This window comes from Methylocystis sp. Sn-Cys (assembly GCF_016745395.1).
GTDB lineage: Bacteria > Pseudomonadota > Alphaproteobacteria > Rhizobiales > Beijerinckiaceae > Methylocystis > Methylocystis iwaonis.
Genome location: NZ_JAERVJ010000009.1, coordinates 95,599 through 152,322, shown reverse-complemented (window position 1 = coordinate 152,322; position 56,724 = coordinate 95,599). Strand labels below are relative to the sequence as shown.

Genomic DNA, 56,724 nt, shown 5'->3' with positions numbered 1-56,724 from the left:
GAGAAAAACATTGCCGTCGGCCAGCGCGAAGGCGGGCGTATCGCCGAGCCAGGCCCCTGCGACGACGGATTCGCCGAGCGCGAGCGGCTCGACCGCGGAGGTCAGCGACGGATATTCAGCCAAGGAAAAACTCTTTCGTCAGACGGCGTCGTCAGCCGGGCGCGCGCCAAGGCCGATCGGCAGGACCGGGCGGCGCTTGCGGAATTGACCGCGCATTACCAGAGCGAAGGCGATGGCGTCGAGCCCCGCGAGCGTCAGCCACCAGAGCTGCTCGGCGGCCGGACCCAGCAGGCAGATGACGAAGCCGGCCGCTACACCCCCGAGCAGAAAGGGCGCGAGGGCCGTGCGCGCCTGGCCGACGACGAGGCTCGCCCGGGCAAGGGCCAGCGCAAGCGCGGCCGCGCCCAGAGCCCCGAGATCGAACCAGATTTGGAAGATCAGGCTGCGCGGGGTGGTCGGCGGCAGATAGCCGCCAAGCACGCCCCAGGTCGCCGCGCCGAAGCCATGGCCGAGCAGCGTGCGCAGCCCGTCGCTGGCGATCATCCGGCCCCAGAAGGCGAGGTGCTTGAAGAATTCGGGCGAATGTTCCGGCCAAATAACTTGCGTCGCAAGCGCCGCCAAAGGCGCGACCAGCACGACCGCCGCCATGAAGCCAGCCAGCACGCGCGATCCGGCCCGCGCTCGCCCGAAAGCGAATCCGAAGACGATCCCGCCGCCGATGAGGGCCGGCAGCGCGTTCGGCGCGCCTGCGAGGAAGCAGGCGAGGAGGGTGGCGAGCCCCAAGCCGCCGGCCATGACCCAGCGACCGCGCACCGCCAGGGCGCCCATCGCCGGCCAGACAAGCAGAGCGAGGCCGAGACCGGCGCGCCCGAGCGGGCTCACGTCGAGAATGTCCTCCACCGAGTATTTCGGCGCGGTCAGCAAAGTGATGGCGACGAGCGCGACGGCGGAGGCGGCGACGCCTATCGGCAGCAGATTGAGGTTGGAGGTCTTGGTGCGCAGCGGCATGAAGCTCGCCGCGGCCGCAACGAGCGCCATGGTCGCCGCCGCCTTGCCAAAGCGTTCGGCCGGTCCCTCGAAGGGCGTCCAGACAAGCGACACGCCGGCCCAAAAGGCGAGAAGCAGCGCCGCCCAGACCGGCGGCGAGGCCAGAAGCGCCTTCAGCGAGCTTCCAGAATAATTGTTGCTGGAGAGCAGGGCGGAGGCGAGGAGCAGCGCCGCGCCGACCGGCAGCAGGATATAGACCGTCTGCCGTGCGAGGATCGGCGCGAGCAGCGAGATCACGAAGAGCATGAACACGCCGATCCTGAGCAGAAGGCGCGCGGCCTCCTCGGATGGGTCGTCTGCAGGTCCGCGTGAGAAACTGGTCATTGGCGCGCCGGCTGGCTCGATCGGGTCTTTATCTTCTTCAGATTAGATCGAAATGCTGATCGGCAAGTGTGCTGCAGCGCACGAAATTGATCCTTGAGACTATTTTTTTCTAAAGTGTGTCACTTTTGCCCATTCGTTGCGAACGCTCTCATCGCGCTCGGAGGCGTAAAGCTGCCGCAATGCAACGAGACGTTGTGGCGCGAGCTTGGCGAGAGCCCAGACCGCGGCGCCGCGCACGAGCGAATCGGGGTCTGTGAGGAGCCGCTCGGCTTGATTCGCGAGCGAGGCCGCGCCGCTGTTGCCGATGGCGATGAGAACATTGCGGATGAAGCGCGCCCGGCCGATCCGCTTGATCGGCGAGCCGGAAAAGAGGGCGCGAAAACCGGCGTCGTCGAGCTGCGCGAGCTCGGCGAGGGCGGGGCTTTCCAACTCCGGCCGGGCGGCGAGCTTCGCCTCGCGCGCGTCCCGGGCGAATTTGTTCCAGGGGCAGACGGCGAGGCAATCGTCGCAGCCATAAATCCGATTGCCGATGGCGTCCCGGAGCGCGTGCGGGATCGGACCCTTATGTTCGATCGTGAGGTAGGAGACGCAGCGGCGCGCGTCGAGCTGATAGGGCCCGGTGAAGGCGCCTGTCGGGCAGGCGTCGAGGCAGTTGCGGCAGGAGCCGCAATGGTCGCGCTCGGGCGCGTCGGGCGTAAGCGCCAGATCGGTGAAGATTGCCCCGAGAAAGAGCCAGGAGCCGAAATCGCGGGCGACGAGGTTGGTGTGCTTGCCCTGCCAGCCGAGCCCCGCCTGTTGCGCGAGCGGCTTCTCCATGACCGGGGCGGTGTCGACGAAAACCTTCACATCGCCGCCGCCGGCGCGCTTGAGCATGAAGGCGGCGAGCTGTTTCAGACGCCCTTTGACGATGTCGTGATAATCGCGATGGCGCGCATAAACCGAGATCGCGCCGGCCTCGCGGTTGGCGAGCGCGGCGAGGGGATCGATCGAGGGTCCGTAATTGAGGCCCAGCATGACGACGCTCTTCGCCTCGGGCCACAATGCCTTTGGGGAGACGCGGCGGTCGGCGGTCTCCGCCATCCAACCCATGTCGCCATGCGCGCCGGATTCAATCCATGCACACAGGCGTTCGGCCAATAGGGGATCAGCCTCTGCAGTGGTGAAGCGGCAGGCGTCGAATCCGAGGCTGAGGGCGTGGGCGCGGATCGCGCTCTCGGTTGTCATACGGCCGCACATATAGCATCGGACCGCGAGCCTTCAGGCTCGCTTCAGAAAAATGCGCGCCGGAAGGCGCGCGGTCCGGGCAGGCTTAAAAATCCAGCTCGGCGTAATAGGGGCCCGGCGTCATGCCCGGCGCGCGATCGGCGAGCAGCGGGCGGAAGGCCGGCCGCGACTTGATGCGCTGATACCAATGTTTGGCCGCCTCGTCCTCCTCCCAGGGGGCGTCGCCGAGATAGTCGACGCAAGAGAGATGCGCGGCGGCGGCGAAATCTGCGTAAGTGAGGCGATCGCCCGCGATCCAATTCCGCGCGCCGGTCAGATAGCCGATATAGCGCATGTGATGACGGACATTGGCGCGCGCGATGCGCACGAGGTCCATGTCCGGCGCGCCGCCCTGCGGCGAAAAGCGCTTGTAGACCTTCTCAGTGACCAGCCAGCTCGTCACTTCCTCGAAGAACTTCACATTGAACCAGTCGACGAGCCGGCGCGTCTCGATCCGCGCGAGCTTTTCCGGCGGCAGAAGGCGTTGCGGTCCCTGCTGGGCGCCGTAGGTCTCGTCCAGATATTCGGCGATCACGGCGCTTGGCACGATTGTCCCGTCGTCGTCGATGAAGACGGGCGTCCGACCGGCGGGATCGAGCGAGAGGAATTCCGGGCGGCGGTCTGTGGCGCGTTCCTCGATCAACTCAACGGCGACGCCATATTCCGCGAGGGTGAGCCGGACGAAGCGTGAATGCGGGCAAAGCGGGTAATGGTAAAGAAGGGGCATGAGGCCTGTTCGCGGCGCGCGGGACGACCACGCTCGGTTCCTGTATGGTTGAACTCGGCTAAAGCCGCAAGCGGGCGCTTTTGCGGCTGCACTTTGGCGCAGGGATATGCCATGATTCGTTTCATCCTCGCAGCGACAATGATCTTTTGCGGCTTCGCCCGGGCAGAATCCCTCAAGGACACGACGCCCAATGTCTCTGTCGTCGGCGAGGCGTCGGAGGAGATCGCCCCGGACCGGGCCGTCTTGCATTTCGGCGTCATAACCGAGCGTCCGACAGCGGCGGCGGCGTCTTCCGACAACGCCAAAGCGATCGAGGCCATCCTTTCGCAGCTCGAGACGATGGGCGTCGCCAAGGCCGACGTGCAGACGCAGGGCGTGTTTTTGTCCCCGATTTCCACCGAGGATCGGGACGCCAAGGGCAAGGCGAAAACCGTTCAAGCCTATCGGGCGAGCAATAGTCTGGCGGTCTTCGTGAAGCCCGCCGAGAAAGCCGGAGACGTCATCGGCGCGGTGATCGACAAGGGCGCCAACAGCGTCGACGGCGTCGATTACGACAATTCGGATCTGACCGCGAAACGCGACGCTTTACGGGCCGCAGCGGTGAAGGACGCCGAGCGGCGCGCGCGGGTTTACGCCGAAGCCGCGGGCCTGCGGCTCGGGCGCGTCGTGGAGATTCGCCCGTTCGACGAAGCCGCGCCGAGGCCGATGTCGGAGGCCCGCGTCGCGATGGCGCGCGACGCCTTTTCGGCGCCCCTGCGGCCGGGTTTGCAGCGCGTCACCGAGCGCGTCTCCGTCACCTGGGCGCTCGCGCGTTGATTTCTCAAGAGTTGGGCAGACTGCGCGAAATTAGAGCGTGGCGCCTGGGCGCTTGCATGTCATTCGGGCGCCGCATCGCGGCATTACGCGCTATAATATGTGGTGCGATAGGCAAAATGTATATCGCCGTCTCGTAGAGAGGCTGCCAATGGCGAATGTCATTTTCTATGAAAAGCCCGGCTGCGCCAGCAATGCGAAACAAAAAGCGCTGCTGCTCGCCTCGGGCCATCAGGTGGACGTCCGCGACCTTCTCCACGAGCCCTGGAGCGCGTCGAGCCTGCGTCCCTATTTCGGGGCCAAGCCTGTGCGCGAGTGGTTCAACGCCGCTTCCCCGCGCGTGAAATCGGGAGAGGTGAATCCCGACGCCGTGAATCCGCAGGAGGCGCTGGTGATGTTGATCCTCGACCCCGGCCTCATCCGCCGGCCGCTCATGCGGGTCGGCGACCACTGCGAGTCGGGCTTCGATCCCGCCGCCGTGAACCGGTGGATCGGGCTCAAGCCCGATGCCGAGGGCGTCTCGGATCGCTGCGCGATGGACGCCTGATAAACGGGAACCGAACGGCGTCTTGCGCATTTCTTTCGAAACGGAGCGAGAGGCGCGGGCTGATGCCGCTTGAGCATATCGATTCAGAAATCGTGCGGGAGGACAATGGCTTCTCCTTTTCGATGCGCATTCGGGGCGCCCAGCAGACTGTGCGGGTGTTCATTTCGGACGACGCTCTGGAGGGCGATTCCGCGCTTCCCGACGACGACGAGCTGAGAGGCCAGCTCGACGCCGACCGTGCGGCGCTGGAGGCCGTGGCCAGCGAGAAATACGCCCGCGGCCAGGTGGCCGCCGACGGCGTCGTCGCGATCACCCTTTCGGATGTGGTCAAATTCATCGATTAGACTGTGGATAATTCTGAAACCTCAACGGGGCGAAAAACCCCCTTGCCAAATAGTCTATTCCGACTATAGACTTTCTAGGTCTAATAGATGGAGTAGAAAGATGCATAAGGGGTGGGGGAAGGTCGACGCGCTTCTTCGCATGTTGGCGTTGGCTGGGGCTTTTGGCGTATTCGGCGGCATGTCCGCCCAGGCGGGGCAGGCGCTGCTGAACGTCTCCTACGATCCGACGCGCGAGCTCTATAAGCAGATCAACCCGGCCTTCGCCGCGGACTGGAAGGCCAAGACCGGCGAGACGATCGAGCTGCAAGCCTCGCATGCCGGCTCCGGCGCGCAGGCCCGCGCGGTGATCGACGGCCTCAACGCCGACGTCGTGACATTGGCGCTCGCCGCCGACATCGACGCCATTGCGACGAAGACGGGGAAGATCCCCGCCGATTGGCAAAAGCGCCTTCCGAACAACGCCTCGCCCTACACCTCGACGATCGTTTTCCTGGTCCGCAAGGGCAATCCGAAGGGGATCAAGGATTGGAGCGATCTCGCCAAGCCCGGCGTCGCGGTCATCACGCCCAATCCCAAGACCTCCGGCGGGGCGCGCTGGAACTTCCTCGGCGCCTGGGGCTATGGATTGGATAAATTCAAGGGCGACGAGGCCAAGACCAAGGACTTGGTCAAGGCCATCTACAAGAACGCCCCTGTGCTCGATACGGGCGCACGCGGCTCCACCATCACCTTTGCCCAGCGCGGATTGGGCGACGTGCTGATCGCTTGGGAGAACGAGGCTTTCCTGGCGCTGCAGGAATTCGGCGCCGATAAATTCGAGATTATTGCGCCGAAGCTCTCGGTGCTGGCCGAGCCGCCCGTCGCGGTGGTCGACGGCAATGCGGAGGCCAAGGGCAACAAGAAAGTCGCCGAGGCCTATGTCAATTTCCTCTACACGCCGCAAGCGCAGGCGATCATCGCGAAGAATTTCTATCGCCCCGCGCATCCGGAAGCCGCGGCGAAGGAAGATCTGAAAAGACTGCCCAAGATCGAATTCTTCACGGTCGATAAGACCTTCGGCGGCTGGGCCGCTGCGCAGAAGAAGTTCTTCGCCGACGGCGGCGTGTTCGACGACATCCAGAAACAAGAGCCTGCGAAGTGACCTCCCCGACCTTCGCAGGACGCAACGCTCGGCGCTTCAAAGCGCCGAGCGTCATCCCCGGCTTCGGCCTCACCTTTGGCTACACGCTGCTCTATCTGGGGCTTGTCGTGCTGTTTCCCCTGGCGACGCTGGTGTGGCGTTCGTCGGGGCTCGGATTTTCCGGCCTTTATCATATTGCCATCGAGCCGCGCGTGGCGGCGTCTCTGCAGACAACCTTTTCGATCGCCTTTTTGGCGGCGATCATCGATCTCATCTTCGGCCTGATCGTCGCCTGGACGCTGACGCGCTACGATTTCCCCGGCCGGCGCCTGCTCGACGCCTTCGTCGACTTGCCTTTCGCTTTGCCCACGGCCGTCGCGGGCATTTCGCTCGCCGCGCTTTACGCGCCCAACGGCTGGTTCGGCGCGCCGCTCGCGGATATTGACGTGAAGATCGCCTTCACGCGCTGGGGCATTCTCGTCGCGCTCGTCTTCATCGGCCTGCCTTTTGTCGTGCGCACCGTGCAGCCGATCATTTCGGAGCTCGAAGTCGAGCTCGAAGAAGCCTCCGGCACGCTTGGCGCCTCACGCCTGCAAACGGTCGTGCGCGTGCTTTTGCCGCCGCTCGTGCCCGCGCTGCTGACCGGCTTCGCGCTCGCCTTCGCACGCGGCGTCGGCGAATATGGCTCGGTGATCTTCATCTCTGGCAACATTGCTTATGTGTCGGAGATTGCGCCGCTGCTGATCGTCGTGAAGCTGGAGCAATATGACTACGCCGGCGCCACGGGCATTGCGACCATCATGCTCGCCATTTCCTTCATCGCGCTGCTCGTCATCAATTTGATCCAGGCCTGGAGCCGCAAGAGGTTCGGTCATGTCTGAGACCGCCGTCGCATCTCTCCCACGCACCCGCACGGGCGCGAAAGTGCGTCCCGTCACGCAGGATGCGCCCGCCACGCGCCATCTGCTGATCGCGACGACCTTCGTCTTTCTGCTGATCTTTCTCTTCGCGCCGCTGGCCGTGGTTTTTTCCGAGGCCATGGCCAAGGGTTTGCCGACCTTTCTGGAGACGTTCAGCGAGCCGGACGCCATCGCGGCGGTGAAGCTCACTTTGATCGTCGCAGCCATCGCCGTGCCCGCCAATCTCATCTTCGGTCTTGCGGCGGCCTGGTCGATCGCGAAATTCTCTTTCCCCGGTAAGAGCCTTTTGGTCACGCTGATCGATTTGCCCTTCTCCGTGTCGCCGGTCGTTTCAGGTCTCGTCTATGTGCTGGTGTTCGGCGCGCAGGGTCTCTTCGGCCATTGGCTTTCGGCGCATGGGTGGCAAGTGGTCTTTGCTGTGCCGGGCATTGTGCTCGCGACGATCTTCGTCACCTTCCCCTTCGTCGCGCGCGAGCTCATTCCGTTGATGCAGGAACAGGGAACTGTGGAAGAAGAAGCGGCGCTCACCCTCGGCGCTTCGGGCTTCACCACCTTCCTCACTGTGACGCTGCCCAATATCAAATGGGGCCTGCTCTACGGCGTGCTTCTGTGCAACGCCCGCGCAATGGGCGAATTCGGCGCCGTCTCCGTCGTCTCGGGCCACATTCGCGGCTCGACCAACACAATTCCGCTTCAGGTGGAGATTCTCTACAATGAGTACAACAACGTCGCCGCTTTCGCGCTCGCGGTTCTCCTTGCAGGCCTGGCGCTCGTCACGCTCGGCATCAAAACCTTCCTCGAATGGCGGCACGCCGACGCTCTCGCAGCGCGCGGAAGGCGGCACTGACATGCGGAAGCAGGGTTTTTCGATCCGCGTCGAAAATGTCGCGCAAGACTTCGGCGCTTTCGCCGCGCTACGCGACGTGAGCCTCGACATTCAACCGGGAGAGCTTGTCGCGCTGCTTGGTCCCTCGGGTTCGGGCAAGACGACGCTTCTTCGCGTGATCGCGGGGCTGAACGCGCCCGATCGCGGCCATGTCTATTTCGACGGCGAGGACGCTACCAATCTTCCCGTGCAGGATCGGCGCGTCGGTTTCGTGTTTCAAAATTATGCGCTCTTCAAGCACATGACCGTGGCCGATAACATCGCCTATGGCCTCAAGGTGCGTCCGCGACGCGCGCGGCCGTCGCGCGGCGATATTGCGGCGCGCGCCGCGGAACTTTTGAAATTCGTGCAGCTCGAGGGGCTCGGCGATCGTTATCCGGCGCAGCTCTCGGGCGGCCAGCGCCAGCGCGTCGCGCTCGCCCGCGCGCTCGCCATCGAGCCGCGCGTGCTGCTGCTCGACGAACCCTTCGGCGCGCTCGACGCGCGTGTGCGCAAGGATCTGCGTCGCTGGCTGCGTGAGGTGCACAAGGAGACGGGCCTCACCACCGTTTTCGTTACGCACGATCAGGACGAAGCCATGGAGCTTGCCGATCGCGTCGTCGTGTTGAACGAGGGGCGCATTGAACAGATCGGCACGCCTGCGGAGCTTTACGACCAACCGGCGTCGCCTTTCGTGATCTCCTTCGTCGGCGAGGCGGTGGCGCTTCCTGTCAACGTCGACGCAGGCCATGTGGTCTTCGGCGATCGCAAGCTTCACATCGACACGCATGGTCTGCGCAGCGGCCCCGCGCGCGTGTTCTTCCGTCCGGCGGATATTGCTGTCGCGGCGGATGGCGCGGGCGAGCTGGAAGGGCGCGTGGAAAGCCTGCGCCGCACGCCGGCCGGCGTGCGCGCGACCATTGCGATCGACGGCTACGACCAGACGCTCGAAATCGACTCGCCGCTCGATCGGGCGGCGGCGCTCGGCGATCGTGTGCCGCTGTCTCTCGCCAAAGCCCGGATTTTCCCAGCGAGCCAGAAAGAAGTCGATTACGTGCAGGCGGGGGAGGGCATTTGACCGCCGTCTCGGTCGACGATTCCCCTTTGACGCGCGCCGCGACGGGCGACTGGAACTCGGATCTCTATCTGAAGTTCGAGCAAGAGCGCACGCGCGCCGCGCGCGATTTGCTGGCGCGCATCCCATTTTGCGAAACGCGGCTCGTTTATGATCTCGGCTGCGGCCCGGGCAACAGCACGGAATTGCTGACGCGCAGCTTTATGGGCGCGGAGGTCGTGGGCGTCGACAAGTCCGACAATATGCTCGCTGTCGCCCGCGAGCGCGTGCCAGGCGCGCGCTTCATCAAGGAAGACATTGCCGATTGGGCGCCGCCCGAACATGCCGACGTCATATTCGCCAACGCCGCGCTGCATTTTCTTCCCGATCATCGAAAGCTGATGCAGGCGTTGCTCGATTCGCTGCGGCCGGGTGGGCGCCTCGCAGTGCAAATGCCAGACAACACCCATGAGTTCTCTCACGCCGCCATGCGCATGGTGGCGGCGGACGGTCCTTGGGCCAATCGGCTGGTGCCTGTCGCGAAATCATTCACGGTCATCGGACAGGCCGACGAATATTACGATCTTTTCGCGCCTTTTTGCCAGCATATCGACATTTGGCAAACGGTCTATATCCATCCGCTCGATGGTCACCAGGGCGTCGTCGATTGGTTTGAAGGTTCCGGGTTGCGTCCGTTCCTCGATTTATTGAATGCGGAAGAGTGCGCGGACTTTCTCTCGCGCTATCGCGATCGTCTCGCGCAAGCCTATCCGAGGCAACCCAACGGCAAAGTGCTTCTGCGTTACCCGCGACTCTTCTTTGTGTTGCAGAAATAGCAATAGCGGCGCTCTCGCCGGGCGAGCGCGAGCCAAAAGCCCAATCTACCCGTATTTTGCCTTGTCGCGGAACGACCGCTAGCCTAGCGCGCTTTCCGCTCGCATGGAATCATGCGAGCGATGAGAAAGCGCGCAGATTCAGAAAGCTGGAGCGCTTTCATGCGAGCATTTGGTCGCCACGGGCGCGGGCGCAGTGTGGCATTACGGCAACGGTTTAGCGTAAAAGATTATATAGTCTATTAATTCCATAGACAGGTAGGGCTGGCTGGGTTTGAATTGGAATCGGAAATGCTAGCGACGATGCGGCGCGGGCAGGGGACAATTAAAGGACGAGGGGTGGGGATGCTAAATTTGCAGCGGCAGTTGAAGCTCGGGGTCGCGGTCGCGGCGCTTGTGGCGATCGCGCCCGCTTGGGCTCTTGCCGAAGAAAAGGCCGCCGCCAATGCGGTCGAGACGAAAGCGCAAGAGACAAAAAAGAAGGCTTCCGGGTCGAACAAGCCGTTGAAGCCCGTTGCTGGTCAGCCGGCCGAAGCCAAGCCCCAAGGACCGAAAAGCTATTATGTGCCTACGCGCGCCTATCGTCTGGAGCCGCAGCCGGACATCCCGCCCTATGTGCGCAACCTCGGCAAGACCTATAAGGAGTTCGAGGGAATCGACTGGCTGAACGTCGGCCTCGATTCACGCGCGCGATTCGAATATCGCCAGAACGACTACCGGCCGTGGACCAACACGTCGCAGAACCCGCCGTCGTCGCAGCGCAAAATGTTCCCGAATTCGCTCTGGCTGTCGCGCACGCGCGTCTATCTCGGCATCCAGAACATTCTCGACCCGTTCCGCGCTGTGGTCGAGTTCCAGGATTCGCGCGCATTCAACAGCATCTATCAGTACCAGGGCCAGGAGATAAACGAGACCGATCTGATCTCCGCCTATGGCGAACTCTACTTCAAAGACGCCTTTGGTAAGGACGATCGCGGCAACGATCGACCCTTGATGGCGCGCGCCGGCCGCTTCCATTTCGAGCTGCTCGACCGTCGTCTGATCGCGGAAAATGAATTCCGCAACACGACGAATAATTTTGAAGGGTTTCGCGTCAAGATTGGCAAGAAGGACAACGACTGGGATCTCGACAGCTTCCTGATGCGGCCGGTGGTGCGTTACCCCTATCAGTTCGACCGGCCCGACTGGCAGAACTGGATTTACGGCAGCGTGCTCAGCATCCGCCGTTGGTCCGAATATGCGACGGTGCAGCCTTACTTCATTGGCCGAAAGCAATTCGCCGACCCCTTCAACACATCGAATTCGCTCAAGGTCGCGCGCGAGACCTATGCGCCGGGCGTGCGCATTTATGGCGTGCTCGGCAATTTCGACTATGACTTCGACATCAACAAGCAGCTCGGCTACACCGGCGAGTTCGCGGCGATCGGCGCGAATACGACTGCCGTGCAAAGGACCGTGCAGCTCGACTCCATCGCTTATGGCATCGAGGCGGGCTATACTTTCGCCGATCACCCCTGGAAGCCGCGCGTCAGCCTGGTTTACACATATGGCTCCGGCGACAAGAGCCCTTACGACAGCGCCAGCCAGAATTTCGACATCTTCTACGGCTTCAATCAGCCCTTCTCTCGAAACGACTATATGGCGTGGAACAATATGAAGGCGCCGAAGGCGCGCCTCGAGTTCACGCCAGCGAAAAACCTGCAGATCGACACGGCCTTCAGCGCCTATTGGCTGGCAAGCGCCGCCGGGGCGTGGGACCGCGCCAATCTCTCTGCCCCGCTTGGCAATAGAGGGACTTTCGTCGGCACGGAGTTCGACATCCGCGCCCGCTACAAGCTTTCCCAATTTATCAATCTGACGGCGAGCTACGCCCGATTCTGGCCGGGCTCCTTTACGTCGAGCTTCGCGCAGGCGGTGGCGCTGCAGCCTTATTATCCGCAGTCCTTCCCCGGTCAGACGGGAACGACGAACGGGCTGACGGCCAAGCCGACCGACTTCTTCTATCTCGAAGCGAGCGTGAACGCCTTTGGCGACGGCCAGCCGATTACGAAGGATCCGGTGTCGCAGTTCTGGGACGGCGTCAAGCTGAATGCTACGGAAGCGAAAGCGCCGAGCTGGCGCGACGTCTATGTCGGTCTGAACGGGGGCGGGGCTTGGTCGAGCCCGTTCTGGAACGGCGCCGTCTATCCCATCAGCAATGCGGCCGCGAGCACGCCCGTGGCGCTTGCGTCGACGATGCCCGCCGGCTCCAGCAATCTTGCCGGTTTCATCGGCGGCCTCCATCTCGGCACGAACTGGAGATTCGACAATAATGTCGTGGCGGGCCTGGAGGCCGATCTTCACGGTGTCTCCGGCAATACGGCGACGAAGTGGCAGGCGAACCTGGTTCCCGTCGGGGCGAACGCCTTCATCAATTACGACCAACGTACCGCGACGCTCAATTATCTCGGCACGATCCGCGGCCGGCTCGGCTATCTGGTGACTCCCACCGTTCAGCTCTACGGCACGGGCGGCATGGCCTATGGCGGCGTGACCTCGAATACGGCGCTGTTCACGCGGCGCGCGGCGGGCGCGAATATCACCAACGCCACGGCGACGTTCGACGATTCGCGCATCGGCTGGACGGCGGGCGGCGGCGTCGAATGGATGTTCATGCCGAATTGGTCGGCGAAGGCAGAGTATCTTCGTTACGACCTCGGATCAGTCTACGCCCGCGGCGTCGCCGTTCAGCCCAACGGCTTCTATGCCGTCGCAACGAATACGCGCACGACATTCGACGGGAATCTCATCCAGGCGGGGATCAGCCGGCATTTTGATATGCTGAGCAAGGACTGAACCCCGGCGCTCCTGTCGTTCCCGACGCTCGCGTCTCGAAGGACGAAGCCGCCTCGGAAGTTCGGCAACAAGTTGAGGCCCGCGGGGTTCCCGCGGGCCTGTTTTATAATAAGAACCAATCACAGATATCCGCTTGATTGGTTCGGTGTTGATCCCGGCGCTCGCAAAACGAGCGATCGGAATTACCGCCGTCATTGCGAGGAGGCGGAGCCGACGAAGCAATCCAGCGCCGCATCGCAGCCCTGGATTGCTTCGCTTCGCTCGCAATGACGGCTCTGAGCGAAAGCACCGCTCTTATGGCTCTGGGTTCCCGGTCGGGCTTTCAGCCCGCCGGGAATGACACGTCCCCATGCGCGCTATACAAAGGAAATGGCGTCATTCCGACCCTAGGAAGAGCTGCCGATCCTCGGCGAACATTTTCTGAGCCAGCGCGAAATCGTCCGGCCGGCCGATGTCGAGCCAGACGCAATCGTCCTGGAAGCAGCGAATGTCTTTTCCCGCCATTTTCATCCGCAAAAGAAGCTCAGGCATATCGAGATACGCATTCGTTTCGATATGCGGCCGGACAGCGTCCGCGTTCAGAATGTAGATTCCCATGCTGACGAGATAGCTGTTCTGCGGCTTCTCGTAATAGGCAGTCAATCGGCGCTCGGCGTCGATCTCCACCAGGCCGAATTCGAGCTTCACATTGCGTTGGAAGACGCCGACGGAAGCATGCGCGCCCTTCTCCCGATGCTGGCGCATCATGCCGTCGAGGTCGAGCGTCGTGAGGAGATCGCCGTTCGTCACGAAGAAATCGCCGTCGAGGTCGCCCAGCACGGCGCCGAGCCCGCCAGCCGTGCCGAGCGGACGGTCTTCGCCCTTGTAGCGAATATCGAGGCCGAGAGACGCGCCGTCCCCGAAATAAGCTTCGATCAGATGGCGCAGATGGCCGACGGCCAAAATCACCTCGGTGACGCCGGCCATTTTCAACCGCCGCAGCAGCAGCTCGAGGATCGGCATATCATCCAAAGGGATGAGCGGTTTGGGAAAATGCGCCGAATAGGGATAGAGGCGCGTCCCCTTCCCTCCCGCCATCACGACGGCCCGAAGGATTGGCCTCGCGGCGCCGGCCGTTGCGTCGGATGGCGGCGGAAGCTCCCGCTCGCGCGCCTCCTGCAGGGGAGGCGCATATCCAATGACGCCGGAATCCGCGTGACGACGCATTTGCGACCTCCTGCACAGCGAGCCAAACCCGGCGTCGCCTTTCTCCCTTGCGAACGCCGCTTTCTGTCCCTGCCAAGCGCTGCGCGCCCGTCTGTTTGCCGGGGGCGCGGGGCACTGTTTGTAAGGCCGCGCAGACAAGGACCGCAATTTGGCGATTCGGCTTAAGCGCGCCGCGCCTTGGCGGCGGACGTCGGCTCGGCCAAGAGAGCAGCGAGAGAGCCGCGAGAAAAAAATCACTGAAACACACGCTGGATCGGAGCGTTATGACCTATCTTCCAACTGGAGACCGTGGTCATGACCATGCCAAGACTCAATCGACACGTGGCCGGCCCTGCGGCGCTGCTCGCGCTGATCGTCGGACTCGGCCTTATTGGCGGGACAAGGTCTAGTCGTATAGCAGAAAGCCTGAACGATACGGTCGATGCGTCGAGCTTGCTTTCTGCTGTTCAAAACGCGCCGCGCGAGCTCTACGGCTACGCCGCGCCCACGCAGCCCGCTTCACCCGCGAAGCCGGACTCGACCTATTGGAGCGCGGACGAGTGGCAAGTCGCCGCCAGCGCCGTCGAGAAGCTCCGCTCGGCCAGAAACGGGCAGGGCGCGGCGATGACGTCCGGTTCAAAGATCGTGTGGCAGCCGCCGGAGGAAATCTCGAGCAAGAGCCGCAATGAGCGTGAGACCCAACCGCGCAAGTGAGCCCGTCCAGGCTCCGCCGTTTGGGCAACACAAAGGGCGCTGGATTGTTCCGGCGCCCGCTTTTTTATTTCCACGCGCCGATGGTTGCGCCGGACGCAAAAAGGCATTGATTTAGGCATCCATGCTCCTCAATCCAAATTCACGAATGAAATCGTTAATCGGACGATAGAACCACTCCGAGCGAGCGATTACATCCTCTGCAGCCCACTCCCACCACGCGATTTCCAGTAAGGCTTCGATTTCCGGGTCGCTGAAGCGAAATTTTAGAACGCGGGCAGGGTTCCCTACGACAATCGCATATGGTGGCACATCTTTTTTCACCACCGCGCCCGCGCCGATCACTGCGCCATGCCCTATCTGAACTCCGGCGCCGATCAATGCGTTACGGCCAATCCAAACATCCGAGCCGATTACGAGCGGTCCCTTCACACAATAAGTTCGGGTCGGATTTGCCTGACCCTGGAGGAAATTATCAAACGGCCACGTAGAAACTGTGTTGTAATAGTGTTCGCCGCCAGCCATGAGCACTGCATTGGCAGCGATCGAACAATATCTCCCGATAATAATCTCTTCAACGCCAAATGTGTGAAATGCGACTGACGGATCCCAATAAGTTGCTCTTCCAATAGAAATGCCGTCTGAAACTTGATCGTTAAATAAATCGCGTGATTGCATAGACATCATAGGTTCCCTATTTTTGACACATATAAGAAATATAACTTTATATGCGCTAGATAGCAACAGTAAAAGACGTGTCACCTTCTCAAGGCGTGCCGCAATCGGATTAGTAGTGACGACCGTTGCTGCTGTCATCCTATGAAACACCAAACGCGCGGCTCCGAGACCTCTTTATACGAAGAAACTATGCGGAGGAGAATGTGCTGGCTAATAGAAGGTATATTTGAAAATCTACAAGAATCATGCCGCCGTCGATGCTCTTTCTGGAGTGGGAGTACGCTTACGCCCATTACCTCGCTCTCACTCTTTTCGCCTATAGCAAGAGATTGATTCACAAAAATCATTGCCACGAATGGCCCGCAGCTGAAAATTACGGTAAAACACAGATGGCAAGTTATTAATATAATATACTACAAGGTCGCATTATTTTCAACAAAACAAGGAAGCGATGGCATTTACTTGGTTCCGGAAGCTCCGCCCGCCCCTGAGCCACCGGCTTTTTTAACTCTGAATGGCCCCGGATTCACGCCTGATTCCTAAGAGCTTGTCCGAAAACACCTTGAGGCACCTGAAAGGGTTGTGATTGAAAGGCGACGACGATTAAGCTTCTCCGTCCCGCTCTCCCGCTCAATGAGACGCCCGCGAATGTCGGCGACCGCTCTGCTTGCGGAAATGGCGCGCGGCAGAGACTGCAGGCGACCGCCCAAGCCCTCGCGCCGTTTGTCGAGGCGCTGTGACAGCACAGCTTTCAAAAGCGTCAGCACGTGTCTTGGCCGGCTTGACCAATTACGATTGATGGGCTTAAATTGGATCAAATAGAGATTTCCTTTCTGTAGATTGTTTTTGAGGAGCTGAGGCCAATGCCCTTTCAGCTATTTTCAGCGTTCGAAGTGACAGCAAATCCGGGGAATGTCCCCGCTTTTTTCATAGAAAAGCAGAACAACAAGCGCCTCGTCGAGATCGAGGAGATGCCGCCAACGACAAGCACACCCTAGCTGACGCGCAACTCGCTCGCCGGTTCGAAATCCGCTTTGTCCATCCCAGGCATAGATCGCGGCCCTGACTTTCGAGGTCACGCGTTGAGATCGTCTATGTTTTGACCGTTGACCATTTGATGCAACCCCTTCCTTTCAGCCCTTTTTCACGGAGACGCACGATGCCGCAACCGAAAATCTGGCACGACAATACGACCGCGCGCTTTGTCGGCGACACGTTCAAACGCATTCGCGCAGTCTTACGCCCCGGAGAAACGCGACCGCTTTTCATCGCAGATGCAGTCGCGGGAACTGAAGAGCGTGAGCACGAGCTGGAAACCAAAAGCCAACTGCAATGGATGCAGGATTTTCAGGATTTTACGAACGGCATAAATACTTACTTCCGAATGTCCGAAATATACAAATCACTGTATCAAAACTACTGCGACAGCGGCGTCAATTTGGAACTAAATCCTGTAGATAATGAATTTGCGGCAGGGACCCCCATGCAGGCGTACCTTGACGTGGGGATCGACGCGCTTCGCGTCATCATTGGAGCCCTCGTAAACACGGGCCGCCAACCGCCCAAAACGATACTGGATTTCCCTAGCGGGTCTGGCCGCGTGACCCGACATCTGCAAGCATTCTTTCCAGACGCCGTCGTTGTCGCCTCAGACCTCTACGACAGACATCTGCAATTCTGTGCTGAAATATTGAAAGTCGAAACGATCGTTTCACGTGAGAATTTCGACGAGATCGATTTTCAGCGTGAATTCGATCTGATCTTCTGCGGGTCGCTCCTCACGCACCTCCCTGAACCGCAATTCCGTGCTGCTTTAAGGCTATTGGCGCGGAGTCTAAGCCCAACCGGCATCGCCATTGTGACAGTTCACGGACGGCGCTCGGAATACATACAAAAGAACAAACCCGACGGCTGGAATTACCTTCCTGATGTCGCCTATGCCGCAAAAGACGCCGAAACCCTTATTGCTAAAGAAGGTTTCGCTTATGTCGAATACGACAGCAGCGTGACGACTGCCCTATTTCCGAAGCAGCAAACCTACGGCGTGAGCTTCAGCCGCCCCCCATTGGACAATGAGCCTGGCGGAAGACGAAAAAAGCACTCGTATTCTGGGCTACATCGAGCGCGGCTGGCACAACCACCAGGACGTGCTCATCATCGGACGTCCCGAAGTAAACGCTTTTTGAGAACGCAGTCTTAACTTTCCATTGCAGTTACGCCTAGCGTGGAAACAGAAGCTGTTAACTCAGCTGCAGCATTGATCCCGAGGTCGAGCCAATAGTCGCCCCCGGGGTTACGGTAATAGGTAAGCGCAAGCTCAATGCGCCGTTCAGTTGGCCCCTTGCAGACCAATTCGACGGCTGTTGCTACGCCGCCCATTGAGCCTCCACCGTGGTCAGTTAAACGGCGGGTAGATCGATTGCGACGCTGCCAACGATCATACTCCTCCTGCCAGGACTCAATCAGACGCGCAATGATGCTGGGCGATAGATTCGGGGCGTCTGGGCCAAGAAGGGGCTTCAGCGCCCTCCTGCAGGTCCCCCATCGAGACGCTCTGCAGATGAAGAAAACGGCAGCAAGGCATCGAGGAAACCAACGCCCCTCTGGCAGTGTTGGATGAAACAGGCCATGCGCAAGAGCGTGCCGCCCCAATCCCACAAGTCAAAATAATCGTAGACGGTCGATCGCGGCTGCAAATCATTCGCAGCCGGTGCTCCGCACGTAAAGCAAAGCGTTGACGATTTCCCGCAGGTTCACCGTGCGTTTAGGCTATCCATAAGTATTTGAAAACATTGGTAGGCCGGGAGGGACTCGAACCCCCAACCAGACCGTTATGAGCGGTCGGCTCTAACCATTGAGCTACCGGCCCCTGTCGTCCCGGGGACGTTACGTCCTATACAGCAATCTGCCGGGCGGGCAATATCGTCGCGCGAAATGGGGCGGGGATGACGGAAGCCGCGAAACGAAGGGCCATCGTGGACGGGGCGCTCGAGCTCGAGCGCCTCGGGCTCAATCATGGCTCCGCTGGCAATCTGTCGTTGCGCGACGGCGCGGCGGCGCTCGTGACGCCGAGCGGCGTGCCGGCGCGGGAGCTTGCGCCCGAGGCGATCGCGCGCATGACGCTCGCCGACGGTAGCGGCGCCTATGAAGGGCCGCTGCCGCCGTCGAGCGAGTGGCGTTTCCATCTCGATGTTTATCGCGCCCGGCCGGACGTCGGCGCCGTCGTCCATATGCATTCCACCTATGCGACGACGCTCGCGACGCTGCGGCGCGAGATACCCGCCGTTCATTACATGATCGCGGCCTTCGGCGGGCCGACCGTCCCCTGCGTCGGCTACGCCGCCTATGGCACGGCGGAGCTTTCCCGGCTCGTCGTCGAGGGGCTGAGAAATCGCGACGGCGTGTTGTTGGCGAACCACGGCGCGATCGTCACGGGGCCCGACATGCGCAAGGCGCTGTGGCGCGCGGTGGAGCTGGAGGCGCTGGCGCGGGTCTATTATCTCGGCGCGCTGGCGGGCGCGCCGGTCATATTGCCGGATGACGAGATTATGCGGACGGTGGAGCGGTTCAAGACTTACGGGCCGCGCCAGTAGGCGAGCCGTCGTCGCAAGACCCAGAGCTTAGGCCGCAAGCTCCGGGAACAACCCCGCTAGCCCTTCCTTAGACGCCGCGCAGACGCCGCGCTCTGTGATGAGCCCGGTGACATAGCGCGCGGGCGTCACGTCGAAGGCCCAGTTGCGCGCGGGGGAGCCCGCCGGCGTCAGCCGAACCTCCGAGACAGCGCCGTCGGAGCCCAGGCCAGCGATATGCGTCACCTCGCGCGCGTCGCGTTCCTCGATCGGAATGTCGGCGACGCCGTCGGCGATGCGCCAGTCGATCGTCGAGCTGGGCAAAGCGACATAGAAGGGCACGCCATTGTCATGCGCCGCGAGCGCCTTGAGATAGGTGCCGATCTTGTTGCAGACGTCGCCCGCGCGCGTCGTGCGGTCCGTGCCGACGATCATGAGATCGACGCGCCCATGCTGCATCAGATGGCCGCCGGCGTTGTCGGCGATCACCGTATGGGGAACGCCTTCGCTCAACAGCTCGAAGGCGGTGAGGCTCGCGCCCTGATTGCGCGGGCGCGTCTCGTCGACCCAGACATGAAGCGGAACGCCCGTCCGCGCCGCCTTGTAGATGGGCGCCAGCGCCGTGCCCCAATCGACGGTCGCGAGCCAGCCGGCGTTGCAATGGGTCAGGATATTCACCGGGCGGCCGGGGTTCTGTTCCGCCACAGCGCGGATGAGCGCCGCGCCATGATCGCCGATCGACTCGCAGCAGGCGACGTCCTCCTCGGCGATGCGCCCGGCCTCGGCATAGGCGCGCGCTGCGCGCGTCTCAGGGGGCGCCGCAAGCAGCAGCGCTTTCACGCGGTCCAGCGCCCAGCGCAGATTCACCGCGGTGGGGCGCGTAGCGAGCAATTGGGCGTAGGCGGCCTCGATGGCGGCGTTGCTCGCGTCTCTCGCTGCGGCGAGCGCGAGGCCATAGGCGCCGGTCACGCCAATCAACGGGGCGCCGCGCACGACCATGTCGCGAATGGCGCGCGCCGCGTCGTCGAGACTGTCGAGCGCCAGCGTCTCGAAGCGGTGGGGCAGGCGGGTCTGGTCGATCACATGGACACGCCGCCCATCTGCGTCGAGCCATATCGTCCGATAGTCGCGGCCGTCGATCCGCATCCTCCGCCCCCGCACACGATGCCTCTTGCTTTCGGCCCTTGTGCCTTCAGGTGAGGAACTTGTAAACCGGGGCGACCGCGAGCGTCGCGGCGTCGCTGGAGAGCTTCCATGACCTATTGCTGCGGCATTCTGGTGCGCGACGGGCTGGTGCTCATCGCGGATACGCGCACCAACGCCGGCCTGGATAATATCGCGACCTTCCGCAAGCTCCATGTCTTCGAGAAGCCCGGCGAGCGCGTGCTGATGCTTGCTACGGCGGGCAATCTCTCCGTGACGCAGGGCGTGGTGAATTTCCTCAATGAGGGGTTCGAGAACCCGGAGACGGGCGAGATCGAAAGCGCCATGACCCCGCAAACCATGTTGCAGGCGGCGCATCTCGTCGGCCGCGCCGTGCGCCGCTCGTTGCAGGAGGCGTCGCCGTCGGGCGAGCAAGCGAGCGGCGTCAGCTTCGATGTTTCGCTGCTGCTCGGCGGGCAGATCGGCGGCGGCGCGCCGCGCCTCTTTATGATCTATACGGCTGGCAACGCCATCGAATGCACGCCGGACACCAATTATCTGCAGATCGGCGAGCACAAATACGGCAAGCCCATTCTCGACCGCGCCGTGAACTATGAGAGCGACCTCTATGACGCGCTCAAAATTGGGCTGATCTCGATGGATTCAACTATCCGCTCCAATCTTTCGGTGGGCTTGCCGATCGACATTGCGCTTCTGCGCAGGGGCGATATGAAGCTCGAAGTCTCGACGCGCATCGACGCGAATGACGAATATTTCCGCGATCTTCGCGAAAGCTGGTCGAAAGCGCTGCGCGCGGCGCATATGGCGATCCCCGCGCCGCCCTATCGCGGCCGCGAGCCGTGACCATTCTCGCGCCCGCCGACGCCGTAGAGATTGCGCGCGCCGCGGAGATTTTGCGCGGCGGCGGGCTCGTCGCCTTTCCAACCGAGACGGTCTATGGGCTGGGCGCCGACGCCACCAGCGCCTGGGCCGTGGCGCGCATCTATGACGCCAAGGGGCGGCCCTCCTTCAATCCGCTGATCGCTCATGTCGCAGATTTGGAGGCGGCGCGGCGCGAGGCGCTGCTGCCGGAGGCGGCGATCGGGCTGGCGGAAGCCTTTTGGCCGGGGCCGCTGACGATCGTCGCGCCGGTCGCGCCCGGCGGATCCGTCTGCGAGCTGGCTCGCGCCGGCCTGCCGAGCGTCGCTTTGCGCATCCCAGACCATCCGGTAGCGCGGGAGTTGATCTCGGCGCTGGGCAAGCCCGTCGCCGCGCCCTCGGCAAACCGCTCGGGCCATGTGAGCCCGGTGACGGCGGCGCATGTGGCGGAGGATTTGTCCGGGCGGGTGGATATGATCCTCGACGGCGGCCGCGCGACCGCCGGGCTCGAGTCGACGATCGTCTCCTTCTGCGACGCATCGCCGGTCCTGCTGCGGCCGGGCGCCATTGCGCGTGAGAAGATCGAGAAGGTTCTGGGCGCCAAGCTCTGCGCGCCCACCCGCGCCGAAGTGATGGCGCCGGGCATGACGGCCTCCCACTATGCGCCGAATGCGCGGCTGCGGCTGGAGGCGCATGAGGTGAAGGCGGAAGAGGGCGCGCTCGATTTCGGCGCCCGGCTGACCGCGCTTGCGGCGCCGGGGGCGCTGGTTCTCGATCTCTCGCCGCAGGGCGATCTCGTCGAAGCGGCGGCCAATCTCTTCGCCTATCTGCGGGAGCTCGACGCGCGCGGCGTCGAGAAGGTCGCCGTCGCGCATATTCCCGAAAGGGGGCTGGGCGAGGCGATCAATGACCGTTTGAGACGGGCGGCTGCGCCGCGGGTCTAATGGACCGCGCGCCTTCAGGCTCGCAGAAATGCGCGCCTGAAGGCGCGCGGTCCAGTTACGCCGCCAGCGCCACCGGGCTCGCGGCGCGCAAATGGAAATCTTGCGTCACTGGATGCGGGCAACCTTTCAGCAGTGATGGGCTTTCATAGCCGCGCGCGACCAGATCGCCCGCACCGGCGGAGCACATTTCCACCGCCAGCCGCGTGAGTCGGTTCAGCACCGGCTCCACCACCCAGGAGAAGCGCGGCGCGTCGGGCGCGATACCCTGCATCAGCGCCACGCGGGCGTCGTTGTTCGCCTGGCTCATGCGCGCCTGCCAGCCCGGCTGCGGCTCCTGCCAGTTGTTGGCGACGATCACCGGCCCGCGATAGATGCGCGCCTCGCGCTCCGTGCGCTCGATCAGCGCCATTTCGCCCGGCTTGACGCCGGCCAGCGTGAAGAGCGTCGGCCGCGCCAGCGGCTCGCGGGCGATGAGCTGGACGGCGTCCTCGAAAGTCTCGCAGGTTTCGAAAGCGTAGCGCAGCAAATGGTCGGGCGGCCAGCCGCCTTCGCTCGCCAGGGCGTTGCGAAGATTGAGCGCTGCGTCCAGGGCGAAGCCCAGGCTCCCAGTCGTTCGCCGTAGCATGGGCGCCTGATTGATGACCGCGCAGAAACGGCCCGGCGCCATGGCGCTGAGCACGCCGACGGCGCCCGGCCAGGTGGCGTTGTAGAAATCGCCGGCCGGCCCCGACTGCCATGCCATTTCCACCGCCTCGCCCAAGCCGCGAAACGGCCAGTCCAGCGTGCGGCGGATGCGGGGCAGGCCGTCCGGCCCCTCATAGGCCTGGGTCGTGCAGGCGAAGAGATAGGACATGTTGAGCGTCATCGCGCCCGGGAAACCCAAAATCGCGGCGACGTGCTCGAGCTCGGCGCGATAGGCGGACGCCGATTTGCGCAGCCAGTTTGTCGCCAATTGGTCGATCGGCGACAGACAATAGCGCGCCAGCGGCGCGACCGCGCCAAGGCAGGCGTCGCGTAGGGCCGCAGCGGCGTCGATCCGCGCCTGAGCATGGGCCACGGGACCGCCGTCGCGCACGTCGAGGAGCGGAATCGGGTTCATCGTCGTCCTTTTGTCAAAAAACATTCACTGAACGGAGATCGTTCCCACATCTGGATGTCATAATACAGCGAAAAATCCCTTGAGCTGCGCCGCGCTGCAATCGGCCCGGCGTTCAGGTAAGTTTCCTCCGCCTGAGGGCCGCCGATTCGGCCCGCGCAACGCACCGAGACGAAAATGACTCACGCTGTCGCCGCTGCATTCCTCGCCCTGGAGACCCACGCGCCCTCGCTCGACGACGTCCGCACGCTCGACTTGTTCGAAAAGGATGGCGCGCGTTTCGACAATTTCAGCGTCTCGCTCGACGATGATTTCCTCTTCGATTTCTCGAAGCACAAGGTGACGCGCGAAACGATCGATCTGCTCGTGGCGCTCGCCAAGGCGCGCCAGCTCGAAGGCCGGCGCGACGCGCTCTTCGCCGGCGAGCCCGTCAACAACACCGAGAAGCGCCCGGCCATGCATATGGCGCTGCGCGATCTCTCGTCGCGAGCGCTGGTCATCGGCGGCGCCGATATGCGCCCGGCAATCGAATCCGAGCGCGAGAAGGTCTTCGCCTTCGCGCGCGCCATTCGCAGCGGCGAGGCCAAGGGCGCGACGGGGCTTCCTTTTACGGACATTGTGAACATCGGCATCGGCGGCTCCGATCTCGGGCCGGTCATGGCCGCGCGCGCGCTTTCGCCCTATGGGGAGAATGGCCCGCGCGCGCATTTCGTCTCCAATGTCGATGGCGCCGATCTCGCGGACACGCTTGCGGGGCTCGATCTGGCGCGCACGCTTTTCATCGTGTCGTCGAAGACCTTCACCACGCAGGAAACAATGGCGAACGCCGCGAGCGCCCGCGCGCGCGTCGTCGCGGCGCTCGGCGAGGCGGCGGTGAACAAGCATTTCGCCGCTGTCTCCACCAAGCTCGACAAGGTGGCGGCCTTTGGCATCGACGCTTCGCGCGTCTTCGGTTTCTGGGATTGGGTCGGCGGGCGTTATTCGATCTGGTCGTCGATTGGTCTTGCGCTCGTGATCGCCATCGGCCCGGAGAACTTCACGCAGTTCCTGCAGGGCGGCTTCGATATCGACGAGCATTTCCGCTCGGCGCCGCTCGACGAGAATATCCCCGTGCTCATGGGCCTGCTCGGCGTCTGGCACCGCAACACGCTCGATCGCCGCGCCCATGCGGTGATTCCCTATGATCAGCGCCTCGCGCGCTTTCCCGCTTATCTGCAGCAGCTCGATATGGAGTCGAATGGCAAGTCGGTGACGCGCGACGGCCGTTTCGATACGCATCGCACCGGGCCGATCGTTTTCGGCGAGCCGGGCACCAATGGGCAGCACGCTTTCTTTCAGTTGCTGCATCAGGGCACGGACGTCACGCCGATCGACTTCCTCGTCGCCGCCGAGCCTACTGCCGCCGACGCGCATCATCACGCGCTTCTGTTCTCGAACTGCCTCGCTCAGTCCGAAGCCTTTATGCGCGGTCGCACGTTGGAAGAGGCAAAGGCGCAATTGCGCGGGCAGGGGCTTGGCGCAGACGAGGTCGAAAGGCTTGCGCCGCATAAGGTCTTCTCCGGCGATCGTCCGACGAGCGTGCTGCTCTATCGCCGGCTCGATCCGCGCACCTTGGGGCGCCTCGTCGCGCTCTATGAGCATAAGGTCTTCGTGCAGTCGGTGATCTGGGACATCAATCCCTTCGACCAATGGGGCGTCGAGCTCGGCAAGGAACTCGCGAACAAGCTGGGGCCGATCGTGGAGAGCGCCAGCGCGTCGACCGTGGGGCTGGATGGCTCGACGGCGGGATTGATCGCCTGGCGGAGATCGAAGCAATAGTCGTCATTGCGAGGAGCGCAGCGACGAAGCAAACCCAGGCTCGCGACGGCTGCCCTGGATTGCTTGGCTTCGCTCGCAATGACGGGAACGCTAAATGGCCTTCGCCGCAAGAATGCTCGTCAGCGTCGGCAAGGCGTTGTCGAGCAGTCTGAACCCGCCGAACCCCGCCTGCCGTAGTAGAGCTTCGATCTCCTCCACCCGGCGCGGCTCGCCGCGGCCCATGGCGAGCGTGTAGAAGCCGTAATAGGCGTCGAGCGGCTCGGCGCCCGTCACGCCGGACATCGCCTCGATAATCAGCAGCGTCGCGCCCGGCTCCATCGCGCGGCGGATGTTGCGCAGAAGCATCAGCGCTCGTTCGTCATCCTGATCGTGCACGATGCGGATCAGCGTGACCGCGTCGGCGCCTTTCGGCAAATCGTCGCGCAAGAAATCGCCGCCGTGAATTTGCGCGCGCGCCATGAGGCCCGCAGCCTCCAACCGCGTGCGCGCGCGGTCCGCAACGGCAGGGAGATCGACGAGCGCGAGCTGCAAATCGGGGGCGCGCGCCGCGGCGGCGCAAAGGAAAACGCCCTCGCCGCCGCCGATGTCCATGAGACGCTTGTGCTGCCTCATGTCATAGGCGTCGAGCGCCTGCTCGGCGACCATGGGCTGCGAGGCGGCCATCAGCGCGCTATAGGGCGCGACGTCTCCCGGGCTCAGCGCCTTGGGTTGCTCGAGGTCCGAATAGGGCCAGTAATCGGCGAGCGCCGCGCGCTTCTCGCCGCGCAGCAGCGCCACCGGGTCGGCGATGTCGGCGTAAAGCAGGGGCTGGTGCTCAACGAGCGCGCGCGCCGCTGCATTGCCGAGAAAAGCCGCGCCGAGCTGGCCCAAACCATAGCGCCCGCCCGCGCGTCGCTCGGTGAGGTCGAGCGAGGCGGCGGCGTCGAGCAGCCGCCGCGTCGCCGCTTCTGAGAGCGCAAGGGGCGCGGCAAGATCGGAAACCGTCTGCGGCCCGCCCGCGAGCGCTTCGAAGAGCTTCAGCCGGGCGCAAGCGAACAGCACCTGCGAATAGACGAAGCCGGCTGTGAGATCGAGCGCCGCCCGCGCGCGCCGCCGGGCGATCGGCCGGGTGAAAGGGTTGGCGAGCGACCAGCGCTGGAATTTGGGATCGGCGATCAGCCTGTCGCGACGGGCCCGCAGATCATCCAGCCAGCGCTCGAAAAGACCCGCCATATTCCGCCCCCGCTTTTGACCGCGTCCCGATAGCATGCGCCCCGAGGCGCGCGAAGAGGCGCCGCCGTTGCGGGCGCGCCCGCCTTAATGTAGAAGGGAGACGCGTCGACTCGCGACAGGCGCCCGTAGCTCAGCTGGATAGAGCGCTGCCCTCCGAAGGCAGAGGTCAGAGGTTCGAATCCTCTCGGGCGCGCCAGGTCGACGGAGATTTTCACGGACGACGCTCTGAATGACATTTTTTCAGGACTCCTTGGTTTTGCAGCCCACTTTGCCGCCGCCATCGCCTTTTGCGCGGTCTTTTGCGTCATCGAATTCGTGGCCTGGGGCTTCGTCGCTGTAAGCGTCCGAGTGCATTCCCGGCGCGCTGAAAGCCCGGCAGGGAATCCAGAGCCACAAGAGCGCGGTTTTGCACAGAGCCCGTCATTGCGAGCGAAGCGAAGCAATCCAGAACAGCGATGCGGGCCTGGATTGCATCGTCGGCGGTGATTGCCCGTGTCCAAGCGGCGCGAGCGGCGGAAATGGCGCCGAACCAATCGAGCGGATCTCGTATAAGATGACCAATGCGGGCGAAACCCCCGGCAAGCGCGGCCACAATCCGCCGCCCATCATCTTCCACGCGCGAGAAGGCTTTGCCGGAGCGCCGGTGCCGACCGAGGAAGAGCAGCGGCGCGCGCTCTTCCTCGCCAACCTCGCCATCTATGTGCCTCTCGCGGTGGGATTCGCGGTGCTTCTTTTCGTTCAGTGGATCGAACAAGCCAGATGCTCTCCGGGGAACGCAACGGACTCAGCCACGGAGACCGCCTGCTCCTCCGACTCATCGGGTTCCGGAGGTGGCGGTGGTAGTGGTGGCGGCGGCGGGGGCGCTGCGAGATTCGGCGGCTTCGGGGCGGTGGGCGCCGGCCATGGCGGCGGAGGCGGTTGATGAAGCGCGAGGCTTCTTCGCCGCGTCCAAACTTCGAGGCCGAGGCGAAAAAGATAGGCTTCGACTACGCCTATGCGGATGGCGAGCCCTATTGGGAGGAAAGCGCGCGCTACGTCTTCTCACTGGCGGAGATAGAGGACAGGCTCGAGGCGGCGACGGCCGAGCTGAATGCGCTTTGCCTTTCGCTCGTCCAAAACGTCGTCGAACATGACCATCTGATGCGACGATTGAGGATTCCAGAATGCGCCTTCGACGTAATACGCGCAAGCTGGAGGCGGCGCGACCCCTCGCTCTACGGCCGCTTCGATTTCGTCTACGATGGCAAAAGCGAACCCAAGCTCCTCGAATTCAACGCCGACACGCCGACGAACCTCTATGAATCCTCGGTCGTGCAATGGCATTGGCTTCAATCCCAAATCGCGCGGGGCGAGCTGCCGCAAGACGCCGACCAGTTCAACTCGCTGCACGAGAAGCTCGTCGCGCGTATCGGAGAGATCGCGCCGAGCCGCTTGCTGCATCTCTGCTGTATGTCAAAAAACGCCGAAGATGCAGGAACGACAGCCTATCTCGCCGAATGCGCGCGCGAGGCGGGGCTCGTGACGAAGCTTCTCGACATGAGTGGAATAGGGTTGAAACACGATGAGTTCATCGATCCAGACTGGCGCAGGATCGAGTTTCTCTTCAAGCTCTATCCCTGGGAATGGATGTTTGCCGACTCTTTTGGCAAATCCTCAGCCGTCGGGCTGACGCGCCTCGTCGAGCCGCCCTGGAGGATGATCCTATCGAACAAGGGCGCGCTGGCGCTGCTCTGGGATATGGCGCCGGGACACAAGAATCTCTTGCCCTGTTATTTCGAGGACGACCCGCAAGCGGAAAAGCTCGGCGTGAAATATGCGCGCAAGCCGATCTATTCGCGCGAGGGGGCCGACATCGAACTCGTAGACGGCGTCTGCATCGCCCGGGGCGAGACGGACGGCTATGGCCGGGAAGGATATGTCCGCCAGGCGTTTTGTCCCCTGCCGGCATTCGACGGCCGGCGTCCCGTCCTTGGCTGCTGGCTCGTCGGCGATGCGCCGGCGGGTCTTGGCATCCGCGAGGATAAGGCGCTCATCACCTCCAATCGCGCGCGCTTTACGCCACACGCGATCATCGGGTGAAATCGGTGCGTCGAGCGGCCCGCCAAAATCGGATGCTGACCAGGTAACTCAACGAGGCGGGACCTCCGAGGCGACTCCCGCGTGACCGACTGGGCCGGCCTTGGAGGCGCCGCCGACGCTGATCGCCTCGCTTCTTTCGGCTCGGGCCGCCTGCCGGGGGTCGGGCGTTTGCACGCTCGGCGTCCAGTAAAACAGAAGCGCTGCAATCAGGCCGGGAGCAGCATTGGCAAAAGCGGCGCGGAACAGGGCGGCCATTTTAGGGACAAGGCTTTCAGACATGGCGAACGTCCATTTCAAACGAATGTATTAAATTCAACCAATCGGCTGAAGCAAAAATAAGGCAAGGATCGAGGCGCCGGTCGAGGCGGTCGCTCGACGGAGACGGTCTCCGACCCGCAAAATGGCGCCGCGAGCCTATCGGCTCTGATGTCTCACGCAGGCGTCGAAGGCGTTATCTGCTTCCCGGGCCATGTCCGGATTCGCATAAATCCGCAGCGCCAAAGAATCGCTGCGTTGGCCCGAAAGACCGTGCCGTCGAGCCACCGATTTTTGCGCCTCATAGGCGCACATCGTCACGTGATCGCCGGCGCCGCGACTGCGCTTTTGTGAGGCTGCCGTCGACGGCGGCGCCACGAGCAGAGTCGCAGCGACAGCGAGGCGCCCAAGGCATGAAGGGCGGTCATCGAGCCGCTTCGTCATGAAACCGAACGGGGTAAAAGGCATGTCTATCGCGCTCCTTATCAACGAGGCGCGCTCTTTTTTGACAGGCACAAAGAAGCGCCCGGTTTTAGGCCAGGCGCTCGAGTTGGGAGGGAGTAAATGAGACCTCATCAACCTGCCGGCTTTTTGATTGTTCCCTAGCGCGCTTTCCGCCCGGATGGAATCGCGCGAGCGATGAGAAAGCGCGCAGAGTCAAAAAGCAGGAGCGCATTCTTATACCGTTTCCGTTTGAATAGCTCGCATTGACGCTTCATTCCCGACGGACCGAGGGCCATCTGGAATCCGGAGCCACAAAAGCGCAGGTTTTGCTCTGGATTCCCGATCACTCGCTGCGCGAGCGTCGGGAATACACCGAACCAATCAAGCGGATTTCGTATTATCGGCCGAGAGATTGCCGCGGCTGAGGGAATATTCTCGCACGCACACGGCGGCCGTGCTGCTGTATCTGGCGCTGGAGTGGGAGGCGAGAGAGGACGAAAACGGCGACGGCCCGGCGATTATTCTTCGCCGAGCCGCAGCAACTGCTAGCAGACAAGAATGTGGCGGCTGCCTGAAGCTCACAAGTCAGCCGCCAGGTCGAGCTGGTCGTCGTTGGGTCTCCCCCTCGAGGGAGGCCTCGGAGCTTTCCGTGCGCTCGATCGCAACCCCCGAAGGCGTTGCATGGAATCAATCTTTTGAACGCTGAGAAGTTCGCCTGAGACGACAAAAAATTTGCGAGGGCGCGCTGAGCGGACCCGCGTTGCGTTGGCGCAGGGCGCCCGTCTAGAAGCGGCGAAGGCGAAGTTCTGCGTGATTTGCGATCGGGAGGCTTGATGGACGAGCTTACAATCAAGCGCTTCCTGCCCTGGGTGGTGGCGACCGCCCTTTTTATGGAGCAGCTCGACGCGACGATCGTCAATACAGCCGTCCCGGCGATGGCCGAAAGCTTACAGGTCACGCCGCTGAGCTTGAAAGCGATCGCGGCGAGCTATGTTTTGAGCCTGGCCGTGGGCATCCCCGTAAGCGGATGGATCGCTGATCGCTACGGAACCAGAAAGGTTTTCGCCGCCGCGATCGCCGTTTTCACGCTCTCGTCGATCCTGTGCGGATTATCCCAAAACGCGGGGCAAATGGTTGTCGCCCGAATACTCCAGGGCGCCGGCGCGGCTTTGATGACGCCGGTCGGAAGATTGACCGTCATCAGGACCTTCGAAAAGGCGGAACTGCTGACGGCGATGAATTTCGTCATCATACCGGCGCTTATCGGGCCGCTTCTCGGCCCGACGGTCGGCGGCCTCATCGTGCATTGGCTTTCCTGGCGCGAAATCTTCTTCGTGAATGTCCCGATTGGCATCGTCGCGCAGTGGCTGGTCCATCGCTACATGCCCGATTACCGGGGAGAGAGTGAGCGTCCTTTCGACTGGCTGGGCCTTGTCTTCTTTGGATCAGGCATGGCGCTTCTTTCCTGGCTTCTCGAAATATTCGGAGAACATCAAATCCGCCCCGAGCTGGGCGTCGCGCTTTTCGCCGTCGCGATGGCGCTGCTTCTCGCCTATTGGGCGCATGCGCGCCGAGCTGCTTTTCCGCTGCTCGATCTTGCCTTGTTCAAAAAGCGGACCTTCCGGGTTTCGGTCGGCGGCGGCTTCCTCACAAGGCTCGGCGTGGGCGGCTTGCCCTTTTTGACTCCCTTGCTGTTTCAGGTGGGCCTTGGGCTTCCGGCGTGGGAGTCGGGCATGCTGATGATGCCGACGGCGGCCGCCGCCATGGGCATGAAATTCATCTCCGCGCCCATACTCGCGCGTTTTGGCTACCGCACTGTCCTCGTCAGCAACACTGTGATGATCGGCGTCGCGATCTGCCTGTATTCTCTGGTGACCGAACGCACGCCGATCGCGGCCGTCGTCGCCATCGGTTTCCTTCTCGGCTTCTTCAACTCGCTTCAGTTCACGAGCATGAACAGCCTCGCCTATGCGGATGTCGAGCCGGCGGAGTCGAGCATGGCCGCCACCATTGCGAGCTCTTTCCAGCAAATATCGATGAGCTTCGGTCTTGCGATCGGGTCTCTGGTGGCGGCCGCATTTCTGGGCGCGGCGCCACAGTCGAATCCACACGCCGTCATTGCCGCCCTCCACGGCGCCTATCTGACTCTCGGCGCGCTCACCGTCCTCTCGTCTCTCTCTTTCTGGCGATTGCGCAAGTCCGATGGCGCAAGCGTCAGTCATGCGCAGACGGAACTGGCTTGAGGGGGATACCATTTCCGTTTGAATAGCTCGCTTTGGGGCGTGTCATTCCCGGCGGGCTGAAAGCCCGACCGGGAATCCAGAGCCGCAAAGCGTTTGTTTTGCTCTGGATTCCCGATCGCTCGCTTTGCGAGCGTCGGGAATGACACCGAACCAATCAGGCGGATCTCGTTATGAGTTGGCGCGCTTCCACGAACGCAAGTCTTTTAAGGAGCTGCCGCTAGCGCTTGGTCCGCAACTTGCGAGTCGGCGGCCAGACGTTCCTTTTTTGGGAGGCGACCCCGATGGCCTTCACCTTCATCTGTCAGACAAGCGCCGTAAGCGAGGGGGGCATGGGCCTCTTCCAGGCCGGCCGCAAAAGCGTGCTCCTGGTTTGGCCAATGGGTGGCGAGCTCAAGGCGTATCGCGGGCGCTGCCCGCATGCGGACATGCCGCTGAGCGAGGCGACCTTCAACGGGCAGACGGTGTCCTGCCCGCACCACCAGTGGGGATTCGACGGCGCCAGCGGCAAATGCGTGACGCATCTCGTGCGCAACACGCTGCATCCCTACGAGCTGCGCGTGGAAGGCGACGAGATTCAGGTCGACGTCGGCCCCGTCAAGGCGGCGCGTGCGCCGGCGTGATCGTCATCCGCCGGGGAAGGATTGTCGCCAAAGCTGAGCGCGCTTTGGCGGCCGGCGCCCGTCGAGGGAGGGGACGGGGCACCGGCCGGGACAATGCGCGCCGGGTTCAAGCGCGCATTGTCGATCAGCGCCGGAGCAGAGCGTCGACACCCTCATTTCCGAGGAGCTGACGGAGCCGTCCGAGGATCTGCAGAGTCACGCCGAAGACGGCGAGCGACATCCACCCGAAAAAGACGAAGCCCCAATGCAGAGGGCCCGCGAATCCCTCGTCCATCGCCCAGGAGGTGTGGCCCCATTCATTGAACCCGACGTTCGGGATCGTCATGAAGACCCCGCCAACCAGCACGAGGAAGGCGAGCGAGTAGCCCTGGGCAAAAAAGGGTAGGCGCGTCTTCGCGTAAAAGAACGCGCCGACCCCGATGATCGAGAACAGCGGATATGAAATATAGAAGGTGATGATATTGCTCGGGGTGAAATCCGTGTCGCGGACCGCTGTCATGTGCCAGACGGCAGTCTGCTCGGAGAAGAAGCTCAGGCCCCAAAACAGAGCTAGCGCAAAGACGACCAGCCATTGCACGAGATAAAGAAGCCGCCGCGTTTCGCGCGCGGGCGAGAGCTTCTCGAGCTCGCGATCGCGCGTGCGCCATAGCAAGCCCGCGAGGAGCGCGACGCTGGCGATAGAGAGGACGACGGCGGCCTTGAGGAGATTGATCCAGTAAAGCTCGAATTCTGGAGCGAATGAATCCAGTCCGACGGTCCAGCCGAAAGCCTGTTCGAAGAGGCGCAACGCGGCGACGAAAAGGGTCAGAGCCAGAACGCCGAAAAGAAGCGGCTTCGTATCGACGATCCGCTCGGCGCGCTCTGCGGCGCCTGCGGCGTGCGTGTTGATGGTGCTCATTTTTTTCTCCGAAAATGTCTATGGGGCGCGCGAAGGGGGTCTCCGCGCGCGTGCTATCGGGGCGAAGCGGCCCGGGAAAAAGCCGCTTCGCTGAGCGTTCTGAAAAAGAGGAGGAGCGTTAATTGGCGTGGCGCGGCGCGGTTGTTCTCGCCGATCCGGATCATCTCTCCCAAGCGGCCGGGAGAAGCCGCTACGAGACGATCTCAGGCGGAAACCGCATGCGCTTGGGCCGGCGGCGCGCGCGGAGACTGCGGCGCTCTCTTTGGCTCCAGGCGACGCTCCGGCGCTGATCTCGTTGGCGGAGAGTCAACTGACGTCGCGGGAGAAATTGGAACCCTGATCGAAGCGTATGGCTTCGGCGGCGGCGCGTCCAGCGACCCGCAATGCAGGATGCAACACAGGCCGTGGTGATGACCGCCATGAGGAACGGCGGGCTGTCCGTTCCCGCTTGCGGCGTCTTGCGTCGAGCAGATAACGCTGGAACCTGAGGCCGCGAACGCAGGCGCGCCCGCGAAAGCAAGCTGCAAGAGCAGCAGGCCAGCGACAAGAGTCGCCAACATGCGCGCAAAGCCGCTCTGTCGCTTCAGAGGATCCACCGCCGCCGCCTTTGGTTTCAGGACTGAAGGCTAGAGACGGACAGGAAGGCGGTCAAGCAAGCGCAAATGGCGCCGATGTGCGGCGAAACGCCGCGCGTCTGTGAGACGCGCCGGCGCTCCTAAGGGGTGTTACGCCGCGCTCTTCGCCGCCTGAGATCGTGGCGCCGCGATCGTGCGCCTCAGGCTTTGATCGGCGAGTCTTTCGTAAGCCGACACCAGGCCAGCGACATTCATTTCCGCGTCCTGGCGCCAGAATGACAAGTGAGAGACGACGAAGGGAAAATAGACGCTGTTCTCCTTGCGGGCGCGCTTGCGCACGCCATAGCAGAGGTCATGCTCGTCGTCGGACATGATGTCGGGGATATGCACGAGATCGCGGCCGAGGAAAGCGACGAAATTGATGCTGACCCTTTCGTTCCACGCGAGAGCGGTCGGCTCTTCGAGCGTGAAGCGCGACGGCGCGCGCAGAAAGAGCCGGTGAAGCGCTTCCGCCTTGGCGCCGCTGCTCCAGAGCGATCCGCACATCCCGCCGGGCGGAAGCTCGAGCGCCATCTCGTTGTGCGGGATCGCGCCGAACTGCTGCTGGAAATGGGCGCAGACGCCATTGTTCACGACATTCGCGCTGATCAGGAAATAATCGTCATTGGCGCGGCGGAAATCGATGAAATCGCCGAGCCGGTCGAGATCGACATAGACGATGTCGTCGTCGCATTTGAGAAAGACGTCTCGCGCATGGAGGTCGCGATTGGCGGCGTAATATTGATAGGCCGTCGTGTAGAACATCACGTCCTTCGAATAAAAAGGCGCCCTTCCGCCGACGAACAGACGCGCCGCGTGCAAATTGAAACACTCGAAACGCCAGTCGCCATTGGCGCCAAATCCGGTTCGGTACAGGGCTTCGAACTCGCCGTCGGCGACAGGCAGGTCGTCACGGAGGATGTCGTCGCCGGCGACGGATATTCTCAGGCCATCGGCGCCGAAACGGATTTCGACATCCACAAAATCGAACTCGGGGAGAATCTGGGGCGTGGAGGCGTAAACGGCGGGCGGCTCCTCGTGATTTCTCAATTGTGTGGCTGTCAGCGCGAGTGGATTCGCAAAGCGCCGAATGGCGCTTGCGCGATTGTTCCATCCGCCGATGACAATCTCATAGCTCGTTCCCGAAGCGCCGCGACGGCGCAATCCGATGTGCACGTCATTTGTGGCGCGAACGCTGAATTTGACGCTGCGATTGTTTCCCCGCACCGAGAGCGTTCCGGGCAGAAGGAAATATTCGTCCGTATGGCTCGGCGTGACTTGCGCGATGGGGAAGCGCTCGCGGAGCCAGCGCGCGTCGGCGGCGTTGCGGGTGAAGTCCCAGACATGCCACTCGTCGATCAGCCCGCGCTCGATCGCGGCGTCGACGTAACGCGTCAGCAGGCTCATCCGATCCTTTCTTCCCGCGAAAGTGACCAGAATCGTCTTCTGCTTTTCCATGTCGAGTTTCTCCTGAAACGCGCTCTTAAAAATCCGCCAGCCGGCGGTCTTGCGGAATGGGCATATGCTCGCTCCATTCCTTCAGCTTATCTCGATACAGCGCGCGATAGGCGTCTTCGCCCAGCGTTTCGATGGATTCGAGATCGAGTTCGCAGCCGATCTCGTAATAGACGTCGAGATTGGTCAAATCGGGCGTCGGCGTGCGTCCCTCGACAAAATCCTCGTGCATTTCGGCGAAGACCGATTCGAGCCGCCGCACGGTTCCTTCAATGTCCCGCAAGGCGCTGCGATCCCGGTTTTCGACAAGCGCCTTGCGACGCGCCGCCAGCCCGGCGGGGTTGCGCGCGAACTCCGTCGCGCGCGCGAAAAATTCCTCGGGCGTGGCGCAGATGAAATCGTCCAGCCCGGCGGCCGTGACAACGCTTGCGCAGAAGCGGGCCGCGAAGCTGCGGCCACGCAACGTCAGGACCGGCAGGCCCATCGTGAGCGCGTCGGCGGCGGTCGAATGGGCGCCATAGGGCAGAGTATCGAGGAAAAGATCTGCGAGCGGGATGCGCGCCAGATGAAGCGGGTTCGGCGCTTTCTCGGCAAAGAGAATGCGTTCCGACGCCACGCCATGTTCCGCGGCGGCTTTGCGTAAACGCTCATTGACGTCGGCTCCGCCCGTCAAAAGCCACAGGACGCTGTTAGGCGTCGCCTTCAGGATCGACATCCACAAGGCGAAAGTATTCGCCGTGATCTTCTGCATGCCATTGAGGCAGGCGAAGACGAAGGCGTCATTGGGGAGTCCGGCCTCTTCGCGCGTCGGACGGCGCTCGGCGATGCGGCGCTTGCGGTCGAGCGGCTGATTGCAGCCGATCCACAGGACCTTCTCGGAGTAGAAGATCTTGTTTTCTTCCGGCACGATCACCGGATCGGCGATCATGTAATGATGATAGGGGCTGCCCATCGTTCCGGGGTAGCCGCACCAGTTCACGATGACCGGCGCGGGGCGATAGGCGAAAATCCGCGTGCGCGCATGTTTGGTGTAGCCGTTGAGATCGACGAGAATGTCGATCTCGTCATCGGCGATCCGCATCGCCGCCTGGGCGTCGTCCATCGGTTTGATGTCGATCCAGTGATCGACGGCGGCCTTTATGCGCGATTGCGTTTCGTCGGTGGGGCGATCCTCGCCGCAGTAATAAGCAAAGATCTCGAAACGGGCTTTATCGTGCCCTTCCAGGACTTCGACGAGCGCAAAGCCGACGGCATGTTCGCGCAGATCGGAGGAGACATAGCCGATCCGCAGGCGCGCGTTCGGCGCGCGTGGCTTTCTCTCGCGCGGCGCGAGCGGCGCGCTCGCCGGACGACCGACGACGGACTTATTGTAGCGATACGCCTTGGCGAGCTGGAACATGGGATCGTCGGCATAGGCGGCGAGCGACATCGACGACATGCCGTCGATGAGGTTGCGGCGCGGCAGGCGCTCGGCGGCGGCGACGGCCGGCCATTTGCACTGGCGCTGGCGCAGCGAAATCCAATGTTGCGCGGCTTCGGTTTTGTCGGGCCGCAGTTCGAGCGCCTGCTTCAGGGCCTCCTCGGCGCCCTGTAAATCCTCGACGCCTTCGAGGACGCGGCCGATTTGGTGCAAGGCGAGAACTTTATGCGCCATCGTCTCGCCGTTCACCTCGGCGAGCTTTTCGCTCAGAGCGCGCCATTGCTGAACCGCCGCGCCGATGTCTCCCGCATCTTCGAATGCGCGGCCGAGATTGATATGCGCCTGGGCGAAATCCGGCTTGACCCGAAGGCACTCCCGCAAAGCGATGGCGGCGCCGGAAATGTCGCCCTGTTCCCGCAGGCCGACCGCATAGTTGAAATAGGCCATGTGGAGCAGCTCATGTTCGCCGTTGAAGGCGATCCATGTCTTGTAAAGCTCGCTGGCCAACGCCGGCTGGCCCGCGCGTCGCAATTTATCGGCGCTGTCGAAAAGTTCGACGAGCGGCAGGTTTCGGCGCTTGGCGCGATGAACGGCGAGGTTGAAAATTTCGATCCCGCTCGCCAAGGGGGAGGCCGGCGTCAGCATGCGTTGGCAGTCCAGTTGGGAACATTGAGGGCAATCCCAACGGACCTTGGCAAAGAGAGCTTGCGCCAGGCATGTGCAGCCGCTCGGGAGGGCGATTGCGGCCGAATTTGCTCGAGCTTCAAAAGCAGCCGCCGAGGAGGCTTACGCACCCTCGGCGGCAATTGTGGCTGTTCCAGTGTGTCGCGCTTACTGGAACAGTTGCATCAGCCGGTTGACCTGCGCAGACGACATCGCATTGATCTGCGTGGTGGTCAGCGCGCTGGCTTGCGTGGTGCTCAGGGCCCCGATGTCGTCGGTCGACAAGCCGGCGATGGACTGCGTGGAGATCGCGACCAGTTGATCGGTCGAGAAGGCCGTGAAGTCCGCGCTCTCGAGCGCCCCGATCTGCGTGGAACTGAGCGCGCCGATCTGGGCGGTGGTGATCGACACAGTCTGATCCGTCGACAACGCCTGCAACTGCGCGGTGGTCATTGCCGAGAGCTGCGCCGTCGACAGGCCCGCAATGTCTGCAGTCGAGACGACGGCAATCTGGGTCGTGAGCAGCGAGGCGATGTCGCGGGCGTCCAACGCGTCGAACTGCGTGGCGCTGAAAGCTGCGATATCGTCCGTCGTGAGAGCGGCGACCTGGCTCGACGTCAGGGCCGTCACCTGCGCGGTGGTGAGCGCGGCGGCCTGGGCCGTGGTCAGGACGCTGATCTGCGCGGTGCTGAAGGCGGCGACCACGTTGGTCCTGAGCGCCGCCACCTGGTCGGTCGACATGGCCGCCACGCCGGCGGTGGTCAAGGCCGACGCCTGGAGCACCGCGGCCTGCGCCGTGGTCATCGCCGCCACCTGATCGGTCGACAACGCTGGGAGCTGGTTCGCTGTCAGAGCCGCGACCTGAGCCGTGCTGAGCGCCACGATATCGGCGGTCGAAGCGGCCGCGATGGCGGCGGTGGACAGCGCGGCGATGTCCCGGGGGCTGAGCGCCGCGAACTGATCAGTGGTGAAGGCCGCCACGTCGTCGGACGACAGAGCCGCCGCCTGCGTGGTGGACAGAACCGCGATCTGCGCCGTGGTCAGCGCCCCCGCCTGAGCCGAGGAGAGGGCGGCGATCTGGGCGCTGCTCAACGCGGCCAAGGCGCCGGTCGAGAGCGCAGCGACCTGATCCGTGGAGAGCGCCGCCACATTGTCCGTCGTCAGCCCGTGCGCCTGAGCCGAGCCGAGCGTCGCGACCTGCGCCGTCGTCAAGGCGGCCACCTGATCGGTCGACAAGACATGGACCTGAGCCGCCGTCAGCGCCGCCGCCTGGGCGGTGCTCAAGGCCGCAATATCGGTCGTCGAGGCGCCGGCGATCGCCGCCGTCGACAGGGCGGCGATATCCCGGGTTTCCAGCGCGCCGAACTGCGCGGTGGAGAGCGCGGCCACGTCGTCCGAGGAGAGCGCGGCGGTCTGCGCCGTGGTCAAAGCGACAATCTGGTCCGTGGTCAGCGCCGCCGCCTGATCGGTCGACAGGGCGCGTATCTGCGCCGCGCTCAGGGTCGCGAGCGACCCGGTCTTGAGCGCCGCAACCTGGCTGGTGGAAAGCGCGGCCACGCTGTCGGTGGTCAGCGCCGCCGCCTGGCGCGAGGAAAGCGCGCCGACTTGCTCCGTCGTCAGCGCCTTGGCCTGGTCGGTCGAGAGCGCATGCGTCTGCGAGCTGGTCAGCGCCACGATCTGCGCCGTGGTGAGAGCGGCCGTCTGATCGGTCGACAGGATGCCGATTTGAGCGGTGCTCAGGGCTGCGATGGCGGCCGATCTCAAAGCCGCCACCTGGTCCGTCGTCAGAGCCGCGACGCTATCGGTCGTCAGCGCCGCCGCCTGGGCCGAGCTGAGAACGGCGGCCTGCGCCGTCGTCAGCGCGGCTGTCTGAGCGCTGGACAAAGCATGCGCCTGGCCGGTGGTGAGGGCGGCCGCCTGGGCCGTGCTCAGAGCTGCGATGTCGTCCGTCGAGGCGCCGGCGATGGCGCTCGTCGACAGGGCTGCGATATCGCGCGTGCTCAAGGCCGCGAATTGGGCGGTCGAGAAGGCCGCCACATCATCGGAGGAGAGAGCGCCGGCTTGCGCCGAGGTCAAAGCGGCGATCTGGGCGGTGGCGAAGGCCGCCACCTGAGCCGTCGACAGAGCGCTGATCTGCGCTGTGCCGAGGGCCGCGACAGCCCTGGTCGAAAGCGCCGCGATCTGATCCGTGGAGAGCGCCGCGACGCTGTCCGTGGTGAGCGCGGCCGCCTGGCCCGAGCTGAGGACGGCGACCTGCGCCGTCGTCAGCGCCGCGGCCTGGTCGGTCGACAGCGCGTGCACCTGGTTCGACGTCAGGGCCGAGGACTGGCCCGTGCTGAGCGCGGCGAGGTCGTCGGTCGAGGCGCCGAGGAGAGCGGCGGTCGTCAAGGCGGCGATGTCGCGGGTGCTCAGCGTCGCGAACTGCGCCGTCGAGAGGGCGGCGATGTCGTCGGACGACAGCGCCGAGGCCCCAGACGTCGTCAGGGCGCCGATCTGCGCGGTCGTGAGCGCCGCGATCTGCGCCGTGGAGAGCGCGTGGATCTGCGCTGTGCTCAGCGCGGCGACTGCGCTGGTCTTGAGCGCCGCAACCTGATCGGTGGAAAGCGCCGCAACGCTGTCCGTCGTGAGAGCGGCCGACTGCCGGGAGCTCAAAGCGGCCACCTGATCGGTTGTCAGCGCCGCCGCCTGATCCGTCGACAGAGCGCGCGTCTGCGTGGTGGTCAGGGCGACGACCTGGGCCGTGGTCAGCGCCGCGGCCTGAGCCGTCGACAAGGACTGGACCTGCGCGGTGGTCAAAGCGGCGACCGCGCTCGTCTTGAAGGCGGAGAGCTGATTCGTCGACAGCGCCGCGACGCTGTCGGTGGTGAGCGCGGCGGCTTGAGCCGAGCCCAGGACCGCGACCGAACCGGTCGTCAACGCGGCCGCCTGGTCCGTCGACAGCGCGCGAACTTGCGCGCTCGTCAGCGCGCCGGCCTGCGCGGCGCTCAGGATGGCGACGTCGTCCGTCGACACTCCGGCGAGCGCGCTCGTCGACATCGCGGCAAGGTCACGCGCCTCGAGCGCGCCAAACTGCGCCGTGGTGAAGGCGGCCACGTCGTCCGAGGAGAGCGTCGCGCTTTGCGTCGTCGTCAGGGCGGCGATCTGGCTGGTCGTCAGCGCGCCAACCTGGGCGGTCGAGAGCACGTCGATCTGCGCCGTGCTCAGCGCCGCGATGGCGGCCGACCGGAGCGCCGCGATCTGATCCGTGGAGAGAGCGGCGAGGCTGTCGGTCGTGAGCGCGGCCACCTGCCCGGACGACAGCGTGGCGATCTGAGCGGTCGTCAGAGCGGAGGACTGATCGGACGAGAGCGCATGGAGCTGCCTGGTCGTCAGGGCGGCGACCTGCGAGGTGGACAGCCCCGCGAGATCCTCGGTCGCGACCGCCGCCAACTGGCTCGTTTGCAGCGCCGCGAGGTCGCGGGAGCTGAGGGCGTCGAACTGCGTCGAGGTGAAGGCGGCGATGTCGTCGGTCGTCAGCGCGGCCGTCTGCGCCGTTGTCAGGGCGCCAATCTGGGCGGTGGTCAGCGCGCTCGCCTGAGCCGTCGTCAGGACGTGGACCTGCGCGCTGCCGAGCGCCGCGACAGTGGACGTCCTCAGGCTGGCGATCTGGTCGGTGGTGAGGGCTGCGATGCTATCGGTCGTCAAGGCGGCGGCCTGGCCGGAGCTGAGGACGGCCACTTGGGCGGTCGTCAGAGCGGCGGTCTGATCGGTCGACAAGCTGCGCATCTGCACGGCCGTGAACGCCGCGATCTGCCCGGTGCTCAGCGCGGCGATCTCAGCCGTCGACACGCCGGTAAGGGCGGTGGAGGTGAGCGCCGCCAGATCGCGAGAGCTCAGCGCCGCGAATTGGTCGGTCGAGAAGGCGGCCAGATCGTCGGAGGAAAGGGCCGCCGCTTGCGCGGTGGTCAGCGACGCCACTTGAGCGGTGGTCAGCGCCGCCGCCTGAGCGGTCGTCAGCGTAACGATTTGCGCCGTGCTCAAGGCGGCGACAGAGCTGGATTTCAACGCCGCGACCTGATCCGTGGAGAGCGCTGCGACGCTATCCGTGGTGAGCGCGGCCGCCTGACGGGAGCCGAGGACCGCCACTTGCGCCGTGGTGAGCGCCGCGGCCTGATCGGTCGACAGCGCGCGCATCTCGGCGGTCGTCAAAGCGGCGACCTGCGCCGTGCTGAGAGCGGCGATGTCCGCCGTCGAGACGCCGGCGAAGGCGCTCGAGGACAAAGCCGCGAGGTCGCGCGTTTCGAAAGCCGCAAGCTGCGCCGTCGAGAGCGCCGCGATGTCGTCCGAACTCAGGCGCGCCGCCTGCGCGGTGGTGAGCGCGACAATCTGGGCAGTGCCGAGGGCGGCGGCCTGGCTGGTCGACAATGTGTCGATTTGCGCCGTGCTCAGCGCGGCGATGGCGCTGGTCTTGAGCGCCGCGACCTGGTCTGTCGAGAGCGCGGCAATTTCGTCGGTGGTCAGCGCGGCGGCCTGGGTGGAGCCGAGCGCGGCCACCTGCTCGGTGGTCAGGGTGGCGACCCGGATCGCCGAAAGCGCTTGGATCTGCGTGGTCTTCAGCGCGGCAACCTGCGCGGTGGTCAGCGAGATTGTCTGACCGGCCGAGAGGACGCCGATCTGCGCGGTGGTCAGCGCCGCGACGGCGAGGGTCTTGAGCGCCGCAACCTGATCGGTGGAGAGCGCGGCGACCGCGTCCGTCGTCAGCGCGGCGGCCTGGCCGGAGCCTAGCGCGGCGACGGCGGCGGTGGTGAGAGCGGCCGCCTGATCGGTGGAGAGGGCGCTGATTTCAGCGGTGGTCAGGGCGGCGGCCTGAGCGGTGCTCAGCGCCGCAATATCGGCAGTGGAGGCCGCGGCGAGGGCGCTCGTGGACAAAGCGGCGATGTCGCGGGCCGAGAGGGCGCCGAACTGCGCGGTGGAGAAGGCCGCGACGTCGTCGGAGGTGAGCGCGGCCGTTTGGGCGGTCGTCAGCGCCGCGACCTGCGCCGTGGTCAGGGCGGCGGCCTGGTTGGTCGAGAGGGCCTGAATTTGCGCGGAACCCAGCGCTGCAAAAGAACTCGTTTTCAACGCCGCGATCTGATCCGTGGACAGAGCGGCGACGGCGTCGGTGGTCAGCGCCGCAATCTGGCTGGAGCCGAGGACGGCGATTTGCGCCGTGGTCAAGGCGGCGGCCTGGTCCGTCGAAAGCGCGTGCATCTGCGCGCTCGTGAGCGCGGCCGCCTGCGACGTGTTCAGCGCGGCGATGTCCAAGGTCGAGACGCCGGCGAGGGCGCTGGTGGTCAGCGCGGCGAGGTCGCGGGCGCCGAAGGCGCTGAATTGGCTTGCGGAAAGAGCGGCGACGTCATCCGACGACAAGGCGGCCGCCTGGGAGGAGGTCATCGCCGAGATCTGGGCGGTTGTGAGAGCGCCGATCTGCACCGAGGAGAGCGCCTGTATCTGTGCGGAGCTCAATCCTGCGACCGCATTGGTCTTCATCGCCGCGATTTGGTCGGTGGCGAGCGCAGCGACGCTGTCAGTGGTCAGCGCATTGGCTTGGGCGGAAACGAAAACCGCGATTTGCGCTGTCGAGAGAGACGCGATCTGGTCGGTCGAGAGCGCGTGTAGCTGGCTCGTGGTGAAAGCGGCGACCTGACCTGTGGACAGCGACGTGAGGTCGGTGCTGGTAATCGCGGTGATCTGCGTGCTCGTGAAGCCGAGGATGGCGCTCCAGCTAAGGGCGCTCATCTGCGTCGCCGAAAACGCCGCGACGTCATCCGTATTCAGGGCGCGGATCTGACTCGACGTCAGTGCCGCCGCCTGAGCGGTCGTCATAGCCGCTATATCGTCGGTCGTGAGCTTTGAGATCGTGCTCGTCGAGAGCGAGGCGACTTGGCTGGGGGTGAGCGAAGAAATGATGGAGGTCATATGCCGGCCCTTGAGCTGTTGGTGTGCGTCCCAAAGAGTTCACTTTGAAAGCCCTCTCCGCAGACGCTGCTGCGCGCGCCATCGCCGCCGCGCGAGTGGCGGCGATCCCCGCGCGCAAATGCGGCCGGGGCACAAAAGCTACGAAAAGGGGCAGGACACGTCGCGTGGACCGAGGCTCGAGATCGGCGGATCAGGAAAACGTCGCCAAGGAGTCTTCGGACAATGGTGGACAGATCATCTGTCCTACGCGCGAACTAGCCGGGCGAACGGCCGGCTTGACCACAGTAACGGCATCTTTCTAACAAGAAGTTTCCAGCGACGCTTAAAGGCGCGTCATAGGTCGATTTTCTGGCCGGGGCCCGGCAGCGTCGCGCCAGCCTGACCCAGTAGTTTCCCTCGATGAACTTGCGAGGGGCCAGATGAGATATTGCGTGGTTGGCGCGGGCTTGAGCGGCGCCGTGATCGCCAGGAGCCTGGGCGAGGCGGGGCACAAGGTTCTGGTCGTCGACGAGCGATCGCATCTTGGCGGCAACTGTCACAGCGCCCGTGACCCTGAAACGGGCGTGATGACTCATATTTATGGCCCTCACATCTTTCACACCTCGAACGAACGGGTCTGGTCTTACGTCACGCGCTTCGCGGAGATGAGGCCCTATAACCATCGCGTCGTCGCCGTCGCCAAGTCGGGCGTCTATTCGCTGCCTTTGAACTTGATGACGATCAATCAGTTCTTCAAACGATGCATGGGGCCGGCCGAGGCGCGCGCTTTCATCGCCTCGAAAGCGCGTAAGATCGAAGAGCCGCAAAATTTCGAGGAGCAGGCGCTCGCCTTGATGGGCGAGGAGCTCTACGAGGCCTTTTTCAAAGGATACACGTCGAAACAATGGGGCATAAGCCCGACGGACCTCCCGGCGTCCGTGCTGAAGCGCCTGCCCGCGAGATTCGATTACAACGACAGTTACTTTGCGCATCATTATCAGGCCATTCCCAGCAACGGCTACACGGCGATGGCCGAGAACATTCTCCGCGCGCCGAATGTCGACGTCCGGTTGAACTGCCGCTTCGAGGAGCTGAGCGAGAATTTCGCTCATGTCTTCTATAGCGGGCCGCTCGACCGCTTTTTCGGTTTCCGGCTCGGCCGGCTCGGCTACCGCACGCTCGACTTCGAACGAATGATCGACAAGGGCGACTTCCAGGGCGCTGCGGTTATTAACTACTGCGACGCCGACGTGCCGTTCACGCGAATAACCGAACACAAATATTTTGCGCCCTGGGAAAAAGACACATTCGATTTGACCCTTTGCTACCGGGAATATAGCCGGGCCGCCGGCGCGGATGACATACCTTATTATCCGATCCGGCTCGCCAATGAGCAGAAGCTGCTGCGCAGCTACATCGAGCTCGCCCGCGCGAGCGAAAAGGTGAGTTTCGTCGGGCGGCTCGGCACCTATCGATATTTGGATATGGATGTGACGATCGAGGAAGCTCTGGCCGCCAGCGACAGGCTGCTGGAGCTGATCGCGCGCGGAGAGGCGCCGCCGTCGTTCTTTGTCGAGCCGTGAGGGGCGACGCCGCTAGAGCCCGCGCGCCCAGGCGGGCCGCAGCGGCGCAGAATCCGGCTCGGCGATCGCCCTGCGCAGGTCTTGAAGCAGCCGGGACTTGTCGGCGCCCAGCGTTCCTCTGAGGACGAGCCAATTCGAGGCGTGGTCACTGCGAAAGACCGTCCTATTCAGCTCCAGCGCGGAAATGAACAGCTCCATCTCCCGCATGAGGCCCAATATGTCGAGCGGCTCCCAGTCTGGGAAATTTCCCCGCAGCCGCGCGTCGCCGTAGGGAAAGCTCACCACCAGCGTGGCGAGGAACTCCGGTTGCGTGGCATTCATCAACGCCGCCGAATTCAGCGCATGTTGGCGCGACAGCTTGGTTCCGCCGAGGCCGTTTAGGATCATCACGGAGCGTTTGACGCCCGCCTCCTGCAATTTTTCCAGCGCCTCGCGCGTGGTTGCGAAAGTCTCGCCCTTGTCGACCCGCGCCAGCACATCGTCGTCGCCGGATTCCGCGCCGACATAGACGAGCGAGAGCCCGAGCTCCTTGAGTTCTTTAAGCTCCGCCGCTGACTTTTTTCGGACATTACGCGGCAGGCAATAGCTCGATACCCGGCGCACGCCCGGCAAATCGCGTCGGATCGCCTCGAGCACGGCGACGAGCCGGCGGGTCGAGAGCGTCATCGCGTCTCCATCCGCCAGGAAAACGCGTTTGACGTCTGGACCCAATTGTTCGCCGCAGCGCTTTATGCTTTCGAGCACTTCCTGCGCATCTCTGGGGCGGAAGCGCTTTTGTGGCGCGCTATACATTTCGCAGAATGTGCAGCGATTCCACGAGCAGCCATTGGTTACGGGCAGGATAAGCGAGTCAGCTTCGCTCGGCGGGCGGTAGACAGGTTCGACGTAGCGAATAGGGAAAGTCGTCATGTGCAAGCGGCTGGGATAGGAGAGGCGGCCAGAGTTTAACGCAACTGCGGCGCCAGCCGAAACGCCCATTTTCTTCCGTTCAGGCGCGCGTCGCTTTGTTACGCCGGCTTTCCGCGGGCGGTTCCGTGGCGCCCTCGGGAGCGGGCTCCCAGCCGAAGACGCTTCGCCCGCCATATTCATGCGAGCGGCGCCGCTCCTCTTCAATAAATTGCGGCCGAGACGGGCCAGTAGCGTTGCGCTCCAGACGCCGCGCGCGCTCGTCGAGCCGGCGAAGGGCGTCGAGCCTGTCGGCGTTTCCGAGCTTCGCCCTGCTGACCGCGCTTCTCAACACGTCGATCGTCTTGTCGTAGACGTCGATGGGAACCGGATAGGGATGGCGATCCTTGCCGCCATGAGCGAGCGAGAAGCGCGCCGGATCTGCGAAGCGGCAGGGGGCGCCGTGGACAACTTCCGCCACCATCGCGAGCGAGCGAACCGTGCGGGCGCCAACGCCTGGCACGAGCAGCAGATCGGCGAAGTCTTGTGGGCCCTGATCCGCGGCGGCGGCGAGGGCCCCGTGCAGCCTGCGAAGCATCACATCCTTGGGGCGGACGTCGTGATGGGCCGGCATGAAGAGGTGCGGGAGCGTGGTTTGCGCAGGCGCCGGCTCGGATTTGCCTTCGGCGGCGGCGACCTCACGCAGCAGGCCGTCCGGCCCGAGGTCGCGCAGAAGATCGAGCTGGCGCGCGCGCGAGGCGCTGGCCCTGTAATCGGTGAGATTGACGATTTCGCCCTGGTTCTCCCCATCGATGGCTGCGTGAGGCGCCTCGACGAAATCTTTCAGCCCTTCCGAGAGCCAATGATAGCGGCGGGCATAGCGCGTCTCGCCGTTCATCCCCTGCTGAACAACCACCCATTTGCCGTCGTCGGCTACGATGAATCCGTGCAGATAAATATCGAACCCGTCTTGCACGGCGGCGCTGTCCACCTTGGCGACAAGCCGGCTCGCCCGCGCAAGCGCCGCTCCATCGAAGCCCACGCGCGCGCCGATGGTCTTCAGCTCGAGCGGGGTTTGGCGAGAGCGCGCGCCGCGTCCGCCGCAGACATGTAGGCCAAGCTCTCCCGCGAGCGGCGTCAGGCCGCGTCTGAGCGCGCCGATCACGCTGGTGGTGACGCCGGAGGAGTGCCAATCCATGCCCATGACGGCGCCGAAGGATTGGAACCAGAACGGATGGGCGAGACGGCGCAGGAACTCGTCGCGGCCGTAATGATGCACGATCGCTTCGGCGATCACCGCGCCGAGGCGCGCCATGCGCTGGCTGAGCCACGCCGGAACGCGCCCGTAATGAAGCGGCAGATCGGCGCTGCCTGAACGTCGTGTCACGTTTGAATCCCGAAAGCGAGCGTGTTGGGCAGGATGTATCCGCTCGGGCGCGACATGCAAGGCCGTTATCTCCCGGCGCATCCGGCCTCAGCCTTTCGAGCGGCGCGGACATTCGGAACCTAATATTCTTTCGCCTCTCCCGAGAGCGTCTTTCTTTCCTCGTTTCTTCCTGAGCTTTTGCGGAACCCGCGTGAATTGGCGAGGGATGGATTTCGATGTGACAGACTGCGGGGTTTCGGAGTCGGCAAAATAGCGGGAGAAGCAAGAGCAGGGACAGTCCTGGACGATCGGTATGCGGCGGACTTGTTCACTGTTGTCGAAGATGCGTGAGTTGTAACGGGCGACATACCGGGGTTGTGTAATGTCTTGTGGTTTTTCCGCACTCCTTCCTGGGTAAGTAGTTTTACATACGTATAATACTGTATATGCTGCAAGCAGCTTGGCCTTATAATTTTGCTGTTAATCGCGGGTTCTCAGTCTTGACGGAGGTGATTAAATTTATCTTGCAACGAAAACTAATCCGGCTAAAGTTTAATTCCACGTTGTGTTGTGGTTTGCGTAGGGGGTTGCCATGATTGGAGAAGCTCAAGACGAGATCTTTTCGCGCGAGGAGATTTTCGCGAGCCAGAACTTATCCGACGCCTTCTCGCCGTCCGTCATCATCATCGAAACGAGAGCGCTTATCCGAGAATGCTTGGCCATGTGCCTGCAAAAAAAGCTCGGATTGCCAATCCTGACCTATCCGGACGTGGCGTCCTGGAGCCAGGACCCGACCGGCGCCTCCGCCTGCGTCATTATCCTCAGCGGCGTCGACAAGCAGATCGAGGCCGAGCAATCCGAGCTGATCCGGGAATTGTCGCAGTGGGAGAAAGAAGTCCCCGTCGTTCTCTTCTCGGACAATGAAAGCCGCAGCCACATCGCCAATAGCCTGCGCAGCGGCGCGAAGGGCTATATTCCGAGCGACACGCCGCTCGAAGTCGTCGCCAGGGCGATCAAGCTCGTTCTCGTGGGAGGCGTGTTCGTCCCGGCGAATGCGGTGATGGAAACGCGGCCGGAGGAGTCGAACGAGAGCATCCGCTGTGATGCAAAGTTCGATTTTACGGTCCGCGAAAACGATGTGGTCAAAGCCTTGCTCAAAGGCAAATCCAACAAGGTCATCGCCTATGAGCTGAGCATGAGCGAGAGCAGCGTGAAGGTTCACATCCGCAACGTCATGCGCAAGCTGCAAGTGCGCAACCGCACCGAGGCGGTGATCCGGATCGCGGAGATTGTTCGCGGCCAGACGGGGCAGCAGGAGGAAACGCCGACGTCCTACTGCGCGTAACACTCGTCCACGTAACAAAGGCCGCGACGCGAAAAGCGCGCGGCTTTTTCGTGCGTGGTCGCGGCGCTACCGGGTGAGGGCCGGTAGGACCGCAATGGGATCGAAGTGGTAATTCAGTCCCAGGCGCGCAATGTCTCCGCTGAACCGCGTGCTGGCTGTTAGGGCGGCTTTATTGGTGCGGCCGAGGAACTCGGTTGCGATCACGCCGGCGCCATATTGCGCGCGGCCAAGATCATAGTGCAGATACTCCGCCTTCAGGCTTATGTCGGGAGCGAATTTCCATTCGATGCCGCCGCCGAGAGTCCATCCAATCCGGCCGGCCGAATAACTGCCAACGGAACCCGTCGACTGAAGGAAAAGAAGCGTCGAGTCGGTTTGATGCGCCGTCAAGTTCTGAACCGTGGCGCCGCCATAGGCGAAGCCGCCGGTTCCATAGGCGAGCAGGGACGGCGTGACCAGGAAACCGCCGCGCATCCGTAGCGTGCCGAACCAGTCGAGCGTTTTCTCGCTGTGAACCGCCGTGCTGGAGGCCCCGGAGGGGACGCCGGCGACAGAGTTTGGCGCGAAACCAATGAAGCCGCCGCGGCCTTTTTGGCTCGCCCCCTGCAAATCCGCTTCGACGCCGAGGACATAATTGCCGATCAACCAATTATAGCCAGCTTGGCCGCCGCCCAGCGCGCCATTGGCGGAAGCGCTCGAGACGCCTGTCGCGCTTGCGGCCATGGAGCCGGCGAGATTGCCGGCAACGGCTCGGTCGATGTCGGCCTGGATTGGTCCCGCGGCCAGCGCGACCGACGGGGACGCGTCCCAGCCGTAACCGGCGTTGAGGCCGGCATAGAAGCCTTGCGCGAAGGCCGCCGGCGCCTGCGCCGGAGATTCGCCTGCCGGCCGTCCGAAGAAATAATTGAGACCCACGCGCACGACGTCGCCACGGAATTGCGTGTGCGCGCCAGGCAGGATGACGTTTGTGTCGCCGGTCAGGGTAAGGGTGGTGACAAGAGGAGAGAGCGCGTAGTTGACGCTTCCAAGATCATAATGAAGGTACTCCGCCTTCACGCTGAGATTGGGCGCAAACATCCATTCGAGACCGGCGCCGATCGTCCATCCGACTCTGAAGCCGGAGTAGCCGCCGGTCGCGCCGGCGGATTGCAGAAACGGGCCGAGTGGCGCGAAGGGCGCCCAATTCTGACGAACGAAGGTGCTCGCGCGCGCCTCGCCGTAAGCCACGCCGCCCGTTGCATAGGCCAGAAACCTCGGCGTAACGAGATAGCCGAGCCGCGCGCGCGTCGTTCCGAGCCAGTCGACGTTCTTCGTGTGGTCGATGCTTGTCGCTAAAGGCTCGACCGCGAACAGCCGGTTTTGGACGTCGACCTCGAAAAACGAAGCCCCGCCATTTGTGAGCGCATGCCGGGTTCGTGCGTTTGACCCCTGAATGTCGGTCTCCAGGCCGGCGACGACCTTGCCGAATTGCAAATTGTAGCCGGTCTGGGCGCCGCCGGCGAAACCGCCGCCGGCTTCGATCGCTCGGCCTCTCAGACCATTCGCCGACGCGAGCCAATGGGGAACGAGCCCCGTAAAAAACGTGTCGATGCCCGTCCAGAGCGGCACGCCGGCCGTCGCGATCTCGGGCCTCGGATCCCAAGTGTAGCCGGCGTTCAAACCTGCGTAGAAGCCCTCCCATAAAGGGGAGGCGGGCTTTTCATCCGGCGGGCCCTTTTTGAAAATGCCGCTTGGCGCGGCCGGCGTCGCCTCGGGCGCGAAGGGGTCGCCCGCGAAGCGCATATTGTAAGTCACATTGGTGCGATAGCCGCTGTTGCGAAACGGAATGTTCGACAAATCGCGACCGACCTCGATCGAGAGCGACTCGCCGAAGGGCGTGCCCGTGAAATTCGTATCGGTCCGCACGCCGCCGCCGAAGGTCTCGGCCCATATATGCCGGAAAAATCCCGGCGAGCGCTCTTCGCGCACGCCGCTGCCCCAGGCGCCGAACACGTAAGGCGACACCAAATGATTATAGCCGAGCAGCGCGAGATTGACCGGCCGTGACAGCTCGGCGCGGGCTGTGACGCCGCGGTCGACGTTGAGCGTGCCCGACGCATAGCCCGACACCGCTTCCGGGCCGTCGAGCAAAAAGTTTTCCGGGATCATGAGCGGCTTGCCGAAGCTCGTTTGCAGGCGGCCGATCGCGGAGAAGATGAAGTTTTCCGGCAGGCCGACGTCGAGGCGGCCTTTCAGATTGAGCCGGTCGAAACTGGGGCTCGCGCCAAGGCGCGACAGCGGCGGGCCAAAGGCGAAGTCCGTGCTGTCCAAACGGCCGCCAAGGCCCCGCCCATAAGCGATAAGACCCGCAAAGGTCGCGTTCTCCAGCCAGGGGATGCGGTATTTGACGTCCGCGGACAGCCTCAGGACATTGTAGCGGTCTCGGAAAACATCCTGGATCGGAGACGGGAAAGGCGCCCAGGCCGGTTGAATGAAGCCGAGCGGCAGGGGGCGGTAACGGTAGCGGTTGTTGATGTGCTCGGCGTCCGCCTGAATGCGCAGGGTGAGGTCGGTTGTGAGGAAAAGCGGATAGGCGACGCGGGCATAGACGCGGTCGAATCTTCCCGTGACGCGCTCCCCCGCAAAGAGAAGCTCGTCTGGAAGCGTGGAGAAATAGGGAGACGGGCGGGATCGCGCCATGAGATAGCCGGCGCCGAAAACCAGGCCGTCGGCCCCGATGGGCACAAAAACATCGGTGCTATAAGCTTCGCTTTTTGAGGTTCCGCTGAAATAGCGCTCGAAATCCGGCGTCGACGAAACCGCGCCAGCGATTTGTTCGCCCAACCCCAGGGCGTTGTTCAGCGCGAAGGTCTGCGCAAACTCCCACGTCCCATATTCCTTCGGCAGCCGATTGGTAATCGCGCTCGCGCCCGCGACGCGGCTTTCTACCACCGCGACATTCAGAGAATAGCCGTCACGGGAATCGAGCGGCGTCGTCGAGGCTTGGCCGCTGACGCCGGCGATGGCGCCGACGAGCAGGGTGCGTCGCTGATACTCGGCGGCCGCCAGATGGCGCTGGCCGACGAGCGGTTGCAGCCGGGCGCGCACAAGCTCGCGCGCGCGTTCGGGAACGGCGGAGAGTTCGAGCTTCTCGATGACGCCGTCGGTGACGTCGAGCTTTACCACGCCATCGGCGAAGTCGGGGCGCGGCGCCGAAAGCGTCGCAAGCGGAAAGGACTTCGAATAGGCGGCCTGAAGTTCGGCGGCCGCCTGATAAATTTCGGCGAGGCTCAGCCGTTTGCCCTGGAGCTTCTGAACGAGCGCGGCGTTCTGCTCGGCAAGCTCGGGGAACGCGCCTGCAATCGTCACGACGCGCACGGTGACGAATTTCTTGTCCGCCGCCTTGGGCATTTGGAGGCCGGCGCGCCCATGCGAGGCCACCGTTTGCAGCTCGCGCTCCTGCGGCAGCTTTGCCGCAGGCGCGAGAACCGTCGGGTTCAATACTTGCGCGCGAGCCATGGACGCCGGCCATGCGACGCCTGCGGCGCAGGCGGCCAGACAATAAGCGCCAGGACCGAGGCGGCGACGCTTCGAGCACTTCTGGTTCTTAGCCAAAGGTTTCTTTGCCTGTTTTCGGGAAGGATTGCCTGGGGCGGGGGAGACCATCGCGTAACTCTAAGCGCCGTCACGACGACCGCGCCAGTATTAGAATGGATAATGATGGTCGTTTTCGTGCGCTGCGCTGTTTTTGCAACAGGAAAATACGTAGTTATACGTATTTCTATGTATTTATACTTAGAAGAGCCGAGCCGCGGCGTTGACCCAATGGCCGCGCCCTTATGGGTCGGAAGCAGGCGCTCGGGTCGAGAAGTCTGGAAATTACTAAGTTTCATCCAATCCAAAAGGGCGCCTATGAGGTTGGCGCTTCCGGGAATAGGCTCGTTTTTGCATTGACGAAGTAAAATCTAAAAAACATCGAGTAAACAAGGGAGCTACTCATGAGAAAACTGCTGGCGTTATCCGTGGCTTTTTGCTGTTTCTCCGGCGCCGCCCTGGCAAGCTCATACGGCTCGATCACACAGTTCGTCGGGGGCGTCGACGGCGCCCTTGCGCTCCAGCAAGCTCAAATCGGGCAAAACACAGGGAAGGGCACGGATAACTTGGCGCACATCGGCCAATATATTTTCGGCGCGTCGGCAGGCTCTGTCGTCATCCAAAACGCGACCATCAATCAGATCACGGTCGCCCCCCTGTCTCCATTCTCGAACGGCTTCTGAGGAATTAGGGCTTCCGACGCGAACCAGGTCGCGGCCGTTTCATCAGCCGCGGCCAACCGGCCGTCCAAGCTGGAGCAAAGCATGCGCTCTATCGCCATTGCCGCCGTTCTTTGCGGCGGAACGCTCGCAGCCAACGCCGAGCCTCTCCAGTTCAATGAAATTTACTGGTTCGACTCCCCGCAGATCAGCGTCATTGCCGCCGTCCAGATCGGGCCGGGCGTGGGCATCGCCGCTCGCCAAGGGAGCGCGGTCAATATTTTCCGAGCCAATCAGATCGCTCCCGTCTCCTATGCCGACGTAACCCAGATGGGCTATGTAAACCGCGCGACGGTCATGCAGATCGCACCGGGCCAGCCTTTCGTCGGTGCCCTACAGTAGCGGTTTCATCCAGGGCGTCGGCGCGCCAGAAAAACAATGAAACGCGGCGAAGCTCTGTTTGGAGCGCGGGGCGCAACCTTTAAGCGGTTGTTCGCCCCGCAACCGCATTGGCAAATGCGTTTCGAGCAGGCAATCTCATCGCTTCTCGCAGCACGCGGGTGATGGAGAAACGCGATGCCGGAGTTTCTTCGGGGAACGATGTACGGGCTGGCGCTTTGTGTAGCGGCGCTCAGCGCCGCAAGCGCTCAGACGATCGACCTCTCGGCGTCCAAGGTGGTGGATTTGAGCCACCCTTTCGACGCCGACACGATCTACTGGCCGACCGAGCCGACAGGCTTCCAGCTCAAGCAAGAGCACAAGGGCTTAACCAAGGGCGGTTTCTTTTATTACTCGAACGCCTTCTGCTCTCCCGAACATGGCGGCACCCATATCGACGCGCCGATGCATTTCGCAGAGAGCCGCTGGACCAATTCGGACATCCCGCTCGATCGCTTAATTCGCCCGGCGGTGGTCATCGATATTTCTGAGAGCGCGGCGAAAAACGCGGATTACGCGCTCACGCCCGCAGACGTCTCAGCGTGGGAGCAGGCGAACGGCCGCATTCCCGACGGCGCCATCGTGCTCTTGCGCACGGGATGGAGCGCGCGCTGGCCGGATCGCAAGGCCTATCTCGGCGACGATACGCCGGGCGCGGTCGATCATCTCCATTTCCCGTCTTTCGGCGTCGAGGCCGCCGCCATGTTGGTCGCTGAGCGGCATGTGTCGCTCATAGGCGTCGATACGGCGAGCGTCGACGTCGGCGCGTCCAAGGACTTCCTCGTGCATCGCGCCATCGGCGCAGCGAATGTTCCCGGCCTCGAAAACTTGGCCAATCTCGATCAGCTACCGGCGACGGGCGCGATTATCATGGCGATGCCGATGAAGATCGCGAAGGGGTCGGGCGCTCCGGCGCGGGTCATCGCTTTCGCGCCGCGCTGAGAGCACGACTTGTGCGAGATCCGGCTGATTTGGTTCGGCGTCATTCCCGACGCTCGCGCAGCGAGTGATCGGGAATCCAGAGCCAAGGCGGCTTATCGTGGCTCTGGATTCTTGGCCAGGCTCTCAGCCCGCCGGGAATGTGACATGCATGCGCGTTGTTCAAACGAAATCGTATCACTCGCGATGGAAGTTTTCGAAGACCGAAACCAGCGGATGGGTTTCGATGGAAACCTCGCCCGTGAAAGGGTGATCGTAGGAGACAATGACAAAAAGGCCGAGAAAGACGATGGCGGCGAGACCTCCTGTCATTGTCACTTGCGCGCGAAAATTTTCGAGTCCGAAGAAATAGGTGAAGCCGACTGTGAGCAGCGCGCCGAAAATCAGCATCGTCCACAGCGCCGGCGAAACGACGCCCATTGCAAGATGCAGCCGCCCCCGCCGCGCCTGGGTGATATTGCCCAGCTCTCTCATGATCTCGGCGCCGACTGCAACTGGCTTGTTTTCGCCCAGCCGCGTGGCGGCGGCGTAAACCTCATCGAGCGCCTTGGCCGCTTCGCGGCTTTCCGCGCCTTGGGCCATGCGCGGCCATTCGTCTTCGACGACGACCCTCAAATAGGCGTCCACTGCCGCGCGGGTCGCAGCGGCGTCGGCGTCCGGACCCTTCGAGAGGCGGTACAGCGTCGCCGAGGCTCCGGCCTCTTGCAGCACGAGAAGCTCCGTTTCGCTGAATTTCTCCCAGACCGAGATAATCGCGAAGGCAAGAATCACGGCGTAGATCACGCCGACGGTCGCGAAGTTGAAGCCGGCGACTTCATTATTTTTGACGAGCAGCGAAAGCGGATAGCGCTTGCGCACGACGATCGGGCCGACCATGGCGAGCGCCGTCGGCAACAACACAATAAAAAACGCCCCGAGCCACACGGGAAGCGAGCAAAGGAAAAGCAGCAAGTTATCACTCCGCAAAAATCTAGCGTTGGCGTCAAGCGCGATTCAGGCTGAAGCGCCACAGCTTGTCAAATCGCAAAAATCCCGGGCGATCGGAATGTTTACGGTTAATTAATTCTTTTCAATTTTGCTCGAATGCGCGGGAGCATTCGATTCGGCTTCATCGGAGAAGGCCCGCGCAGACGATTTGAGGCGCCCATGAATCGCTTGGAGCTCAGAACCGCGGCCGGCCCTGCGGCCCCCAACGCCAAAAGGGGCGGGGCCCGAAAAGTCTACGACGATCTCGCAGGCTCCGCTTTGCTGCGCCGCGCCGGAAAGGCGAGCATTGCGCCTGCGCGTCTGGGCGATCAGGGTACGACGCTTCTCACGTCCCGTCGCAAGAGCGAGCCTGAGGACCGCGTCGGCGCGCAATTGCGCAATTTCTACCAGACGCTTTTGCGCGAACCGGTTCCCGAAAGACTCATTACCCTTGTCGAGGGCCTCGAGTCGAAGGGCCGTTGAGCGCGCGCCTATAAGACGACGACGCGCGTTCCCTTGGACACACGGCCGTAGAGGTCGATTACATCCGCGTTCAGCATGCGGATGCAGCCCGAGGACACAGCCTTGCCGATCGTGTCCGGCTCATTGGTGCCGTGGATTCGGAAAAGCGTGTCTTTGGCTCCCTTGAAGAGATACAGCGCCCGCGCGCCGAGCGGATTGTCCATGCCGCCTTCCATGTGATCTGGAAGATCAGGCCGGCGCAGCAGCATTTCCTTCGGCGGCGTCCATCCCGGCCAATAGGCCTTTCGGCCGATTTGCGCGGCGCCTTTCCAGGCGAATCCTTCACGTCCGACGCCGACCCCATATTCAATGGCCTGGCCCCGGCCGACCGACAGATAGAGCTTGCGCGCCTTCGTATCGATCGTGATCGTATTGGGCGTCTGGCCTGTTGGGTCGTCGACAAGGTTTTTCGTCGAGACGCCGGGGTCGACCTGTGCGTCGAAATCGAGCGGCGTCGAATAGGCTGGGTCGGCGTCCGGCGGCAATGCGGCCATGCGCGCCCCGGGGCGTCGTTGGGCGCGCGAGGGCGGCGGCGGCTCTAAGTCCCTTTCGGGCCCGTAAGCCCCGTAATCGCGCTCCTCCGGCGCCAGGCCGCGCCTCGGGAGCGTGCGCGTCGGGCGGTCGAATTCGCCGCTGTAAAGGTCGGGCTCGGCGTAATAGTCGCCCTGGCGGCCGCGGTCATAAAGATAGGGATCGCTCGGCTCGCGCGTGTAATATTGCGCCAGCGCCTCGGGCGTCTGACCGAGGTAGAGCGAAAGACCGGCGAGAACCAGCATGAGGGAGTTGCGGCGTCTCAACATCCTTATCCGTCTTTTGGGAGCAAGCAGCGACGCGCGGAAGCGCGAGGCAGACTGCATTTATCTCTGAAATCGCGGCGAAAAGGGGACGAACCGGGGGCGCTTGCCGTTTGGCGCAGACGCCGCCGGGCCGAGCGGCGCCGGGGCTTGATCTATTGCTACTGTCGAAAGCTTGCGCCGGGCGCTCCCGCAGGGGCCGGCAGCCCGCGCGCGCGGGCCAATTCCGGGAACTTGCGGCGCTCCGGCGACAAGCGCCTGCACGGCGCTCACCTCGCGCCGCCGGCCCCTTTTTGTCAGCAGATGCGGAACAACCGTTGGAGGCCTCCGGTTGATCCGTGGGAATTGGAGGGGCTCCAAGCGAGGGTCGATAGATGCCGCTCTTTAGACGAAACAAGGACTACGCGAGCAGCCTCAACTCCGCTGCCCGACAGGCGATCTCCGCTTCCGATCAGTTGGGACGTATGGCGGAGGAAGGAGTCGAACAGGCCTCGGCCGCCCTCGCCAATGTCCGCGATCAGAGCCAGCAAGCGGTGGAAGACGCGAGCGAAGCCTTCTCGGACCTGCGCTCGACGGTGGAGACCTCGGTCCGCGCCCAGCCGATAACGGCTCTGCTGATTGCGGCGATCGCCGGGATTGCGGTGGGGGCGTTTATGCGGCCAGGGAGATAAGAGGCGTCTGGCAACCAATCGTTTCACGTCTGGAGCGCGAGGCGTCCTGCGCCTCGGCTCTCCCGAAGTTTGGGCCTCAGCCAATGCTCGAGAGGCTCTGCAGCAGAAAGCCGCCGAATAGCAGAAGGCCGGCGTCGCGGTTCGAGCGGAAGAGCTTCAGCGCGAGCCCCGGCGGCGCGTCCTCGCGCGTGAGCGACGTCTGCCACGCAAGATGCGCGACATAGGCCGCGACGCCCAGATAAGAGAAAATCCCGCCGCCGCTTCCATAGGCCGCGAGCGCCGCGCAAAGCGCGGAGCCGGCATAGAGCCCCCCGACCGCCAGCTTAACCTGCGCGCCGAAAAGCCGCGCCGTCGAGCGGATGCCGGCGATGGCGTCGTCGCGCACGTCCTGCAGCGCGTAAATCGTGTCGAAGCCGATCGTCCAGAGAATGCAGCTCGCGTAAAGGAGC

47 protein-coding genes, 2 tRNA genes and 2 pseudogenes (2 of these 51 cut by a window edge) are annotated in these 56,724 nt (G+C 63.3%); 27 read left to right on the top strand and 24 right to left on the bottom strand.

The features are described 5' to 3' along the window. From JJT62_RS16480 to JJT62_RS16465, 4 genes are all read right to left on the bottom strand, one after another. Positions 1 to 123 carry the start of a WD40 repeat domain-containing protein gene (locus JJT62_RS16480; RefSeq protein WP_202073871.1) on the bottom strand. Its footprint begins 885 nt before the window's first position, so 123 of the gene's 1,008 nt are visible here — the first part of the coding sequence; the start codon lies at positions 121 to 123; its stop codon lies beyond the left edge, outside the window. A gap of 15 nt (positions 124 to 138) precedes the next feature. Continuing rightward, positions 139 to 1,371: a hypothetical protein gene (locus JJT62_RS16475; RefSeq protein WP_202073870.1), complete on the bottom strand. Its 1,233-nt coding sequence runs from the start codon at positions 1,369 to 1,371 to the stop codon at positions 139 to 141. 99 nt (positions 1,372 to 1,470) lie between these two features. Further along, on the bottom strand, positions 1,471 to 2,595 hold the full coding sequence (queG, locus tag JJT62_RS16470) for a tRNA epoxyqueuosine(34) reductase QueG (protein ID WP_202073869.1): 1,125 nt from the start codon (positions 2,593 to 2,595) through the stop codon (positions 1,471 to 1,473). A gap of 85 nt (positions 2,596 to 2,680) precedes the next feature. After that, a complete protein-coding gene (locus tag JJT62_RS16465) occupies positions 2,681 to 3,361 on the bottom strand; it encodes a glutathione S-transferase family protein (protein ID WP_202073868.1) in 681 nt (226 codons plus the stop codon). 111 nt (positions 3,362 to 3,472) lie between these two features. On the opposite strand from JJT62_RS16465, the gene JJT62_RS16460 reads away from it, so the two are divergent. From JJT62_RS16460 to JJT62_RS16420, 9 genes are all read left to right on the top strand, one after another. Further along, positions 3,473 to 4,177: an SIMPL domain-containing protein gene (locus JJT62_RS16460; protein ID WP_202073867.1), complete on the top strand. Its 705-nt coding sequence runs from the start codon at positions 3,473 to 3,475 to the stop codon at positions 4,175 to 4,177. 148 nt (positions 4,178 to 4,325) lie between these two features. Beyond that, positions 4,326 to 4,721, top strand: a complete 396-nt coding sequence (locus tag JJT62_RS16455) for an ArsC/Spx/MgsR family protein (protein WP_202073866.1) — start codon at positions 4,326 to 4,328, stop codon at positions 4,719 to 4,721. Between the two features lie 62 nt (positions 4,722 to 4,783). After that, entirely contained in the window at positions 4,784 to 5,065 is a 282-nt protein-coding gene (locus tag JJT62_RS16450) for a hypothetical protein (protein WP_202073865.1), read from the top strand. Between the two features lie 178 nt (positions 5,066 to 5,243). Then, positions 5,244 to 6,206, top strand: a complete 963-nt coding sequence (locus tag JJT62_RS16445; RefSeq protein ID WP_246744963.1) for a sulfate ABC transporter substrate-binding protein — start codon at positions 5,244 to 5,246, stop codon at positions 6,204 to 6,206. Further along, complete coding sequence (cysT, locus tag JJT62_RS16440; protein WP_202073864.1) at positions 6,203 to 7,066, top strand: sulfate ABC transporter permease subunit CysT; 864 nt, start codon at positions 6,203 to 6,205, stop codon at positions 7,064 to 7,066. Before JJT62_RS16445 ends, cysT begins: the two co-directional genes overlap by 4 nt. After that, positions 7,059 to 7,952 (top strand): sulfate ABC transporter permease subunit CysW, encoded by an 894-nt coding sequence (gene cysW / locus JJT62_RS16435; protein WP_202073863.1) that lies wholly within the window; start codon positions 7,059 to 7,061, stop codon positions 7,950 to 7,952. The genes cysT and cysW overlap by 8 nt, the downstream gene beginning before the upstream one ends. 1 nt (position 7,953) lies before the next feature. Further along, positions 7,954 to 9,048 carry a sulfate/molybdate ABC transporter ATP-binding protein gene (locus JJT62_RS16430; protein WP_202073862.1) on the top strand — a complete coding sequence of 365 codons (1,095 nt, stop codon included), beginning with the start codon at positions 7,954 to 7,956 and terminating at the stop codon, positions 9,046 to 9,048. Beyond that, positions 9,045 to 9,860, top strand: coding sequence for a trans-aconitate 2-methyltransferase (gene tam / locus JJT62_RS16425; RefSeq protein ID WP_246744949.1), 816 nt, complete (start codon positions 9,045 to 9,047; stop codon positions 9,858 to 9,860). The genes JJT62_RS16430 and tam overlap by 4 nt, the downstream gene beginning before the upstream one ends. Positions 9,861 to 10,202: 342 nt before the next feature. Beyond that, positions 10,203 to 12,692 carry an alginate export family protein gene (locus JJT62_RS16420; RefSeq protein WP_202073861.1) on the top strand — a complete coding sequence of 830 codons (2,490 nt, stop codon included), beginning with the start codon at positions 10,203 to 10,205 and terminating at the stop codon, positions 12,690 to 12,692. Between the two features lie 375 nt (positions 12,693 to 13,067). Here JJT62_RS16420 and JJT62_RS16415 read toward each other — a convergent pair whose 3' ends face one another. Beyond that, on the bottom strand, positions 13,068 to 13,898 hold the full coding sequence (locus JJT62_RS16415) for a sugar phosphate nucleotidyltransferase (RefSeq protein WP_246744948.1): 831 nt from the start codon (positions 13,896 to 13,898) through the stop codon (positions 13,068 to 13,070). Between the two features lie 294 nt (positions 13,899 to 14,192). Here JJT62_RS16415 and JJT62_RS16410 point away from each other — a divergent pair, with 294 nt between their 5' ends. Next, on the top strand, positions 14,193 to 14,591 hold the full coding sequence (locus JJT62_RS16410; protein ID WP_202073860.1) for a hypothetical protein: 399 nt from the start codon (positions 14,193 to 14,195) through the stop codon (positions 14,589 to 14,591). A 111-nt stretch (positions 14,592 to 14,702) separates the two neighbouring features. On the opposite strand, the gene JJT62_RS19435 is transcribed toward JJT62_RS16410, so the two are convergent. After that, positions 14,703 to 15,266 (bottom strand): CatB-related O-acetyltransferase, encoded by a 564-nt coding sequence (locus JJT62_RS19435; protein ID WP_305076402.1) that lies wholly within the window; start codon positions 15,264 to 15,266, stop codon positions 14,703 to 14,705. Between the two features lie 1,159 nt (positions 15,267 to 16,425). Here JJT62_RS19435 and JJT62_RS16400 point away from each other — a divergent pair. Further along, complete coding sequence (locus JJT62_RS16400; RefSeq protein WP_202073858.1) at positions 16,426 to 17,466, top strand: trans-aconitate 2-methyltransferase; 1,041 nt, start codon at positions 16,426 to 16,428, stop codon at positions 17,464 to 17,466. A gap of 203 nt (positions 17,467 to 17,669) precedes the next feature. Here the strand turns inward: JJT62_RS16400 and JJT62_RS19255 are convergent. From JJT62_RS19255 to JJT62_RS16390, 3 genes and pseudogenes are all read right to left on the bottom strand, one after another. Continuing rightward, positions 17,670 to 17,854, bottom strand: a pseudogene (locus JJT62_RS19255) (IS256 family transposase); the annotation flags it as partial. A gap of 48 nt (positions 17,855 to 17,902) precedes the next feature. Continuing rightward, positions 17,903 to 18,032: pseudogene (locus JJT62_RS16395) on the bottom strand (IS5/IS1182 family transposase); the annotation flags it as partial. Between the two features lie 27 nt (positions 18,033 to 18,059). Beyond that, positions 18,060 to 18,135, bottom strand: a tRNA-Ile gene (locus JJT62_RS16390). A gap of 76 nt (positions 18,136 to 18,211) precedes the next feature. Between JJT62_RS16390 and JJT62_RS16385 the strand changes: the two genes are divergently transcribed. After that, positions 18,212 to 18,859 carry a class II aldolase/adducin family protein gene (locus JJT62_RS16385; RefSeq protein ID WP_202073857.1) on the top strand — a complete coding sequence of 216 codons (648 nt, stop codon included), beginning with the start codon at positions 18,212 to 18,214 and terminating at the stop codon, positions 18,857 to 18,859. Positions 18,860 to 18,886: 27 nt separating this feature from the next. Here JJT62_RS16385 and mtnA read toward each other — a convergent pair whose 3' ends face one another. Continuing rightward, positions 18,887 to 19,981 carry an S-methyl-5-thioribose-1-phosphate isomerase gene (mtnA, locus tag JJT62_RS16380; RefSeq protein WP_202073856.1) on the bottom strand — a complete coding sequence of 365 codons (1,095 nt, stop codon included), beginning with the start codon at positions 19,979 to 19,981 and terminating at the stop codon, positions 18,887 to 18,889. Positions 19,982 to 20,089: 108 nt separating this feature from the next. Between mtnA and JJT62_RS16375 the strand changes: the two genes are divergently transcribed. After that, positions 20,090 to 20,842, top strand: a complete 753-nt coding sequence (locus JJT62_RS16375; RefSeq protein ID WP_202073855.1) for a peptidase — start codon at positions 20,090 to 20,092, stop codon at positions 20,840 to 20,842. Next, positions 20,839 to 21,801, top strand: a complete 963-nt coding sequence (locus tag JJT62_RS16370; protein WP_202073854.1) for an L-threonylcarbamoyladenylate synthase — start codon at positions 20,839 to 20,841, stop codon at positions 21,799 to 21,801. The genes JJT62_RS16375 and JJT62_RS16370 overlap by 4 nt, the downstream gene beginning before the upstream one ends. 55 nt (positions 21,802 to 21,856) lie before the next feature. On the opposite strand, the gene JJT62_RS16365 is transcribed toward JJT62_RS16370, so the two are convergent. Next, positions 21,857 to 22,900 carry a hypothetical protein gene (locus tag JJT62_RS16365; RefSeq protein WP_202073853.1) on the bottom strand — a complete coding sequence of 348 codons (1,044 nt, stop codon included), beginning with the start codon at positions 22,898 to 22,900 and terminating at the stop codon, positions 21,857 to 21,859. Positions 22,901 to 23,074: 174 nt separating this feature from the next. Between JJT62_RS16365 and pgi the strand changes: the two genes are divergently transcribed. Beyond that, positions 23,075 to 24,715 (top strand): glucose-6-phosphate isomerase, encoded by a 1,641-nt coding sequence (gene pgi, locus JJT62_RS16360; protein ID WP_202073852.1) that lies wholly within the window; start codon positions 23,075 to 23,077, stop codon positions 24,713 to 24,715. 90 nt (positions 24,716 to 24,805) lie between these two features. Here the strand turns inward: pgi and JJT62_RS16355 are convergent, their stop codons facing one another. Further along, a complete protein-coding gene (locus tag JJT62_RS16355) occupies positions 24,806 to 25,927 on the bottom strand; it encodes a methyltransferase (RefSeq protein ID WP_202073851.1) in 1,122 nt (373 codons plus the stop codon). 119 nt (positions 25,928 to 26,046) lie between these two features. Here JJT62_RS16355 and JJT62_RS16350 point away from each other — a divergent pair. Further along, positions 26,047 to 26,123 (top strand) — tRNA-Arg (locus tag JJT62_RS16350). Positions 26,124 to 26,231: 108 nt separating this feature from the next. Here the strand turns inward: JJT62_RS16350 and JJT62_RS16345 are convergent. Then, positions 26,232 to 26,681, bottom strand: a complete 450-nt coding sequence (locus JJT62_RS16345) for a hypothetical protein (protein ID WP_202073850.1) — start codon at positions 26,679 to 26,681, stop codon at positions 26,232 to 26,234. Positions 26,682 to 26,848: 167 nt separating this feature from the next. Here JJT62_RS16345 and JJT62_RS16340 point away from each other — a divergent pair, with 167 nt between their 5' ends. From JJT62_RS16340 to JJT62_RS16325, 4 genes are all read left to right on the top strand, one after another. Further along, positions 26,849 to 28,006 carry a glutathionylspermidine synthase family protein gene (locus JJT62_RS16340; protein ID WP_202073849.1) on the top strand — a complete coding sequence of 386 codons (1,158 nt, stop codon included), beginning with the start codon at positions 26,849 to 26,851 and terminating at the stop codon, positions 28,004 to 28,006. 81 nt (positions 28,007 to 28,087) lie between these two features. Then, entirely contained in the window at positions 28,088 to 28,345 is a 258-nt protein-coding gene (locus tag JJT62_RS16335) for a hypothetical protein (protein WP_202073848.1), read from the top strand. Positions 28,346 to 29,538: 1,193 nt separating this feature from the next. After that, complete coding sequence (locus tag JJT62_RS16330; protein WP_202073847.1) at positions 29,539 to 30,948, top strand: MFS transporter; 1,410 nt, start codon at positions 29,539 to 29,541, stop codon at positions 30,946 to 30,948. A gap of 281 nt (positions 30,949 to 31,229) precedes the next feature. Further along, positions 31,230 to 31,568 carry a Rieske 2Fe-2S domain-containing protein gene (locus JJT62_RS16325; RefSeq protein ID WP_202073846.1) on the top strand — a complete coding sequence of 113 codons (339 nt, stop codon included), beginning with the start codon at positions 31,230 to 31,232 and terminating at the stop codon, positions 31,566 to 31,568. Between the two features lie 124 nt (positions 31,569 to 31,692). Here JJT62_RS16325 and JJT62_RS16320 read toward each other — a convergent pair whose 3' ends face one another. From JJT62_RS16320 to JJT62_RS16300, 5 genes are all read right to left on the bottom strand, one after another. Next, positions 31,693 to 32,466 carry a methane monooxygenase/ammonia monooxygenase subunit C gene (locus JJT62_RS16320; RefSeq protein ID WP_202073845.1) on the bottom strand — a complete coding sequence of 258 codons (774 nt, stop codon included), beginning with the start codon at positions 32,464 to 32,466 and terminating at the stop codon, positions 31,693 to 31,695. 203 nt (positions 32,467 to 32,669) lie between these two features. Further along, the gene (locus tag JJT62_RS19645) at positions 32,670 to 33,026 is read right to left on the bottom strand and encodes a DUF2946 family protein (protein ID WP_370568576.1); all 357 of its coding nucleotides are present in this window, start codon (positions 33,024 to 33,026) and stop codon (positions 32,670 to 32,672) included. Positions 33,027 to 33,191: 165 nt separating this feature from the next. Then, positions 33,192 to 34,538 carry a hypothetical protein gene (locus JJT62_RS16310; protein WP_202073843.1) on the bottom strand — a complete coding sequence of 449 codons (1,347 nt, stop codon included), beginning with the start codon at positions 34,536 to 34,538 and terminating at the stop codon, positions 33,192 to 33,194. Positions 34,539 to 34,563: 25 nt separating this feature from the next. Continuing rightward, a complete protein-coding gene (locus JJT62_RS16305; RefSeq protein ID WP_202073842.1) occupies positions 34,564 to 36,600 on the bottom strand; it encodes a tetratricopeptide repeat protein in 2,037 nt (678 codons plus the stop codon). A gap of 186 nt (positions 36,601 to 36,786) precedes the next feature. Next, a complete protein-coding gene (locus JJT62_RS16300) occupies positions 36,787 to 42,555 on the bottom strand; it encodes an S-layer family protein (protein WP_202073841.1) in 5,769 nt (1,922 codons plus the stop codon). A gap of 419 nt (positions 42,556 to 42,974) precedes the next feature. Between JJT62_RS16300 and glf the strand changes: the two genes are divergently transcribed. Further along, positions 42,975 to 44,117 (top strand): UDP-galactopyranose mutase, encoded by a 1,143-nt coding sequence (gene glf / locus JJT62_RS16295; RefSeq protein WP_202073840.1) that lies wholly within the window; start codon positions 42,975 to 42,977, stop codon positions 44,115 to 44,117. A 12-nt stretch (positions 44,118 to 44,129) separates the two neighbouring features. Here the strand turns inward: glf and JJT62_RS16290 are convergent, their stop codons facing one another. Together JJT62_RS16290 and JJT62_RS16285 are read right to left on the bottom strand one after the other, a co-directional pair. Beyond that, positions 44,130 to 45,026, bottom strand: a complete 897-nt coding sequence (locus tag JJT62_RS16290) for a radical SAM protein (protein ID WP_202073839.1) — start codon at positions 45,024 to 45,026, stop codon at positions 44,130 to 44,132. Between the two features lie 79 nt (positions 45,027 to 45,105). After that, a complete protein-coding gene (locus JJT62_RS16285) occupies positions 45,106 to 46,389 on the bottom strand; it encodes a DUF763 domain-containing protein (protein ID WP_202073838.1) in 1,284 nt (427 codons plus the stop codon). A gap of 571 nt (positions 46,390 to 46,960) precedes the next feature. On the opposite strand from JJT62_RS16285, the gene JJT62_RS16280 reads away from it, so the two are divergent. Further along, entirely contained in the window at positions 46,961 to 47,713 is a 753-nt protein-coding gene (locus JJT62_RS16280; protein ID WP_202073837.1) for a response regulator transcription factor, read from the top strand. Between the two features lie 66 nt (positions 47,714 to 47,779). Here the strand turns inward: JJT62_RS16280 and JJT62_RS16275 are convergent, their stop codons facing one another. Next, positions 47,780 to 51,211 carry an outer membrane beta-barrel protein gene (locus JJT62_RS16275; protein ID WP_202073836.1) on the bottom strand — a complete coding sequence of 1,144 codons (3,432 nt, stop codon included), beginning with the start codon at positions 51,209 to 51,211 and terminating at the stop codon, positions 47,780 to 47,782. A 479-nt stretch (positions 51,212 to 51,690) separates the two neighbouring features. On the opposite strand from JJT62_RS16275, the gene JJT62_RS16270 reads away from it, so the two are divergent. From JJT62_RS16270 to JJT62_RS16260, 3 genes are all read left to right on the top strand, one after another. After that, complete coding sequence (locus JJT62_RS16270; protein WP_202073835.1) at positions 51,691 to 51,969, top strand: hypothetical protein; 279 nt, start codon at positions 51,691 to 51,693, stop codon at positions 51,967 to 51,969. Between the two features lie 81 nt (positions 51,970 to 52,050). Next, complete coding sequence (locus JJT62_RS16265) at positions 52,051 to 52,347, top strand: hypothetical protein (protein ID WP_202073834.1); 297 nt, start codon at positions 52,051 to 52,053, stop codon at positions 52,345 to 52,347. Positions 52,348 to 52,521: 174 nt separating this feature from the next. Next, positions 52,522 to 53,325: a cyclase family protein gene (locus JJT62_RS16260; protein WP_202073833.1), complete on the top strand. Its 804-nt coding sequence runs from the start codon at positions 52,522 to 52,524 to the stop codon at positions 53,323 to 53,325. A gap of 174 nt (positions 53,326 to 53,499) precedes the next feature. Here the strand turns inward: JJT62_RS16260 and JJT62_RS16255 are convergent, their stop codons facing one another. Next, positions 53,500 to 54,273: a DUF4239 domain-containing protein gene (locus tag JJT62_RS16255; RefSeq protein ID WP_202073832.1), complete on the bottom strand. Its 774-nt coding sequence runs from the start codon at positions 54,271 to 54,273 to the stop codon at positions 53,500 to 53,502. Positions 54,274 to 54,468: 195 nt separating this feature from the next. Here JJT62_RS16255 and JJT62_RS16250 point away from each other — a divergent pair, with 195 nt between their 5' ends. Next, on the top strand, positions 54,469 to 54,771 hold the full coding sequence (locus JJT62_RS16250; RefSeq protein ID WP_202073831.1) for a NepR family anti-sigma factor: 303 nt from the start codon (positions 54,469 to 54,471) through the stop codon (positions 54,769 to 54,771). An 8-nt stretch (positions 54,772 to 54,779) separates the two neighbouring features. On the opposite strand, the gene JJT62_RS16245 is transcribed toward JJT62_RS16250, so the two are convergent. Further along, positions 54,780 to 55,607, bottom strand: a complete 828-nt coding sequence (locus tag JJT62_RS16245) for a L,D-transpeptidase (RefSeq protein WP_246744959.1) — start codon at positions 55,605 to 55,607, stop codon at positions 54,780 to 54,782. Positions 55,608 to 55,978: 371 nt separating this feature from the next. Here JJT62_RS16245 and JJT62_RS16240 point away from each other — a divergent pair, with 371 nt between their 5' ends. Further along, the gene (locus JJT62_RS16240; protein ID WP_202073830.1) at positions 55,979 to 56,275 is read left to right on the top strand and encodes a hypothetical protein; all 297 of its coding nucleotides are present in this window, start codon (positions 55,979 to 55,981) and stop codon (positions 56,273 to 56,275) included. A gap of 76 nt (positions 56,276 to 56,351) precedes the next feature. On the opposite strand, the gene ubiA is transcribed toward JJT62_RS16240, so the two are convergent. After that, positions 56,352 to 56,724: the 3' portion of a 4-hydroxybenzoate octaprenyltransferase gene (ubiA, locus tag JJT62_RS16235; RefSeq protein ID WP_202073829.1), read on the bottom strand. It continues 581 nt past the right edge of the window; only the last 373 of its 954 coding nucleotides appear in the window; its start codon lies off the right edge, out of view; the stop codon is at positions 56,352 to 56,354.

Excerpts from the sequence above, each read along its gene's own strand:
- JJT62_RS16475 (WP_202073870.1), bottom strand. The coding sequence starts at position 1,371 with ATGACCAGTTTCTCACGCGGACCTGCAGACGACCCATCCGAGGAGGCC.
- queG (WP_202073869.1), bottom strand. The coding sequence starts at position 2,595 with ATGACAACCGAGAGCGCGATCCGCGCCCACGCCCTCAGCCTCGGATTC.
- JJT62_RS16465 (WP_202073868.1), bottom strand. The coding sequence starts at position 3,361 with ATGCCCCTTCTTTACCATTACCCGCTTTGCCCGCATTCACGCTTCGTC.
- JJT62_RS16460 (WP_202073867.1), top strand. The coding sequence starts at position 3,473 with ATGATTCGTTTCATCCTCGCAGCGACAATGATCTTTTGCGGCTTCGCC.
- JJT62_RS16455 (WP_202073866.1), top strand. The coding sequence starts at position 4,326 with ATGGCGAATGTCATTTTCTATGAAAAGCCCGGCTGCGCCAGCAATGCG.
- JJT62_RS16450 (WP_202073865.1), top strand. The coding sequence starts at position 4,784 with ATGCCGCTTGAGCATATCGATTCAGAAATCGTGCGGGAGGACAATGGC.
- JJT62_RS16445 (WP_246744963.1), top strand. The coding sequence starts at position 5,244 with ATGTCCGCCCAGGCGGGGCAGGCGCTGCTGAACGTCTCCTACGATCCG.
- cysW (WP_202073863.1), top strand. The coding sequence starts at position 7,059 with ATGTCTGAGACCGCCGTCGCATCTCTCCCACGCACCCGCACGGGCGCG.
- JJT62_RS16430 (WP_202073862.1), top strand. The coding sequence starts at position 7,954 with ATGCGGAAGCAGGGTTTTTCGATCCGCGTCGAAAATGTCGCGCAAGAC.
- JJT62_RS16420 (WP_202073861.1), top strand. The coding sequence starts at position 10,203 with ATGCTAAATTTGCAGCGGCAGTTGAAGCTCGGGGTCGCGGTCGCGGCG.
- JJT62_RS16415 (WP_246744948.1), bottom strand. The coding sequence starts at position 13,898 with ATGCGTCGTCACGCGGATTCCGGCGTCATTGGATATGCGCCTCCCCTG.
- JJT62_RS16410 (WP_202073860.1), top strand. The coding sequence starts at position 14,193 with ATGACCATGCCAAGACTCAATCGACACGTGGCCGGCCCTGCGGCGCTG.
- JJT62_RS19435 (WP_305076402.1), bottom strand. The coding sequence starts at position 15,266 with ATGCAATCACGCGATTTATTTAACGATCAAGTTTCAGACGGCATTTCT.
- JJT62_RS16400 (WP_202073858.1), top strand. The coding sequence starts at position 16,426 with ATGCCGCAACCGAAAATCTGGCACGACAATACGACCGCGCGCTTTGTC.
- JJT62_RS16385 (WP_202073857.1), top strand. The coding sequence starts at position 18,212 with ATGACGGAAGCCGCGAAACGAAGGGCCATCGTGGACGGGGCGCTCGAG.
- mtnA (WP_202073856.1), bottom strand. The coding sequence starts at position 19,981 with ATGCGGATCGACGGCCGCGACTATCGGACGATATGGCTCGACGCAGAT.
- JJT62_RS16375 (WP_202073855.1), top strand. The coding sequence starts at position 20,090 with ATGACCTATTGCTGCGGCATTCTGGTGCGCGACGGGCTGGTGCTCATC.
- JJT62_RS16365 (WP_202073853.1), bottom strand. The coding sequence starts at position 22,900 with ATGAACCCGATTCCGCTCCTCGACGTGCGCGACGGCGGTCCCGTGGCC.
- pgi (WP_202073852.1), top strand. The coding sequence starts at position 23,075 with ATGACTCACGCTGTCGCCGCTGCATTCCTCGCCCTGGAGACCCACGCG.
- JJT62_RS16355 (WP_202073851.1), bottom strand. The coding sequence starts at position 25,927 with ATGGCGGGTCTTTTCGAGCGCTGGCTGGATGATCTGCGGGCCCGTCGC.
- JJT62_RS16340 (WP_202073849.1), top strand. The coding sequence starts at position 26,849 with ATGAAGCGCGAGGCTTCTTCGCCGCGTCCAAACTTCGAGGCCGAGGCG.
- JJT62_RS16330 (WP_202073847.1), top strand. The coding sequence starts at position 29,539 with ATGGACGAGCTTACAATCAAGCGCTTCCTGCCCTGGGTGGTGGCGACC.
- JJT62_RS16325 (WP_202073846.1), top strand. The coding sequence starts at position 31,230 with ATGGCCTTCACCTTCATCTGTCAGACAAGCGCCGTAAGCGAGGGGGGC.
- JJT62_RS16320 (WP_202073845.1), bottom strand. The coding sequence starts at position 32,466 with ATGAGCACCATCAACACGCACGCCGCAGGCGCCGCAGAGCGCGCCGAG.
- JJT62_RS19645 (WP_370568576.1), bottom strand. The coding sequence starts at position 33,026 with ATGTTGGCGACTCTTGTCGCTGGCCTGCTGCTCTTGCAGCTTGCTTTC.
- JJT62_RS16310 (WP_202073843.1), bottom strand. The coding sequence starts at position 34,538 with ATGGAAAAGCAGAAGACGATTCTGGTCACTTTCGCGGGAAGAAAGGAT.
- JJT62_RS16305 (WP_202073842.1), bottom strand. The coding sequence starts at position 36,600 with ATGCTGACGCCGGCCTCCCCCTTGGCGAGCGGGATCGAAATTTTCAAC.
- JJT62_RS16300 (WP_202073841.1), bottom strand. The coding sequence starts at position 42,555 with ATGACCTCCATCATTTCTTCGCTCACCCCCAGCCAAGTCGCCTCGCTC.
- glf (WP_202073840.1), top strand. The coding sequence starts at position 42,975 with ATGAGATATTGCGTGGTTGGCGCGGGCTTGAGCGGCGCCGTGATCGCC.
- JJT62_RS16290 (WP_202073839.1), bottom strand. The coding sequence starts at position 45,026 with ATGACGACTTTCCCTATTCGCTACGTCGAACCTGTCTACCGCCCGCCG.
- JJT62_RS16280 (WP_202073837.1), top strand. The coding sequence starts at position 46,961 with ATGATTGGAGAAGCTCAAGACGAGATCTTTTCGCGCGAGGAGATTTTC.
- JJT62_RS16275 (WP_202073836.1), bottom strand. The coding sequence starts at position 51,211 with ATGGCTCGCGCGCAAGTATTGAACCCGACGGTTCTCGCGCCTGCGGCA.
- JJT62_RS16270 (WP_202073835.1), top strand. The coding sequence starts at position 51,691 with ATGAGAAAACTGCTGGCGTTATCCGTGGCTTTTTGCTGTTTCTCCGGC.
- JJT62_RS16265 (WP_202073834.1), top strand. The coding sequence starts at position 52,051 with ATGCGCTCTATCGCCATTGCCGCCGTTCTTTGCGGCGGAACGCTCGCA.
- JJT62_RS16260 (WP_202073833.1), top strand. The coding sequence starts at position 52,522 with ATGCCGGAGTTTCTTCGGGGAACGATGTACGGGCTGGCGCTTTGTGTA.
- JJT62_RS16250 (WP_202073831.1), top strand. The coding sequence starts at position 54,469 with ATGAATCGCTTGGAGCTCAGAACCGCGGCCGGCCCTGCGGCCCCCAAC.
- JJT62_RS16240 (WP_202073830.1), top strand. The coding sequence starts at position 55,979 with ATGCCGCTCTTTAGACGAAACAAGGACTACGCGAGCAGCCTCAACTCC.